The sequence below is a fragment of the Paralimibaculum aggregatum genome (assembly GCF_030270585.1).
Lineage (GTDB): Bacteria > Pseudomonadota > Alphaproteobacteria > Rhodobacterales > Rhodobacteraceae > Thermohalobaculum > Thermohalobaculum aggregatum.
The window spans coordinates 1-54,322 of the sequence record NZ_BSYI01000019.1; the positions used below are offsets into that span (position 1 = coordinate 1).

A 54,322-nucleotide genomic window follows, 5' to 3' on the forward strand; every position below is an offset into this window, starting at 1 on the left:
GCCGAGACCATCGCGCGGGAGAAGACGCTCGGCCGGCTGCTCGGCGCAGCGCGGCGCAGCGCCCGCGAGGCCGCCCTGGCGCGGGCCGAGACGGCGCCGGTTCAGCGTTCGCCGGAGCCCGGATCCTCGGGCGCAGGTTCGTCCGAGGGCACCGCATAGGCGCCCTTCAGCCACTTGCCGAGATCGACATCGGCGCAGCGCTTCGAGCAGAAGGGGCGCCACTTCGCCTCCCGCGGCGCGCCGCAGATCGGACATTTCGGCGCCGTTCGGCCCTTGGTCATCGCAGCCGCTCCCAAACTCGACGGACAAATCGCCGGCCCACGTTATATCCTCGACCAGACGCCGGAAACCCCCGGCCCGTCCGCGAGGCCCAGCACGGATGTATGCGCGCCCCGACCCGATGGCCCATGACGAGACCGCGCGGCGGCGCGCGCCGCTCTGGCACCGCGCCGCCGGTTTCGTGCTGCGCGCGGCGCTGCCGGTGGCGATCCTGCTCGCCGGCGCCGAATATGCGCGCGAGGTCTATCTCGGTGCCCCCGAGGCCGCCCGCGAGGCGCCGGAGCGGCGTGCCCGCCTCGTCGAGGTGGCGGCGGCGCGAGCCGCGACGACCGGCCCAGTGCTGCGCGCCTGGGGCGTGGTCGAGCCGTCCCGCCGGCTGGTGCTGCGCCCGGAGATCGGCGGCCGCGCGCTCGAGGTCTCCGACCGGCTGACCCCGGGCGGCGAGGTCGCGGCGGGGGATGTCCTGCTGCGGCTCGACGACCGCCAGACCCGGCTCGAGATCGCCGAGGCGGAGGCCGAGATCGCCCGCATCACGGCATTGATCCGGCAGGAGGCGGGGCAGCGTGACCGCGCCGAGCGCGACCTGCGGCGGAGCCCGATCCGCGGCGGCATCACCGACGAGCAGCGCGCGCTGATCCTGCGCGAGCCGCAGATGGCGGAGCTGACCGCCCAGCGCGACGCCGCCATGGCGCGCCGCGATGCCGCCCGCCTGCGCGCCGAGAAGCTGACCCTGACCGCCCCGTTCGATGCGCTGGTGGAGAGCGAGACCGCGGCGCGCGGCACCGTGCTGATGGCCGGCACCGAGATCGCCCGGCTGGTCGCGACCGAACGGTTCCGCGTCGTCGCCGCGATCCCGCCCGCCGCGCTCGGCTGGCTGACCCGGCCGGGCGCGCCGCCGCGGGTCACGCTGAGCCAGCCCGGGATCTGGCCCGAGGGACAGCGCCGCACGGCGCGGATCGCGCAGCTCAAGGGCGGGCTCAGCGCCGTCGGCCGGATGGCGGAGCTGATCCTCGAGGTCGAGGACCCGCTCGCCCACGACCCTGCCAATGCACCGCGGCTGCTGCTCGGCAGCCTGCTCGAGGCGCGCATCGAGGTGCCGCGGCTGGCGGAGGCGGTGGCGATCGACCCGCACTGGCTGCGCGATGGCGACACGCTCTGGATCGCCGCCGACGGCCGGCTGGAGATCCGCCCGGTCACCGTCGCCTGGCGCGGCCCGGACGAGGCGCTGGTGACGGCCGGCCTCGCGCCCGGCGAGCGCATCGTGACCACCCGTTTCGCCGCCGCCGCCGACGGCATGGCGATCCGCGTCGCCGGGCCGGGCGGATGACCGCCGCCGCCGCGCGGCTGCAGCGCCCCGGGCCGATCGGCTGGATGGCGCGCCACGGCGTCGCGCCCAATCTCCTGATGCTGCTGATGCTGCTCGGCGGGCTGCTCTTCGCCAACCGGATCACCCAGGAGATCTTCCCGGCCTACGAGACCGACACGGTGGTGGTCTCGGTAGCGCTGCCCGGCGCGACGCCGGAGGAGGTGGAGAGTGCGGTGACGCTGGCCATCGAGGACGAGCTGGGCGGCATCGAGGGCATCGAGAAGATCACTGCCACGGCACGCGAGGGCGCCACCAGCGTGATCGCCGAGATCGCCCCGGAGCGCGACCGCCGCGTGGTCTATTCCGAGATCGAGCAGGCGGTGGACCGCATCACCACCTTCCCCGAGGATGCCGAGAAGCCGGAGGTCCGCCTCGTCGTGGCCAAGCGCCGGGTGATGGAGCTGCAGCTGCACGGCGATGTCGATCCCCACGCCCTGCGCATGGCGGCGGAGGAACTGCGCCGGGCGCTGCTGCTCGAGGACGGCATCAGCCAGGTCGAGTTCGCCGGCACCCGCGAGCTCGAGATCCATGTGGAGATGCGCCAGGGCGCGCTGCTGGCCCATGGCCTGACGCTGGAGGAGGTCGCGGCACGGCTGCGCCAGAGCGCGGTGGAGCGCGGCGGCGGCAGCATCGAGACCCGCGGCGAGGACCTGCTGCTGCGCCTCGACGACCGCCGCGACACGCCGGAGGATTTCGCCGCGACGGTGCTGATCGCCGATGCCGGCGGGCCGCTGCTGCGCCTCGGCGACATCGCCGCCGTGCGCCGCGGCTTCGCCGATACCGGCACCCATGCGAGCTTCGACGGGCTGCCCTCGGTGGAGCTCGGCATCTTCCGCACCGGCGCCGAGACCCCGATCACCGTCTCCGAGGCGGTGCGCGCGGCGCTGCCCGGCGCCATGGCGACGCTGCCGGAGGCGTTTCGCGTGGCGATCACCGACGACGATGCCGAGATCTATCGCGGCCGGCTCGAGCTGCTGCTGAAGAACGGCTTCATCGGGCTGATCTTGGTGCTGCTGGTGCTGAGCCTGTTCCTCGAATACCGGCTCGCCTTCTGGGTCGCGGTGGGCATCCCGACCGCGTTTCTCGGCACCTTCCTGTTCCTGCCGGGCACCGGCGCCTCGCTCAACATGGTGACGATGTTCGCCTTCATCCTGGCGCTCGGCATCGTGGTCGACGACGCCATCGTGGTCGGCGAGAACATCTACGAATACATGGAGCGCGGCATGGGCCGGCTCGAGGCGGCGATCCAGGGCGCGCGCGACATCGCGACCCCGCTGGCCTTCTCGATCCTCACCAACATCGCCGCCTTCCTGCCGCTGGCGCTGATCCCCGGGGCCTTCGGCAAGTTCTTCGTCTGGATCCCGATCGTGGTCGCCAGCGCCTTCCTGCTGTCGTGGATCGAGGCGCTCTTCGTGCTGCCGGCGCATCTCGCCGGGGTGACGCCGCGGGGGGCGGAGCACCGGCCCTGGCGCATCGAGCGCATCCAGCGGCGGGTCTCGGCCGGGCTCGCCTGGGGGGTGCGGCGGATCTATGGCCCGCTGCTGCGGCTGGCGCTGTCCTGGCGCTATGCCACCGCGGCGCTGATGATCGCGGCGGCGCTGGTGGTGCTGGCCTGGCCGGCCTCCGGGCGCCTCGGCTTCAGCCTGTTTCCCTCGATCCCGCGGGACTATGCCCAGCTCACCGTGACGCTGCCGATCAGCGCGCCCGACCGGTTGGCCCTCGCGGTGCGCGACCGGATGGTGGCCGCCGCCCGGCGGGTGGTGGCGGAGAATGGCGGGCCGGCGCTGGGACGCGGCGTGCATGCGCTGGTCGAGATGCCGAAGATCACCGTGCGCGCCTATCTCGTGCCCGGCGAGGCGAGGCCGATCACCACCGCCGCCTTCACCGAGAAATGGCGCGCCGCGCTCGGCCCGATCCCGGAGGCCCGGAGCCGGCGCTTCAGCGCCTCCTTCGGCGGGCCGGGCGGCGCTGCCGGCGTCGCGGTGCAGCTCTCGCATGTCGACGAGGCGGCGCTGGCCGCGGCGGCGCGCGACCTTGCCGCCCGGCTCGGCGATTTCGCCGCGGTGCGCGATGTCGAGGACGGCTTCACCCCGGGCAAGACCCAGATCGCCTTCCGCATCACTGAGGCCGGGCGCACCCTCGGCCTCACCGCGGAGGAGGTCGGCCGGCAGGTGCGCGCGGCGTTTCTCGGCGTCGAGGCGCTGGCCCAGCAGGACGGGCGCAACGAGGTCACCGTCCGCGTGCGCCTGGTGGCCGAGGAGCGCCGGGCCGAGGCCGATCTCGCCGCGCTGCTGATCCGCACCCCCGATGGCGGCACCGCGCCGCTGCCGCAGGTCGCCGCGCTCGAGCGTTCGCGCAGCGCCGCCGAGATCGCCCGCGAGGACGGCCGCCGCATCGTCACCGTGACCGGCGAGATCGAGCCCGAGGAGATGGCCAACCGCATCGAGACGGCGCTGCGCGAGACCGTGCTGCCGGCGCTGAAGGCCGATCATCCCGGCCTCGGCTGGCGCTTCGGCGGGCGCCAGGAGACGCAGCAGAAGACGATGGACAGCTTCACGACCTTCTCCATCCCGCTGACGCTGGCGCTGATCTATGCGCTGCTCGCGGTGCCGTTCCGCTCCTATGTGCAGCCGGTGATCGTGATGGCGGCGATCCCCTTCGGCGTGGTCGGGGCGGTGCTCGGGCACATGCTGATGGGCATGGCGCTCTCGATGGTCTCGCTGTTCGGGGTGATCGCGCTCTCCGGCGTGGTGATCAACGCGGCAATCGTGATGATCGACCATGCCAACCGGGCGCGGCTCGCCGGGCTGCCGGCCTTCGACGCGATCTGGCAGGCCGGGCAGCGCCGCTTCCGCCCGATCCTGCTGACCACGCTGACCACCTTCGGCGGGCTCGCGCCGATGATCTTCGAGACCTCGCGCCAGGCGAAATTCCTGATTCCGATGGCGGTCTCGCTCGGATACGGCATCCTCTTCGCGACCGTCATCGTGCTGTTCCTGATCCCCGCGCTCTACCTGATCGTCGAGGACCTGCGCTGGCTGGCCAATCCGCCGAAGCCCGGGCGCAGCGGCGAGGCCCGCGACCCGCGCGAGCCGGCGCCGGTCCGGCCCGCGCCGCCGCTGCCCGGCCGCTGAGCGCCAAGTAGGGTCATCCAGATCCCGCCGGTTTCGCGTAAGATATTGACATTAGTAGCATTCGACCCCATGTCACACGATTGTCACAATTCGCGCGGAACGGCATGAGAGAAATCGAACTGAAGATCGAGATCGCGCCCGATCAGGCGGCGCGGCTCGACGGGCACCCCTCGGTGCAGCGCCTCGCGGCGGGCCCGGCGGAGACGCGCGTCCTGCGCACGCTCTATCTCGACACCCCCGGCCAGGCGCTGGCGCGGGCCGACATCGCGCTCCGCCTGCGCCATGACGGCGACGGCTGGGTGCAGACCGCCAAGGCCCGCCGCGGCCGCGGCGCCGGGCTGATGGAGGCCGTCGAGAGCACCGTCGGGATCGACGCGCCGGTCGCCGATCCCGATGCGGTGCCGGACGAGGGCCTGCGCAGCGTGATCCTCACCGCGCTTGCCGGCGCGACGCCGGAGGTCCGCTTCGAGACGGCGATCCGCCGCACCACCCGGCGCCTCTCGCTGCCGCGGCTCGGCGAGGTCGAGCTCGCGGTGGACGAGGGCGAGATCCGCGCCGGGGAGCGCACGGCGCCGCTCAGCGAGGTGGAGATCGAGCTGCTCTCCGGCCAGGCGGCGGCGGTCTTCGAGGTCGCCCGCGAGCTCTTCCCGGAGGGCGGCGTGCGCCCCTCGCTGCTGACCAAGGCCGAGCGCGGCGGGCGCCTCGCGGCGGGGCACGATCCCTCCGCGGTGGCGCCGCGCAATGCCGCCGGGGTGGCGCTGCATGCCGACATGACCGCCGAGCAGGGCGCGCGCGAGGTGCTCTCGGAATGCCTCGAGCAGCTCGCGGCGAACATCCCCGTGGTGATCGCCTCCGACGATCCGGAGGGCCCGCACCAGCTCCGCATCGGGCTGCGGCGGCTGCGCTCGGCGCTGCTGGTCTTCGGCGGCACTCTCGGCGGCGACCGGCTCGCGCATCTCGACAACGAGGCCCGCTGGCTCGGCCACGAGGCCGGGCGGGTGCGCGATCTCGACGTCGCCCATGCCGATATCCTCGGCCCGCTGCGCGAGGAGATGCCCGGCGAGCCCGGCGCCGATGCGCTGGCCGCCTCGCTGGCGCGCAAGCTCGCCGAGGCGCGGGCCGATCTGCGCCAGACGCTGGCCGGCCCGCGGGTCTGGGCGCTGCTGCTCGATCTCGGCGAATACATCGCCACCCGCGGCTGGCTCGACCCGGGCGACTGGGAGCAGACGACGCGCCTCGCCCGGCCGCTCGGCGCTGCCGCGGCGGAGGCGCTCGACGGCCGGCTCGCCCGTGTCATGCGGCGCGGCGAGAAGATCGGCACGCTCGAGATCGACGCCCGCCACGATCTCCGCAAGGAGCTGAAGAAGCTGCGCTATGCGGTGGAATTCTTCGCGCCGATCTTCCCGGAGAAGAAGGTGAAGCCCTTCGTCCGGCGGCTGAAGGCGCTGCAGGAGATCTTCGGAGACCTGCAGGACGCGGCGATGGCGGAGGAGATGTTCCGCGCCGAGAACGGCCCGGGCAGCGATTCGGTGCCGGCGGCACGGGCGGCAGGCTTCGTGATCGGCGTGCGGACCGAGCGGGCGCGGCGCTCCTGGGAGGCGGCCAAGCAGCTCTGGAAGGCGTTCAAGGAAACCGGCCCGTTCTGGCCCTGAGGGCGCGCGCGCCGGCTCAGATCAGCTCGAGGATCGGCCGGCGCTCGCGCTTGCGCTGCAGCTCGACGAGGCCGAGCGGGGTCCAGCCGGCAAGGCTCGTCTCCACCGGGTCGCGCCGCAGCGCGGTCCTCAGCGCATCCTCCAGCCGTTTCCGGTCGCGCTTCGGCAGCGGCGCGAGATCGAGCGCCACGATGCCGCCGAGGCCGCGCAGGCGGAGCTGCCGCGGCAGCTCCCGCACCGCCTCGAGATTGGCGGTCAGCGCATCGCCGCCCTGGAAGCCGCCGCCGGTGTTCACATCCACCGCCACCAGTGCCGCGGTCGGCTCGATCTGCATCCAGCCGCCGGACGGCAGCGCGGCGCGCGGGCTGCGCAGCGCCTCGATCGCCTCCCAGAGGCCGTGATGGTCGAAGAGGTCCGGCCCGTCGAAGCGCTGCATCGCCGCCCGCAGATCGGCCGAGACCGCACCGGCCCGTTCGAGCTCCCCGGCGAGTTCATGCCAGGTCTCGCGGCCGACGAGGATCCGCGGCACCGGGTCGGTCCAGTCCCTCAGCGCCTCGCGCACCGAAGGGCTGCCGGCGGGCGGGACGGCGGCACCGTCCAACCCCTCGAGCGCCGCGCGCTCCAGCAGCAGCTGCCCGAGCTCCGCCGCAAGCTCCGCCTCGGCCGCCCCGATCGCCGCGGTGCGCAGGATCGTGCCGTCGCCCCGCGCCATCCCGCGCAGCGCCGCGCGCAGCGCTTCGGGCGCGATCTCCGGCCCCGGCTCCCAGCCCTCGACCACCGCCGTGAGCCGCGCGCGCTCGTCGGCATCGCGGATCTGGCGCGAGAGATTGATCCCCGGCGCACCGGGGGTGTGGATCAGCCGCCGGCCCTTGTGGAGGATGCGCGCGGTCACCGGGCTGGCCTTGCCGGCCTCGGGATGGCTCACCACCTGCACCGCCAGCCGCTCGCCTGCGCGCCGCCCTCTGGCCTCGCGCAGGAAACCCGTGCGCCCGCCGCCCAGCGCCACGAAGGCGGCCCCGAGCTTCGGCACCAGCCGGTCGATCTTCGCGGCGAGGATCTCGCCCGGCCGCGGCATGGCATCGCCGGCCGGCGGGTCGACCAGCAGGTCCTCGAGCCGTCCGTCGACGAGCAGCGCCGCCGCCGGCCGGCCGGAGACCCGGTCGATCAGGAGATGGCGGGTCATGTCACGCCGCCGGCCCCTCGAAGCGCAGCGGATAGCCGTTGCCCGCGAGCAGCGCCGCGGTCTCGGCCAGCGGCAGGCCGACGACAGCGGTGTAGCTGCCGATGATCTCCGACACGAAGGCCCCGGCAATGCCCTGGATCGCATAGCCCCCCGCCTTGCCGCGCCACTCGCCGGAGCGCAGATAGGCGGAGATCTCGGCGTCGGAAAGGCGCTTCATCCGCACCCGCGTCTCCACCAGCCGCGCGCGCGCGCCATCGGGGCAGAGCAGGCAGACCGCGGTCGCCACCCGGTGACGGCGCCCCGACAGCAGGTAGAGGAAGGCCGCGGCCTCCGCCGCATCCGCCGGCTTGCCGAGGATCCGGCGCCCGGCAAACACCACCGTGTCCGCCGCCAGCACCAGGCCGGCACCGTCGCCCGCGGCCCTGGCGACCGCGGCGGCCTTCTCACGTGCCATGCGGGCGACATAGTCGCGCGGCAGCTCGCCCGGCCCGGGGGTTTCGTCGATCTCCGCAGGCAGCACTGCATCCGGCACCACGCCGATCTGCGCCAGCAGGTCCAGCCTGCGCGGCGAGGCCGAGCCGAGGACCAGCCGCGGGACCGAAGCCGCGGCATCCGCCACGGGCGCCGCGGCATCGGCGGAGCCGGTGCCGCCGGTGCGGGCGGGGCTCGATGCCCCGGCCGCGCCGACCTCCCCGGTCGGCACGGTTGCGCCCGTCCGGGCCCTGCCCGCGCTCACGGTCTCACTTGAAGCGGTAGGTGATGCGCCCCTTGGTCAGGTCATAGGGCGTCATCTCGACCTGCACCTTGTCCCCGGCGAGCACGCGAATCCTGTTCTTGCGCATCTTGCCGGCGGTATGGGCAATGATCTCGTGCCCGTTCTCGAGCTTGACCCGGAAGGTCGCGTTCGGAAGCAGTTCGGTCACGACGCCCGGGAACTCGAGAGTCTCTTCTTTTGACATCTTGTCTCCGTGGGGAACCCGTCGGCGCGGAAAATGGGCTCAACCACGGATAAAAGCAAGTCCCCCGACGACACGCCGCCGCAGAGCGACCATTCCGGGGCGAATTGGCGGGCCTAGCGGTGCTCGATCATCCGCCGCGCGAAGCCGAGGGTCAGCCGGTATCCCGCATAGCCCACGACGAGCCCGACCAGCGCCGCCGGGCCGAGCCGCAGCGCCAGCTCGCCGATCCAGCCGAGGCCCTCGACCAGCGCGAGCCAGGCCGGATCGTGGCTCTCCCCCTCGTGCAGCAGGAAGGTGAAGTCCGAGACATCGATCTCCGCGATACCCATGGCACTGCTCCGCATTAAGAACTCGATGAAGTCATGCATACACCATAACCGCGTCATGGTGAACCGTTGTTCACCAATATAATGCAAAGCATTCAACATATGCGGATCGTTTCGGGACAATCCGCGTCAGAACAAGTAAATGAAAGGTAAAGGGTCGGGATCAGCCGGGCTGCGACAGGGCGCAGATCACCGTGAAGAGCCGCCGCGCGGTGGCATGGTCGGTCTCCACCGCGCCGTCGAGCCGCGCCACCAGCAGCCGCGCGCCCTCGTCATGGATCTCGCGCCGGGTCTGGTCGAGCGCCTCGATCTCGGCGCGCGGCAGCGCCCGCACCGCGTCGAAGTAACGCTCTGTGATCGCAGCATAATCCTCGATCGCCTCGCGGAAGGGCGCCAGCGGCAGGCGCAGCGGCGCCAGCGCCGGCCCGGCCGCCGCGGCGATCTCCAGCGCCAGGTGCCGCCCCTCGAGCCCGATGCCGAGGCTGAACGGCCCGGCCTCGACCTGCCCGGCCGGGCGGAAGCGGTTGTCCTCCGCCAGGTCGAACAGCGCGACGTCGAGCTCCTGCTGCATCTCCGGCGTGCGCGGCAGCGGTGCCGCCTCGGTCAGCGCGACGCGTTCCAGCCGGTCCGCCGGGCCGAACCCGCCGCTCATCCCGCATCCGCCCGGCGCAGCGCCACCGAGAGCCCGTGCGCCTCGAGTCCCTCGGCCTCGGCCAGCGTCTCCGCCGCCGGGCCGAGCGCCGCCAGCGCGCCGCCGTCGAGCGCCGCCAGCGTGGTGCGTTTCAGGAAGTCGAGCACCGAGAGCCCGGAGGAGAACCGCGCCGAGCCGGCGGTCGGCAGCACGTGATTCGGCCCGCCCACATAGTCCCCGATGGCCTCCGGGGTGTGCCGGCCGAGGAAGATCGCGCCGGCATGGCGGATCTGCCCCATCAGCGCTTCCGGGTCGGCGACGCAGAGCTCGAGATGCTCCGGCGCCACGCGGTTGGCGATCTCGGCGGCCCGTGCCAGCGTGTCGACCAGGATCACCCCGCCGTAGTCGCGCCAGCTCGCGCCGGCGATCCCGGCCCGCGAGAGCCGTTGCAGCGCACGCTCCACCGCCGCCGGCACCGCCTCGGCCAGCGCCGCGTCGTCGGTCACCAGGATCGATTGGGCACGGCTGTCATGCTCGGCCTGGGCCAGGAGATCCATCGCCAGCCAGTCCGGGTCGTTGCCGGCATCGGCGATCACCAGCACCTCCGAGGGCCCGGCGATCATGTCGATGCCGACGCGGCCGAAGACCTGCCGCTTGGCCTCCGCCACATAGGCGTTGCCGGGGCCGGTGATCTTGTCGACGCCGCGGATCGGCCCGGCGCCATAGGCCAGCGCGCCGATCGCCTGCGCGCCGCCGATGCGCCAGATCTCGTCGATCCCGGCGACCCGCGCCGCCGCCAGCACCAGCGGGTTGAGCCGGCCCTCGGGGCAGGGCGCGCAGACCGCGAGCCGCCCGACGCCGGCCACCTTCGCCGGGATCGCGTTCATCAGCAGGCTCGAGGGATAGGAGGCGAGCCCGCCCGGCACATAGAGCCCCGCCGCATCCACCGGGCCCCAGCGCCAGCCGAGCCGCGCGCCGGCAGCATCGGTCCAGTCGGCATCCCCGGGCATCTGGCGGATGTGGTATGCGCGGATCCGCTCGGCGGCGAGCTCCAGCGCCTCGAGCCGCTCCGGCGCCACCTCGGCCACCGCCGCGTCGATCTCCTCCGCGGTGACGGCGAGGCTCGCCTCGGTCGCCTCCCAGCGGTCGAACAGGCGGGTGCGCTCGATCACCGCGGCGATGCCGCGCGCCCGGATATCGGCGAGGATCTCGGCCACCGCGTCGCGCACATCCGCGCCGGCGGCCCGCTCGTCGGAGACCAGCCGCGCGAAACGGGCCTCGAAATCCGGGGCATCGTGGCGGAGCAGTTCGGGCATCGGCGGCATCTCTCCATGAGGGCGGCGGACCACCCGACTGCCTACTAGCCGCGCGGGCCCGCCGCAAGGCCGCCCGCGGCCCGGGGGGCTCGCCAAATCGGGCGCGCTCGCCTATAGCGGGGCGAGCCGCAGAAGGGAGCCCCATGACCCCAGATCCCGACCGTCTGGCGGAGGTTTTCCGCCGCCTTTCCCTCGCCGCCGGCGCCGCGATCCTCGAGGTCTATGGCCGCGCCGAGATGGATGTCGCCGCCAAGGCCGATGCCAGCCCGGTGACCGAGGCCGATCTCGCCGCCGACCGGATCATCGCCGGGGGGCTGGCCGAGGCCTTTCCCGAGATCCCCGCCGTCACCGAGGAGCAGGCCGCCAGCCACCGCGCGGTGGCGGGCGCCTTCTTCCTGGTGGACCCGCTCGACGGCACCAAGGAATTCGTCCGCCGCGGCGGGGATTTCACCGTCAACATCGCGCTGATCGAGGGCGGGCGCCCGGTGGCCGGGGTGGTCTATGCCCCGGCCAAGGGGCGGCTCTTTCTCGGCATCGCCGGCCGCGCCACCGAGGAGACGGTGGAGGCGGGCGCTGTTGTCCCCGGCTCGTCGCGCGCCGTCGCGGTCGCGGCGCCGGACCCGGCGGGGCTGCGCGTGGTGGCCTCGAAATCCCACCGCGACGCCGCGACGGATGCCTATATCGCGCGCTATCCGGTGGCGGATTTCGTCTCCGCCGGCTCCTCGCTCAAGTTCTGCCTGGTGGCGGCGGGGGAGGCGGATCTCTATCCCCGCCTCGGCCGCACCATGGAATGGGACACCGCGGCGGGCCATGCGGTGCTCGCCGCCGCCGGCGGCCGGGTGGTGCGCTTCGCGGACCATGCACCCTTCGGCTATGGCAAGCCGGGCTACGAGAACGGCTTCTTCATCGCCCATGCACCCGGGGTCGCGCTGGTGGAGCCGGAGACCGCGGCGGAGACCGGGCCGTGACGGTCGCGCTGCTGATCCCGGCGCGCTATGCCTCGCAGCGCTTTCCCGGCAAGCCGCTGGCGCCGCTGAAGGGCGCCACCGGGGTCGCCAAGACGCTGATCGCGCGGAGCTGGGAGGCGGCGCTGGCGGTGCGCGGGGTCGATCACCGCGCCGTCGTCACCGATGACGGCCGCATCGCCGAGGAGGCCGCCCGCTTCGGCGCGCCGGTGGTGATGACCTCGCCGGACTGCGCCAACGGCACCGAGCGCTGCGCCGAGGCGGCGGCGACGCTCGACCCGGCGCCGGAGATCGTGGTCAACCTCCAGGGCGACGCGCCGCTGACGCCGCCGGGCTTCGTCGAGGCGCTGATCGCCGCGATGCGGGCGCATCACGAGATCGCCGTGGCCACCCCGGTGCTGCGCTGCGACCATGCCTCGCTCGCCCGCTTCCGCGAGGACCGCAGGGCCGGCCGCGTCGGCGCCACCACCGCGGTCTTCGACCATGCCGGCCGCGCGCTCTACTTCTCCAAGGAGGTGCTGCCCTTCCTGCCGGCGCTGCCGGCGGCGGAGGAGACGGTGCCGGTGTTCCACCATGTCGGGGTCTATGCCTATCGGCGCGACGCGCTCGAGCGCTATCTTGCCGCCGCGCCCGGGGTGCTCGAGCGCTGCGAGGGGCTGGAGCAGCTGCGCTTCCTCGAGGCCGGGATGCCGATCCAGTGCGTCGAGGTGGAGGCCGGCGGGGCCGAGTTCTGGGAGCTCAACAACCCCGAGGACGTGCCCACCGTCGAGGCCGCGCTGGCCCGGCGCGGGCTGGTCTGAGGCGGCGCGCCGGCACCAGGCGCGCGGCCGCTCCGCACCGATGCCGGAACATCGTGCATCCGGTCACGAAATGCGCATCCTTGGCGGTGCAGGTTCGGGAGAAGTTTCACCCGGAGACGTTTGGAGGACGAGACGATGACAGCCCCGATCACCAAGGCCGTGTTTCCCGTGGCCGGTCTCGGCACCCGCTTCCTGCCGGCGACAAAGGCGATGCCGAAGGAGATGCTGCCGCTCGTCGACCGCCCGCTGATCCAGTATGCCATCGACGAGGCCCGCGCCGCCGGAATCACCGAGTTCATCTTCGTCACCGCCCGCGGCAAGAGCGCGCTCGAGGACTACTTCGACGCCGCGCCGACGCTGGAGCGCGAGCTGCGCGAGAAGGGCAAGGACGATCTCCTCGCCGAGGTCGACAAGGCCACCATGCCCTCCGGCGCCATCGCCTATATCCGCCAGCAGGAGGCGCTCGGCCTCGGCCATGCGGTGTGGTGCGCGCGGCGGCTGATCGGCGACGAGCCCTTCGCGGTGATCCTGCCGGACGACGTGATCGCCGGCGACAGGCCCTGCCTGCAGCAGATGGTCGAGGCCTATGAGGGCGGCTGCATGGTTGCCGCCATGGATGTCGCGCCGGCCGAGACCAGGAGCTACGGCGTGCTCGACATCGCCGAGGACGACGGCGCCCGGGTGCGCGCCCGCGGCATGGTGGAGAAGCCGGCGCCCGAGGCGGCGCCCTCGCGCACCGCGGTGATCGGGCGCTACATCCTGACGCCGCAGGTGATGGAGAGCCTCTCGGCGCGCAAGCGCGGCGCCGGCGGCGAGATCCAGCTCACCGATGCCATCGCCGAGCAGGTCGATGTCGGGCCCGGGGTGTTCGGCTACCGCTTCGCCGGCGAGCGCTTCGACTGCGGCTCCAAGGCCGGCTATCTGCGCGCCACGGTGGCCTTCGCGCTGGCCCGGGAGGATCTGCGCGACGCCTTCGGGGCCTATGTGCAGGAGGTCGCGGCCGGGCTCGGGAACGCCTGAGCCATGGCCACGGTCCTGGTCACCGGCGGCGCCGGCTATGTCGGGTCCCATGCCTGCAAGGCGCTGAAGGCGGCGGGGCATGTGCCCGTGGTGTTCGACAATTTCTCCACCGGCTGGCGCGGTGCGGTGCGCTACGGGCCGCTGGCCGAGGGCGATCTCCTCGACCCCGCGGCGCTCGACCGGGTGTTTGCGGCGCATGCGATCGATGCGGTGATGCATTTCGCCGCGCTCTCCTATGTCGGCGAATCGGTGCGCGTGCCGCTGGCCTACTGGCGCAACAACCTGGCCGGCACGCTGTCGCTGCTCGAGGCGATGACGCGCCACGGCGTGGGCCGGATCGTGTTCTCCTCCACCTGCGCCACCTATGGCGAGCCGGCCGGCACGGTGCTGACCGAGACGGATGCGCAGGCGCCGATCAACCCCTATGGCCAGAGCAAGCTGGCGGTGGAGCGGATGCTTGCCGATACCGCGGCGGCGCATGGCGGGTCCCACGTGATCTTCCGCTACTTCAACGCGGCCGGGGCGGACCCCTATCGGGAGATCGGCGAGCAGCACGTGCCGGAGACGCATCTGATCCCGCTGGTGCTCGACGCGGTGGCGGGGAAGCGGGCACGGATCACCGTCTTCGGCACCGACTACCCGACGCCGGACGGCACCTGCATCCGCGACTACATCCACGTGACCGACCTCGCCGATGCCCATGTCCGCGGGCTCGAGCACCTGCTGGCGGGAGGCGGGAGCCTCGCGCTCAATCTCGGCTCCGGCAGCGGGCATTCGGTGCGCGCGGTGATCGAGACGGCGGCGGCGGTGACCGGGCTGCCGGTGCCGGCGGAAGACGGGCCGCGCCGGCCGGGCGACCCGGCCCGGCTGGTCTCCGGCTCCGGACTCGCCGAGGCGCGGCTCGGCTGGCGCCCGCGGCGCTCGGATCTGCGGACGATGATCGAGGATGCCTGGGCCTGGCACCGGACCGGCGGCTTCGAGGCTTGAGCCGGCCCGCATCTGCCGGCCGGCCCGCGGATCGCGCTCCGCCCGGCCGCCGGGCCCCCGTCTCCAGCAGCCTCCGGGGCGCCGCGCCGGCCGTCTCGCCTGTGGAAACGCTCCGTCCGCGGCGCGCTGCCAGCCGCGGCGCCCGTGGCTGGGCGGGCGTGTGGCCGGTCGGTCGCGGCGGTGATGCCGGGCGCCTGTCCGGCTGCCACGGGCACTGCCGCCGGGCAGGCGCCGCGCGCGGAACGCCGCCACGGGCATGACGCGTGACGCGGCGCTTCGGAGGCCGCTGGCGGCAGAGCGCGCCGGCCCTGCGGAGCGCGTTCGCCGGACCGCTCCCGCGGCGCTCAGAAGGTCTGGTCGTAGGCGCCGACGGAAGGCTCTTCCCGGATCACCGCGTCGAGATCGGCGAAGATCGCGCGCAGCTCCGCCTCCGAGGCCGGGCTCTCGCAGACCACCACGAGGTTCGGCGTGTTCGACGAGGCGCGCACCAGCGCCCAGGCCCCGCCCTCGAGCATCACCCGCGCGCCGTTCACCGTCACCACGTCCTCGATCGCCCGCCCGCCGAGGCGCGCTCCCTCGGCCGCCATCGCCTCGAGCCGCGCCACCAGCCGGCCGATCACGGCGTATTTCTCCTCGTCCGGGCAGGTCGGCGACATCGTCGGCGTCGCAAAGGTCACCGGCAGCGCCCGGCGCAGATCGGCGAGGCTCGCCGCCGGGTTGCGGTCCATCAGCCTGGCGATCTCCACCGCCACCCGCAGGCCGCAGTCGTAGCCCCGGCCGATCGGCGGCGCCAGGAAGTAGTGGCCCGACTTCTCGAAGCCCGCCAGCGCGCCGAGCGCCTTGACCCGCCGCTTCATGTGCGAATGCCCGGTCTTCCAGTAGTCCGCCTTCGCGCCGCCGGCGACCAGCTCCGGGTCGCTGGCGAAGAGCCCGGTGGATTTCACATCGGCCACGAAGGTCGCGCCGGGATGCAGCTTTACCAGGTCGCGCGCCAGGATCACGCCCATCTTGTCGGCGAAGATCTCCTCGCCCTCGTTGTCCACCACGCCGCAGCGGTCGCCGTCGCCGTCGAAGCCGAGCGCCAGATCCGCGCCGCTCCCGGCCACCGCGCGGGCCATGTCGTGCAGCATCTCCATGGCTTCCGGATTGGCGTTGTAATGGGGGAAGGTATAGTCCGGCCGGCAGTGCAGCTCGACAACCTCGGCGCCGATCCGGCGCAGCACCTCGGGCGCCACCCAGCCGGCGGTGCCATTGCCGCAGGCGCAGACCACCCTGAGCGGGCGGCTCAGGCGGAAATCCCCCACCAGGTCGTCGATATAGCGCTCGCGCACCCCCTCGCAGGGCAGATAGCGCCCGCCCTCGCGGAGCTGGCCGAGCCCCTCCAGCACGATCTGCTTCAGCCGCGCCATCTCCTCCGGCCCGTGGGTCAGCGGGCGGTCGCAGCCGATCTTCACCCCGGTCCAGCCGTTCGGGTTGTGGCTCGCGGTGACCATCGCCACCGCCTGCGCCTCGAGATCGAACTGCGCGAAATAGGCCATCGGCGAGAGCGCGAGGCCGATGTCGCGCACCTCGGCGCCGCCGGCCATCAGCCCGGCGATCAGCGCCTGCTTGATCGACAGCGAATAGCTCCGGTAGTCGTTGCCCACCACCACCACCGGCGGCAGGCCCATCTCGTGCAGCTGCGTCGCAAGGCCGAGGCCGAGCGCCTGGATGCCCATCAGGTTGACCTGCTCGGGAAAGCGCCAGCGCGCGTCGTATTCGCGGAAGCCCGTCGGCCGGATCATCGGCACGGTGAGGAACTCGGGGGTGTTCTCCGCCACCTCGGTCAGCGGGATCGTGGTGAGCGCCATGGGGCCTCCTCGGTCTTCTCTGGCAATGCGTGTCGGGGGCAATGCGCTTCGGGCAAAATGCCTGTCAGCGGCCCTTGGCGAGCCGGTCGAATGCCGCGAGCCGGGCCACCAGCGCGCCCATCTCGGCGAGCGGGATCATGTTGGGCCCGTCGGAGGGGGCGCTGTCCGGGTCGGGATGGGTCTCGATGAAAACGCCGGCCACCCCCACCGCCACCGCGGCGCGGGCCAGCACCGGGGCGAACTCGCGCTGCCCGCCCGAGGCGCCGCCGAGCCCGCCGGGCATCTGCACCGAATGGGTCGCGTCGAACACCACCGGATGGCCGCCTGCCGCCATCTGCGGCAGCGCGCGCATGTCGGTCACCAGCGTGTTGTAGCCGAAGGAGCTGCCGCGCTCGCAGAGCATGACGCCGGTGTTTCCGGTGGCCTCGATCTTGGCGGCGACATGGGCCATGTCCCAGGGCGCGAGGAACTGGCCCTTCTTGACGTTGATCGGGCGGTCGGTCTCGCCGGCGGCCACCAGCAGGTCGGTCTGGCGGCAGAGGAAGGCCGGGATCTGCAGCGCATCGGCGATCGCCGCCACCGGCGCGCATTGCTCCGGCAGATGGACATCGGTGATCACCGGGCAGCCGATCTCGCGCTTCACCGCAGCAAGGCAGTCGAGCCCGGCCTCGAGCCCGAGCCCGCGCTGGCCCGAGAGCGAGGTGCGGTTGGCCTTGTCGAAGCTTGCCTTGAAGACGAGGCCCAGCCCCTCCGCCGCGGCGATCTCGGCAAGCCGGCCGGCGATGTCGAGCGAATGCTGCACGCCCTCGGCCTGGCAGGGCCCGGCGATCAGCGCCAGCGGCAGGTCGTTGCCGAAGGCGACCGGGCCGATCTCCACATGCCGGGGCGCGGTGGCGGGGGACGGGGCTGCGGACATCGGCGGATCCTCGCTGGGCTCGGGGGGCTTGGGGGCAGCACAGCCTTACCCGCAGGGACGCCTGCACGCAATCGGCGCCGCCCCTGCTGGACAGCGCGGGGGCAGCGCTCCTATATGCGCAGCATGCTGGAGCACCTCTTGAAACTGTTCAGCGATCCCGAGGCCGAGATCGAGCTGACCCCCGAGGACTGCCGCGAGGCGGTGGCGGCGCTGCTCGTCGAGGCGGCGCGGTCGGATGGCGACTATGCGCGCGCCGAGCGCGCCCGCATCGCCCGCGTACTGGCGCGGCGCTACGGGCTCTCCCCCTCCGAGGCGACGGCGCTGCGCGAGATCGGAGAGGCGGCGCAGGCCCAGGCCACCGACCTCGTGCGCTTCACCAGGGCGGTGAAGCAGGCGGTGCCGCACGAGGAGCGCGTGGCGGTGATCGAGGCGGTCTGGGAGATCGCCTATGCCGACGGCCGGCGCGACGATGCCGAGGCGGCGCTGGTGCGCAAGCTGGCCGGGCTGCTCTACGTGCCCGACCGCGATGCCGGGATCGCCCGCCAGCGCGTTGCCGAGCGGCTGGGCATCCGCGAGCGCTGAGGCCGGGCGGCTCCGCCGGCGCACAATTTAGAATGATTCTTGATATCGTGGCCGATTCGGGCCACATCAGGGAAAAGCATGGAGCGCCCGATGTTCATCCAGACCGAAGCGACGCCGAACCCGCAGACGCTGAAATTCCTCCCCGGCCAGTCGGTGATGCAGGCCGGCTCGGCCGATTTCCCGAGCTCCGAGGGCGCCGAGGCCTCGCCACTGGCGGCACGGATCTTCGCCGTCGAGGGGGTCGAGGCGGTGTTCCTCGGCTCGGATTTCGTCACCGTCACCAAGGGCGATGCCGACTGGGCCCATATCAAGCCGGCGATCCTCGGCGCGATCATGGAGCACTACCAGTCCGGCGACCCGGTGATGCGCGGCGAGGGGCATACCGTCGGCCATGCCGCCCATGACGGGCCGGATGCCGAGATCGTCGGCCAGATCAAGGAGCTGCTCGACACCCGCGTCCGCCCGGCGGTGGCGCAGGACGGCGGCGACATCACCTTCCACGGCTTCGACCGCGGCGTGGTCTATCTGCACATGCAGGGCGCCTGCGCCGGCTGCCCCTCCTCGACGCTGACGCTGAAGCACGGCATCGAGAACCTGCTGCGCCACTACATCCCCGAGGTGGTCGAGGTGCGCCCGGTCGGCCTCTGAGGCCGGTCCGCGCGTCGCCGCAGCCGCCCGCAGATGATCCTCGGCATCGACACCGCCGCCGGGCAATGCGCCGCGGCGCTGCTGGCGCCCGACGGGCGCTGCCTCGCGCGCCGCGCCGCGCCGATGACCCGCGGCCATGCCGAGCATCTCTGGCCGATGATCGAGGCGGTGCTGGCCGAGGCCGGCGCGCGCTATGCCGATCTCGAGCGGATCGGGGTCTGCACCGGGCCGGGCTCCTTCACCGGCATCCGGGTCGGCGTCGCCGCGGCACGCGGGCTGGCGCTCGGGCTCGGCGTGCCCGCCATCGGGGTCGGCCGGCTCGAGGCGCTGGCGGCCGGCGCAGGGCGCGCCACCGCGGTGCTGGTCGCCGGGCCGCGGGGCCGGGTGTTCCACCAGGAGTTCGATGCCGCGGGCCATGCACTCGGAGATCCCGCGCTCTGCGATTCGCCGCCGCAGGCGATGGCGGCGGTGGGCGACGGCCTGCCCGGCGCCGCGCCCGCGGACGGCCTCGCCGACCCGGCGGTGATCGCCCGCCTGGCCGCCGCCGCCGAGCCCGGGGCCCCGCCCGCGCCGCTCTATCTGCGCGAGGCCGATGCCGACCCGCCGCGCCAGTCCCCGCCGGTCTGGCTCGACTGAGCCGATGCGCCCGCGGGTTCTCTCCCCCGCCGAGGCCGAGGCGCAGGCCGCGGCGCTCTCGGCGCTGCACCGCGCCGCCTTTGCCGGCCGCGAGCCCGGATGGTCCGCCGACAGCTTTCGCGACATCGCCGCGATGGCCGGCACGCAGGTGCTGGCGCTGCCGGACGGGCAGGGGCTGGGCGTGCTGCGCAGCGTGGCCGGCGAGGCCGAGCTGCTGACCCTGGCGGTGGCGCCCGCGGCCCGCCGCGCCGGGCTCGGCGCCGCGCTGCTCGCCGCCGTCGAGGCCACCGCCCGCGCGGATGGCGCCGCCGAGATGCATCTCGAGGTGGCGGAGGGCAACGCCGCGGCCCGGGCGCTCTATGCGCGCGCCGGCTATGCCGCGCGCGGGCGCCGCCGGGGCTACTATCTCCGGCCCGACGGCAGCCGCGAGGATGCGCTGCTGCTCGCCCGCGCCCTCGCCTGAGACCCGCCCGTCCGGCCGCGCGGATGCGCTGCCGGAGCCCTGCCGGAGCCGTGCCGGGGCCGTGCCGGACCCATACCGATTCCACATGCCGGTTTTCCGGCACCCGGCGCCGACTTGCCGAGCCCCCGCCCGAGGCGCTAGGAGAACGGCAAGAGACGCAGTCACAGCCCGGAGACAGAGCCATGAGCGCGCCGAAGACCCTCTACGACAAGATCTGGGACGCCCACCTCGTGCACGAGGCGGAGGACGGCACCTGCCTGCTCTACATCGACCGGCATCTCGTCCACGAGGTCACCAGCCCGCAGGCCTTCGAGGGGCTGCGCCTGGCCGGCCGGCAGGTCCGCCACCCGGAGAAGACCACCGCCGTGCCCGACCACAACGTGCCCACCGACCCGACCCGGCTCGAGGGCATCCGCGACGAGCAGTCCCGCGTGCAGGTCGAGGCGCTGCGCCAGAACGCCGCCGATTTCGGCATCGAGATGTATGACGTGGACGACATCCGCCAGGGCATCGTGCACATCATCGGCCCGGAGCAGGGGCTGACCCAGCCCGGCATGACCATCGTCTGCGGCGACAGCCACACCGCGACCCACGGCGCCTTCGGGGCGCTGGCGCACGGCATCGGCACCTCCGAGGTCGAGCACGTGCTGGCCACCCAGACGCTGATCCAGAAGAAGTCGAAGAACATGCGCGTCGAGGTCCGCGGCAGCCTGCCGCCCGGCGTCACCGCCAAGGACATCACGCTGACCATCATCGGGCGCACCGGCACCGCCGGCGGCACCGGCCATGTCATCGAGTATTGCGGCGAGGCGATCCGCGCGCTGTCGATGGAGGGGCGGATGACCGTCTGCAACATGGCGATCGAGGGCGGCGCCCGCGCCGGCCTGGTGGCGCCGGACGACAAGACCTTCGCCTATCTCAAGGGCCGCCCGCATGCGCCCAAGGGCGCGCAGTGGGAGCTGGCCGAGGCCTACTGGCGCACCCTGTTCACCGACGAGGGCGCCGCGTATGACCGCGAGCTGGTGATCGACGCCGCCGAGATCGCCCCGGTGGTGACCTGGGGCACCAGCCCCGAGGACGTGCTGCCGATCACCGCCACCGTGCCCGACCCGGAGAGCTTCGAGGGCGGCAAGGTCGCCGCGGCCCGGCGCTCGCTGGAATACATGGGGCTGACCCCCGGCACCCCGCTCGCCGAGATCGCCATCGACACGGTCTTCATCGGCTCCTGCACCAATGGCCGCATCGAGGACCTGCGCGAGGTCGCCCGCGTGATGGAGGGCCGCCGCGTCAAGGAGGGCCTGCGCGCCATGATCGTGCCCGGCTCGGGCCTCGTGCGCGCCCAGGCCGAGGAGGAGGGCATCGCCCAGAAGCTGATCGAGGCCGGCTTCGACTGGCGCCTCGCCGGCTGCTCGATGTGCCTCGGCATGAACCCCGACCAGCTCGCCCCCGGCGAGCGCTGCGCCTCGACCTCCAACCGCAACTTCGAGGGCCGGCAGGGCAAGGGCGGGCGCACCCACCTGATGTCCCCCGCCATGGCCGCGGCCGCCGCGGTGACGGGCCGGCTGACCGACGTGCGCGATCTCTGACCGTGCCGCTGCCCCGGGCGCGCGACGATCCGGAATGACGCCGCGCTGACCCGGGATGCCTATCGGTGCCGTCGCGCCTTCCCGCCGGTCCGGATCGCCCCTATGACGGGGGCGACCTCGCCCCGCAGGAGCACCGCGCCATGCCCGACCGCTGGATCGTCACCCCCCGTTTCTTCGAGCAGCCGGAGCCGGCGCTGATCGGCCTCGCGCCGGCCGATGCCGCCATCAACAGCGTCGAGATCACCCACCGCTCGCCGCCCGAGCTGGCGATCCTGCATGGCGGCATCGCGCAGTTCGTCTACGACACGCTGGTGGAGGGCGATCGGCCGGTCTCGGTGGCGGGGGACTGCTGCGCCGCGCTGCCGGTGCTCGCCGGGATGCAGCGCGCCGGGATCGCGCCGGACCTCGTCTGGATCGACGCGCACGGCGATTTCAACACGCCGGAGACCTCGCCCTCGCAGTTTCTCGGCGGCATGCCGCTGGCCATCGCCACCGGGCGCGGGCCGCTCTGGATGGGCATCCGCATCGGCCTCGAGACGATCCCCGACGAGCGCGTGCTGCTGGTCGGCGCCCGCGATATCGACCCCGGCGAGGCCGAGGCGCTGGAGGCCAGCCGGGTCACCCGCATCGCCCTCGAGGAGCTCGCCGAGATCGAGTTCGACGGCCCGGTGATGGTGCATTTCGACGCCGACGTGATCGACCCGGCGGACTGTCCGGCCTTCGCCTATCCGGCGCCCGGGGGGCCGCCCCTCGCCGCGGTCACGGCGGCGCTGGCAGACCTCGCCGCCCGCGCCGAACTCCGCGCGATCTCGGTCAGCGGCTGGTCCGGCGGGCTCGACCGCGACCGCCACACCGCCCGCGGCGTCGCCCGGGCGGTGGCGGCGCTCACCGGCTGAACCGGGCGCAACGCCCCGCCGCCTCCCATGGGTGGGCTCTTGAAGCGCCGGCCCAGGGGCGGAACCTCGACAGGGTGGGGGAGGCGGCGGCCCCGGCCCGCCACTCAGTGCACCGGCTCGAGCAGGTCGAGCCGCAGCCAGAAGGGGATGTAGCGCCCCTGCGCATCCTCGCGCACCGCCTCGGCAAAGGCGGCCGCCACCGTCTCCCGCGCCGCCGCATCCACCTGCCGGCGGCGATCGACCGCCTGCATCTCGGCAATCAGCGCGTCCGCCGTCGCCACCCGGTAGCGCTCGGCATGGCGCAGCGTGGCCAGCCGCCGCAGCCGTCCCGCCGCGATCTCCTCCCCGATCGCCGCCTGCGCTGCCGCGCAGACGGCGGTCTCGTCGTCGATCCAGCGCACCACCGGCCAGAGCGGGTCCGGCGCCTCGGGCTCCAGCACGGCGATCCGCCCGCCCGGGCGAAGCAGCCGCCGCGCCTCGGCCAGCGCCGCCGGCCGGTCGGGCACATGATGCAGGCTCATCGAGAACAGCACGAGATCCGCGCTGCCCGCCGCAAGCCCGGTCGCCTCGGCACCGCCCCGGCGATAGACCGGCCCACCGCCCGCCGCCTCGGCCGCCGCCAGCGCCGCCGCATCCGGCTCGACCCCGGTCACCCGTGCGCCGAGCCCTGCCAGCACCCGGCTCGCGCTGCCGCTGCCGCAGCCGATATCCGCCGCATCCAGCCCCGCCACCGGGCCGAGACCCCGCGCCAGCGCCGCCTCCAGCCCGAGTTCGGGGCGCGTCACCGCATCTGCCGTCATCGCCGTCTCCTCATCCGGGGGCTGCCTTTCGGGAAGCTCGCAAAAAAGCCGTCCTGCCCGTACTATTGCCACAAGGGATCTTTGTGCCAGCCCCGGAGCCCGATCATGTTCACCCGTCGCCGCTTCCTCTCGTCCGCCGCCGGCATCGCCGCCTTCGGCGCAACCCTGGCAGGCCGGACCCGGATCCTCGCCCAGGACGTGCCCCGGCGCCGGCCGCTCCACGAGATGGATCTCGACGACCCGGACCTGATCACCTTCCGCAACTTCGTCGGCCAGATGCGCAACAACGACCAGATCCAGGGCAGCATCGGCTGGGAGGACTTCGCGCAGGTCCATGCCCGCTTCTGCCCGCATGGCAACTGGTACTTCCTGCCCTGGCACCGCGCCTATCTGCGCATGTACGAGCACGCCGCGCGCGAGCTCACAGGCCAGGCCGGCTTCGCGCTGCCCTACTGGGACTGGACCGCCAGCCCCGCCTTCCCCCGCGCCTTCGCCGACGAGAGTTTCGACGGCCGCCCCAACCCGCTCCACGTCCGGGGCCGCGCGGTCTCGGCACAGAACCGGATGCCGGACGACATGACCGGCGCGGCGGTGCTGGAGAGCTGCCTGCGCGAGCAGACCTACGAGCGCTTCGCCAGCTTCCGCCCGCGCGGGCAGAACAGCACCGACCCGTTCTGGATCCAGCAGCCCTCGATCCAGGCGACGCTCGAATCCAACCCGCACAACCGGGTGCACATGATCATCGGCGCGCACATGCCCACCATGACCTCGCCGCGCGACCCGATCTTCCTGATGCATCACGGCAATGTCGACCGGATCTGGGCGCTCTGGAACGCGCAGGGCGGCAGCAACACGCGCAACCGGTTCTGGACCGACATGGTCTTCAACAACAATTTCATGATCCTCGACGGCCGGGTCTATTCCGAGCGGGTGGCCGAGCTCCAGGTGCCGGAATCGCTCGGCTTCAGCTTCGGCTTGCCGCAGCCGGTGCCGGCCGCCGATGGCGGCATCGCCGCGGCGCGGGAGGAGCTGCTCGCGGCCCTCGTCGCGCCGGATGGCGGCGCCGGCAGCCCCGGCATCTTCCGCCGCAGCGCCGTGCCGCCGGCCCCGGCCAGCCCGGAACGCCCGCTCAGCCTCAGCTTCGCGGTCGACACCGGCGCGCTCGGCAGCCTGCTCGGCGGCCGCCCGGTCACGGCCGAAGCGCTCGAGCCCGGGGTCGGCGCCGGCACCGGTTCCGGCGGGCTGGAGAGCGTCAGCGGGCTGCTCGGCGAGGGCGGCGGCGGCACGGGCGGCAATTTCGGCGCCGGCGAGGGCGGCGGCAGTCTCGGCAACCTGTTCGGCGAGGAGGAGAGCGGCGCTCCCGCCCCGTCCCCCACGGGCCGGCAGGAGGTCTTCGCCCTGATCTCCGACATGGGCACCACCGCGCCCTTCACCACCGAGCTGCGGGTCTTCGTCAACAAACCCGATGCGAGCGCCGCGACGCCGCCGACCGACCCGCATTTCGCCGGGGCCGTGGCCTTCTTCGGCCTCACCGAGAAGGGCGACTGCGTCGGCGGACCGGGCAAGCCCTCGGTGGCGCTCAACATCACGCCGGTGCTCGAGCGGCTGGCCGCCGCCGGCAGCCTCTCCGGCGGGGCGGTCTCGGTACAGCTGGTGCCGGCCGGGCACGCCACGGCGGATCCCGCGGCGGCCGGCACGGTCTGCCCGGCGGAGGTTGCAATCGTCATCGCGTGAGGCGGCGCAAGGGAGGAACGGATGAACGGGACGTTGCGGCTGCTGGCGGTGGCCCTGGTCATCGGGGCCGGCGCGGTCTGGTATCTCTACGAGAACGGCGGCCCGGCGGAGGATGCTGCTGCGCCGCCGCCGGAGGGCCCGGCGGCGCTGGCCGCGGGCGAGACGGTGCGGCTCTGCCTGCCGGCGGGCACCGGCGCGGAGGCCCGCGCGATGCTGGTGCTCGAGGCCTATACGCCGCCCGCGACAGGCGATGGCAGCATCGCGGTGCAGTGGCCGGGCGCGGCGGCGCCGCAATATGTCGCGGTGTTCCCGGCAACGGCATTCTCGGTCGCCGAGGGCGCCGAGCCGAAACGCTTCCTGCTCGGCCCGCCTCCGGAGACCGCCGGCGCGGGCCCGCTCTGTGCCGAGGTGTCGGTGGGTGACGGCAGCACCGCCCAGGCCGATGCCGGGGCACCGGCGGCCCGGCTCCGCATCGAGATCGTCGAGGAGTGACTCTCTGCCCGGCCCCTGAGAAGCCAGACGGTTCCGGCGGGCCGTGGCACTATTCGGTTGCCACATCGGATGAAGCCACGGGCTGCCCGGACCAGAAAAGCACGCCGCGGCACCGCACCGCGCGAGCCACCTGACCCGCCCGGAGCGGGCGCCGCCGAAGCCGCCCGGACACGCAAAGGGCAGAGCTGCGGCAAGGCGCAGTCACCATTCTCTGCATCGCCAGGACCGGCCGCCGGCGGGCGATGTCGCCGAAGGTGTACGCCAATCTCGATCATGCAGCGGCACGCCCACGACCCCGCGCACCGGCGGACTGCCGCAGGCGATCCGGCTCGAACTCACCAAGCGGACCCGCGAGCTTCTGGGCGCGCCGCACGGCCGATGCTGGGGCAGCCGACAGCCAGAGCGCGAACACCACCGAAGGCGGCGCCATTCGCGGCCATGACGCGGACAGGAAAACAATGGCCGCAGGCGCCACGCAGCCGCGGACATCATCGACCTGCTCTTCGCCCTCCTCGTTCAGGCCACGCGCGCCCGTGGTCGAGACTCAGGCGCGTCTTCGCCGCTGCTGGCAGCGGCCAGCCCGTACCCGACCAGGCTCGGCGAGCCGGATAGGGGAACCTGCCAGATTTGCCGCTTCCGCTCGGCGTGCAGGAGGTCGGTGACCTCGCATGCCGGTTCGATCCGCTCGCGGGTCACGGTCTGAGGACAGGGGCGCCATCTTCGCCAGCCGGGAGACGGCCTTCGCGAACCATCTCCCCGCGATCTGCATCGTCGTGGACGCAGCCTGGCCGAAGGGGCCGCGCGGTCAGCCCCCGCGCCCGATCAGCGCCATCAGTTCGCGCCATTCCCCGGCCGAGAGCCCGGAGCCTTCGCGCTCCACCGTCTCGCCCGCGAGCATGCGGCACAGCACCGCCATGCCCGGCCCGGAGATCTGCGCCGCATTGAGGCGGTAATCCTCGAAGGCGGCCCAGGTCAGCGGCACCCAGTCGCGCACCACCTCGCCGATCGCCTCGGCATAGGCGCGGATTTCCCACTGCGCATGGGCATCGCCGCGCAGCCGCAGGAAATGCATCAGGTTGTGCAGATTGGTCTTCCAGTACCACTGTGTGTAGATGTTGGCCGGCAGCGCCATGCGGGCGAGCTCGCGGGCGAGCCCCGGGCCCTCCTCGTCGAGCATCGCCTCGTAGTCGCCATAGGCCCGCGCCGCGCCGTCCTTCAGCAATGCCAGCACGAGGGCCGCATCGTCGCCCTCGAGCACGGCCCCGCGGCCCTGCCGGTTGGTGGCGGACTGCGCCGCCAGCGCCTCCGGGGCCGGGATGTAGAACTCCCGGTCGAGCACCGAGTAGCGCGCCGAGATCTCGTTGACGCTGGCGGTGCGGTGGCGGATCCACTGCCGCGCCACGAAGAGCGGCAGCTTCACGTGCAGCTTGATCTCGCACATCTCGAAGGGGGTGGAGTGCCAGTGCCGCATCAGGTAGCGGATCAGCCCGGCATCGTCGCGCACCGTGCGGGTGCCGGCGCCATAGGAGACCCGCGCCGCCTGCACCACCGCGGCGTCGTCGCCCATGTAGTCGACCACCCGGACCAGCCCGTGATCCAGCACCGGGATCGGCGCGTGCAGCCGGGCCTCCAGCGCCGGCACCACGGGGCGCAGGGTCGCGGCGCTATGACCGCGCGCCTCGGCGATCTCCCCCTGTTGTTCCTCGGTCAGCGGCATATGTTCTCCCCCGTGCATGGCGGCTGAATCGTCATCCAACATCTTGTATATAGCCAGAGAGGGACCACGAGATGAAGATCGAATATCTGCATACCATGGTGCGCGTGCGCGATATCGAGGCCTCCAAGCGGTTCTACTGCGACCTGCTCGGGCTCGAGGAGGTGCGCCGCTACGACAACGAGGCCGGCAAGTTCACCCTGGTGTTCCTCGCCCCCCCGGGCCAGAGCGACGCCCAGGTCGAGCTCACCTACAACTGGGGCTCCGAGGAGGAGTACACCGGCGGGCGGAATTTCGGCCATCTCGCCTATCGTGTCGAGAACATCTACGACATGTGCGAGCGGCTGCAGAAGGGCGGCGTCACCATCAACCGCCCGCCGCGCGACGGCCGCATGGCCTTCGTGAAATCGCCGGACGGGATCTCGGTGGAGCTGCTGCAGATGGGCGACCCGCTGCCGCCGCAGGAGCCCTGGACGAGCATGGAGAACACCGGCACCTGGTGATCGCCGGGGCGCCGGGGCGGTGCATCCTCCGTCGCCCCGACACCGTTTTTGTGACAGACTGGAGCGGCGCTCCCATCGTCGGGGCGCGCCGCTTCGGGAGTGGGTGATGCGAGAGGCCCTGCGCCGCAACCGCCTGCGTGCATGCCTCGCCGCAGCCCTGCTGCTCGCGCCGGTCAGAGCCCCCGCCTGCGCGCTCGCGCTGATCTTCGCGCTCGACGTCTCCGCCTCGATCGACGGCAAGGAATATCGCCAGCAGCGCGACGGGCTGGCGGCGGCGCTGCTCGATGCGGGCGTGCAGGAGGCGATCCTGGCGCAGCCCGGCGGCGTCGCCTTTGCCGCCTATGAATGGTCCGGCCGCTACCAGCAGGACATGATGCTGCCCTGGACCGCGGTGACCGACCGCGCGGGCATCACCGGGGTTTCCGCCGCCATCGCCGGCCACCCGCGCAGCTATGCCGAGTTTCCCACCGCGATCGGCTATGCGCTCGGCTATGGCGCGGTGCTGATGCGCGGCGCGCCGGACTGCACGCGCCGGGTGATCGACATTTCCGGCGACGGCATCGGCAACGAGGGCTTCGGGCCGGAGGCGGCCTATCGCGAGTTCGGCTTCCGCGGGATCACGGTGAACGGGCTCGCCATCGACCCGGGCGACGGCACGGTGCTGGACTATTATCTCGCGCGCATCCCGCATGGCGAGGGCGCCTTCATCGAGCATGCCCGCGGCTTCGCCGACTATGCCGCCGCGATCCGGCGCAAGCTGCTGCGCGAGCTGTTCGGCCCGCAGATGGTGCAGGCGCGATGAGCCGGGGCGTCGCGGCGCGCCTCGCCGCCTGCCTGATCGCCGCCTTTCCGGGGACGGCAGGGGCCTGCGCGCTGCAGCTCGTGCTGGCCATGGACGTCTCGGGCTCGATCAACGCCCGCGAGCACGCGCTGCAGACCGGCGGGCTGGCCGCGGCCTTCGAGTCCGAGGCGCTGGCCAATGCGGTGGCGGCGCTCGAGGGCGGCATGCTGGTCACCTTCACGCAGTGGTCCGGCGGCTCGCGGCAGCGGCAGATGACCTCCTGGCGCAAGGTCACGAAGCCGGAGCACCTGCGCGCCTTCGCCGCCGAGATCCGCGCCGCGCCGCGGGAATGGCGAAACTTCTCCACCGCCATCGGCGAGGCCCTGCTGCATGCCGAGCTGGTGAGCCGCGGCGCGCCGCTGCCCTGCCTGCGCCGGGTGATCGACGTCTCGGGCGACGGCGTCTCTAACGAGGGCCGCCCGCCGCGCGCCATCGCCGACGGGCTCGAGGCGCAGGGCTTCACCGTCAACGGGCTGGTGATCCGCGGCGCCGATCCGGACCCGGTGGAGCACTATCTGAGCGAGGTGATCGCCGGGCCCGGCGCCTTCGTCGAAGTGGCGGAGGATTTCGAGGACTATCCCCGCGCCATCCTGCGCAAGCTGCTGCGCGAGATCGACCAGCCGATGATGGTCTCCGAAGCGCCGCCGCAATGACTTGACCTGGTGTCGCGGGGCGCGGATCATCCCCGGGGCTTCATCGGAGGACAGCCATGCGCGCCCTGCATCTGCCCCTGGCTCTGCCAGTCGCCGCCCTGGCGCTCGTTGCCGCCAGCGGCACGGAGGCGGAGGCGGTGCGCTACCGGCTCGACGTCGCGGTGACCGGCTTCGACCTCGCGGCCGACCCGCCGCCGCCGAACGATGCGCATTTCTCCCATATCGGCGGCGCCACCCATACCGGCGCCATGGATTTCTGGGAGGTCGGCGGGCTGCTCACCCCGGGGCTGATCCGGATGGCCGAGATCGGCAGCGTCGACCAGTTCGTCGCCGAGGATGTCGCCGCGGCGGTCACCGCCGGCACCGCGGGCGCACCGATCGCCTTCGAGCAGTGGTTCTGCCCCGGTTTCGTGAGCGATGCGCGCTGCGGCGGACTCACCGTCTATATCGACATGGACGAGGCCTTCCCGCTGCTGACTCTGGTCAGCATGATCGGCCCGAGCCCGGACTGGTTCGTCGGCGTCGACGGGCTGGAGATGCATGACGGCACCGACTGGGTGGACCATCTGGTGGTCGAGCTCCAGACCTATGACGGCGGCACCCGCAGCGGCAATGCCTGGGCGATCGGCGGGCCGCAGAACGACCCGCAGGCGGCGGTGACGCTGATCACCGACGCCACCGGGCAGCTCGTCGGCGGCGACCCGGTGGGCAGCTTCACCTTCACCCGGGTCGACGTGCCGCTGCCGGCCGCCGGCTGGCTGCTGCTGGCCGGGCTTGCAGGGCTCGGGCTGCGGGCGCGCCGGGGCTGACGGCCGGCGCCCGCGCCCTCAGTGGCGGAAATGCCGCATGCCGGTGAACACCATGGCCAGCCCCGCCGCGTCGGCCGCCGCGATCACCTCGGCGTCGCGCATCGAGCCGCCGGGCTGGATCACCGCCGTGGCGCCGGCCTCGGCCGCCACCAGCAGACCGTCGGCAAAGGGGAAGAAGGCGTCCGAGGCCACCACCGAGCCCTCGGTGGTCGGCCGCTCGAGCCCCAGCGCCTCGGCCATCTCGGCGGATTTGCGCGCCGCGATCCGCGCCGAATCGACCCGGCTCATCTGCCCGGCGCCGATGCCCACGGTCGCCCCGCCCTTCACATAGACGATGGCGTTCGACTTCACGTGCTTGGCGACATGCCAGGCGAAGAGGAGATCGGCCATCTCCGCCTCGGTGGGGGCGCGTTTCGTCACCACCTTCAGCGCTGCCGGATCGAGCGGCAGGGCATCGGCGTCCTGCACCAGATAGCCGCCGGCGACATTGCGCGTGGCGAGCCGCGGCGCCGCCGGATCGGGCAGCTCGTCGGTGGTCATCAGGCGCAGGTTGGGCTTGGCGGAAAACACCTCGCGGGCGTCGGCATCGGCGCCGGGGGCGATCACCACCTCGGTGAAGATCTCCAGGATGGCCTGCGCGGTCGCCCGGTCGAGCCGGGTGTTGAGCGCCACCACGCCGCCGAAGGCCGAGACGCGGTCGCAGTCGAAGGCCGCGCGATAGGCCGCCTCGAGGCTCGCGCCCCGGCCCACGCCGCAGGGATTGGCATGCTTGATGATCGCGCAGGCCGGTCCCTCGGCCGGGTCGAACTCCGCGACCAGCTCATAGGCGGCATCGGTGTCGTTGATGTTGTTGTAGCTGAGCGGCTTGCCCTGCAGCAGCTCGGCGGTGGCCACCCCGGGCCGGGCCGAGCCGTCGGAATAGAGCGCCGCCGCCTGGTGCGGGTTCTCGCCATAGCGCAGCTTCTCGAGCTGGCGCCCGGCAAAGACCCGCCGCCGCGGCCAGGGCTCGCCGGTGGCGTTCGCGAGCCAGGACGAGACCGCCGCGTCATAGGCCCCGGTGCGGCCATAGGCGATGGCGGCGAGGCGGGCGCGGGTCGCGGCGCGGGTGCCGCCATGGCTCTCGATCTCGGTCAGCACGGTCTCGTAGTCGGCCGGGTCGATCAGCACGGCGACGCTGGCATGGTTCTTCGCCGCGGCGCGGATCATCGCCGGGCCGCCGATGTCGATGTTCTCGACACAGTCGGCATAGCTCGCGCCGCGCGCCACGGTGGCCTCGAAGGGGTAGAGATTGACCACCAGGAGGTCGATCGGCCCGATGCCGTGCTCGGCCATCGCGGCGCGGTGCTCGGGGTTGTCGCGGTCGGCCAACAGCCCGCCATGGATCATCGGGTGCAGCGTCTTGACCCGGCCGTCCATCATCTCGGGAAACTGGGTGACATCCGAGACGTCGCGCACGCCGATGCCGGCCTCGCGGAGCTGCGCCGCCGAGCCTCCGGTGGAGAGGAGCGCGATGCCGGCCTCCGAGAGCCGGCGGGCGAGATCGGTGAGGCCGGTCTTGTCGGCGACGGAGAGGAGCGCGGTGCGCACGGGGCGGATATCGCTGGTCATCGGAGCATCCCTGGCAAGCATGGGCGCGGCGGGCGCGCCGGATTTGGCGCCCGCATAGCCTCTCGTGGGGCCCGAGGCCAGTGCCCGCGGTGTCGCTGGGGCGCCGCCGTCAGCCCGGGCGGCGGAACCGGGCGGCGAAGAAGCCGTCCATGCCGCCGCGCTCGGGCCAGAGATCGGGCAGGGTGCGCAGATCCCCCTCCGGCGTGGCGAAGGGGCCGGTGACCGGCAGCCGCTCGGCGCCGCTGCGCGCCGCGAAGGCGCGGGCGCGGTCCTCGCCCTCGGCCTTCAGCAGCGAGCAGGTGGCGAAGACGAGGCAGCCCCCGGGGGCCACCCAGTCCCAGGCGCGGTCGAGCAGCCTGTCCTGCAGCGCGGTGAGCTTGGCCAGCGACTCGGCCGCGCCCTCCTCGAAGCGCCGCGGCAGCTCCGGGTGCCGGCGCACGGTGCCGGTGGCGGAGCAGGGGGCGTCGAGCAGCACCGCGTCGAACCGGGTCTCCGGCGCCCAGTCGAGCGCATCGGCCACCACCGTCCCGGCCTCGAGCCCTACCCGCGCGAGGTTCTCGGCCAGCCGGGCCATCCGGGCCTCGGAGATGTCGAGCGCCGTCACCCGCGCCCCCGCCGCGGCGAGCTGCATGGTCTTGCCGCCGGGTGCCGCGCAGAGATCGAGCACGCGCTTGCCGGCGGGTTCGGGGATCAGCGTCGCCGGCAGGCTGGCGGCGGCGTCCTGCACCCACCAGGCGCCCTGGGCATAGCCCGGCAGCGCGCTGATCTGCGGCCGCGCCGCAAGCCGGAGCCCGCCGGTGGGCAGCGCCTCGGCCTCCAGCTCCACGGCCAGCGCCTCGGCATCGCCGGGCGTGCGCAGCGAGAGATCGACCGGCGGCAGCACCAGGTGCGCCGCGGCGATGGCCAGCGCCCGCTCGCGCCCCCAGTCGGTGCCGAGCCGGTGCCAGAGCCAGCCGGCCATGTTGCGCCAGCCGGCATCCTTCGCCGGTGCGGGCGGCTCGGCCGCGAGCCTTCGCCCGACGGCATTGACCAGCCCGGCGAGCCGCGCGCCGGGGCCGGCCTTGGCCTGGCGCACCGCCAGATCCACCGCCGCATGCGGCCCGGTCTGGCGGAACATCAGCTCCGCCGCCATCACCCGCAGGATGTGGATCACCGGCGCCCGCGGCGGCTTCGGCACGCGCTCGGCCAGCGCCGTGTCGATCTCGCCGAGCCGGCGCAGCGTGAGATCGGCCAGGGCGCGGGCCTCGGCGCGCTCTGCCGGGTCGCCGGAGAAGCGGGTCTCCTCGAACATGCGACCACGGTCGAGCACCGCGGCGATCGCCGACACCGCGCCCTGCCGCGCGGCAAGGCCGGGCACCGGCGGCTGCGCCGGCGCCGAGCGGCGGTCGGAAGGGCGGTCGGCGGGGCGGCGATCCTTTCCGCGGGGCGCGCGGCTCACGTCCAGGGGTTCCGGCGGCGGGTCGTGGGGATGCGCGAGTCGCGCATCGGCGCGGCAGCGGCGGGGCGGGGCCGGGCCGGGCGCATCGGGGCGCCCGTGCCGGCGCCGCGGACGGTGCCCATCTCGGCCGCCAGCGCCTCCAGCGCGGCGATGCGGTTGGCGGGGTCGGGATGGGTCGAGAACAGGTTGTCGAAGCGCCGGCCGGAAAGCGGGTTCATGATGAAGAGATGCGCCGTCTCCGGGTGGCGCTCGGCGCTCACCATCTCGTGCCCGCGCACCGCGCGCGCGATCTTCTCCAGCGCCGAGGCGAGCCAGAGCGGGTTGCCGCAGATCTCGCCGCCCATGCGGTCGGCGGCGTATTCGCGGGTGCGGCTGATCGCCATCTGCACCACCATGGCGGCGAGCGGCGCCAGCACCGCGGCGAGCAGCATCCCGACGATGCCGAGCGGGCTGCGCTCGCGGTCGCCGCCGAGCACCATCGACCACTGCGCCCAGCTCGCCAGCATGCCGATGGCGCCGGAGATCGTCGCCGTGATGGTCATGATCAGCGTATCGCGGTTCTTGATATGCGCCAGCTCGTGCGCCATCACGCCGGCCAGCTCCTCGCGGGTGAGCGTGCGCAAGATGCCGGTGGTGGCGGCAACCGCAGCGTTCTCGGGGCTGCGGCCGGTGGCGAAGGCGTTGGGCTGCGCATCCTCGATCAGATAGACCCGCGGCATCGGCAGCTCGGCCCGTGCGGCCAGCTCGCGCACCATCGTCACGAGTTCCGGCGCGGTGCGCTCGTCGACCTCGCGGGCATTGTGCATGCGCAGCGCCAGGCTGTCGGAGCTCCACCATGCATAGCCGTTCATCAGCACCGCCACGACGAAGGCGATCACGGCGCCCGCGCCGCCGCCGACGAGCCAGCCCACGGCGAGGAAAAGCCCCGTCATGCCCGCGAGCAGAAGCGCGGTCTTGGCATAGTTCATCTCTCGATCACTCCTGTTGCCGTTCCCGTTGGTGTGGCCCATATCCCGGGTAACAGTTTCGGAGGGGATATAGGATGACCGCGAAGACACCCCAAGAGCGGGTTGCCGAGGCGGCCGCGCGGGCACTGGCCGAAGCCGCCGAACGCCGCGCCGCGGCCGAGCGGGAGGCCGCCGCCGCGGCGCCTTCGCCGAAGGAGCTTGGCGGGCGCCAGGGGCCCGAGCCCACGCGCTTCGGCGACTGGGAGAAGAAGGGCATCGCCATCGACTTCTGAGCCGGCTTCCGGCCCGGTGCCACCTTGACCCCGGCGGCGTTGCGCCACATCAGGGGCGGGGGCGGCGCGGCCCCGTTGCGGAGAGGCCCGATGGCGACCGAAACCCCCCTTGCCCTGCAGACCCCGGATGACAAGGACGCGCTGCGCCGCGCCCTCGGCACCTTCGCCACCGGGGTGACCATCGTCACCGCCCGCGCCGGTGACGGAACGCCGGCCGGCTTCACCGCCAATTCCTTCACCTCGGTCTCGCTCGACCCGCCGCTGCTGCTGGTCTGCCTGGCACATACCGCTGCGAGCTACGGCATCTTCCGCGCCGCCGAGAGCTTCGCCGTCAACGTGCTGGAGACCGGTCAGGAGGACACCGCCAAGCGCTTCGCCAGCCGCGGGGTCGACAAGTTCGGCCCGACCCCCTGGGAGGCCGGGGCGCTCGGCGCGCCGCTGATCGCCGGCTCGCTGGCGGTGTTCGACTGCGCCATGCACAGCCGGGTCGAGGCCGGCGACCACGACATCCTGATGGGCCGGGTGCTCGGCTTCTCGATCCATGAGGGCGCGGCGCTGCTCTACCACCAGGGCATCTTCAAGTCGCTCGGCTGACCGCGGACCCCTCAGAAGATCAGCAGCCCGGCCAGCAGCATCGCGAGGCCGAGAAAGGCCAGCGCCACCGCCGCGGTGTTGACGAGGATCACCCGCTTCAGCCCGGCCGAGGCCACCTCCGGGTCGGCGTCGCCGCGGCGCAGCTGCACCGCGCGCAGGATGCAGAACAGGATCAGCACGAGGCCGATGCCGGCGAGCCCGATCCCGGCCCAGGCGAGCCCGCTCACGGCGCCGCCTCCAGCCGCATCCGGAGCACCTGCTCGGCGGTCTCGCCGTCGATGCCCCGCTCGGTCTCGGCAAAGCCCAGCGCGTGATAGAAGGCGATGGCGCGCGGGTTGCGCGTGAAGACGGTGACGGTGAGGAACGCGCGCCCGGCGATGGCGGCCCGCACCAGCGCCCGCCCGATGCCGCGCCGCTGCGCCGCGGGATGCACGAAGAGCCCGCCCAGCTCCTCCCCCAGCACCGCGGCAAAGCCGAGGGAACGCCCGTCGATCCGCGCGAGATGGGTCTCCGATCGCGGCAGGAAATGCTCCGCCACCAGCCGCCGCCGCTCGCCGCGGCCCTCGCCCGGCACGAAGGGATGCGCCGCCCGCGCCGCCACGGCCCAGATCTCGACCATCGCGGCATGATCCTCCGGCCGGCCGCGGGAGATGTCGATGGTGAGGCTCATTCCGGCGCGCCGCAGCCGCCGCCGCCCGGGGTCTCGAGCAGCCAGACATCGCCCGCCTTCATCTCGCGCCGGTCGGCGGAGGCGAGGCGCTCCTCGGTGCCGTCGGCGCGGATCACCGTGCTCCGCCCGCAGGCCCCCGGCGCGCCGCCATCGAGCCCCGGCGGCGGCACCACCCGGTGCCCGGAGAGGATCGCCACGGTCATGTCCTCGAGGAAGCGGATCCGCCGCACCGCACCGTCGCCGCCGCCCCACCTCCCGCGCCCGCCGGAGCCGGGCCGCAGGCGGAACGCCTCCAACAGTACCGGGAAGCGCCATTCCAGCACCTCCGGATCGGTGAGCCGCGAATTGGTCATGTGGGTGTGCACGCCGGAGCAGCCGGGATGGCCGGTGCCGTCGTTGCGCCAGCCCGCGCCGGAGCCGCCGCAGATCGTCTCGTAATACTGGTAGCGCGCGTTGCCCCAGGTGGTGTTGTTCATGGTTGACTGCGCCGCGGCCTGCACGCCGAGCGCCAGGAACAGCGCCGAGGTCACCGCCTGGCTGGTCTCGACATTGCCGGCGATCACCGCGGCAGGGTAGCGCGGCGAGAGCATCGTGCCCTCCGGCAGCACCACCTCGAGCGGCTTCATCACGCCCTCGTTCATCGGGATCGCGTCGTCCACCAGGCAGCGGAAGACATAGAGCACCGCCGCCCGCGTCACCGGCTCCGGCGCGTTGTAGTTGGTGGCGAGCTGGCCGGTGGTGCCGGTGAAGTCGATCCGTGCCGAGCGGGCCTCGCGGTCGACCCGCACCGAGACATGGATCGCGCGCGGCTCGCCGTCGAAGCCCGGATCCATCTCGTAGACATAGTCCGCGTCCTTCAGCGCCAGGATGCGCCGGCGCACCAGCTCCTCGGCATTGTCCTGCACATGGCCCATATAGGCCTGCACGACATCCAGCCCGAAATGCCCGACGATGCGCCGCAGCTCGGCCGCGCCCTTCTCGCAGGCGGCGATCTGCGCCTTGAGATCGGCGATGTTGATGTCCGGCGCGCGGGCGGGATACTTCGCCCCGGTGAGCAGCGCGCGCATCTCCGCCTCGCGCATCCGGCCGGTGGCGCCGTCGACCAGCTTGAAGTTGTCGATCAGCACGCCCTCGTCCTCGACCACCCGGCTGTCCGGCGGCATCGAGCCCGGCGTCAGCCCGCCGACATCGGTGTGATGGCCACGTGCGGAGGTGTAGAACAGGACCTCGCGCCCGGCATCGTCCCACACCGGCGTCACCACCGTGATGTCCGGCAGATGGGTGCCGCCGTTGTAGGGCGCGTTCAGCACGAAGACGTCGCCGGGGCGCATCTCCGGGTTCTGCGCGATCACGGTGCGCACGCTTGCCGCCATCGAGCCGAGATGCACCGGCATGTGCGGGGCGTTGGCGATGAGATCGCCGGCGGCGTCGAACAGCGCGCAGGAGAAGTCGAGCCGCTCCTTGATGGTGACGGAGGCGGCGGTGTTCTCCAGCACCGCGCCCATCTGCTCGGCGATCGACATGGTGAGATTGTTGAAGACCTCGAGCATCACCGGATCGGCCTCGGTGCCCACGGCGCGGGCCTCGCGCGGCAGCACCCGGCGCAGCACCACATGGTCGTGCGCGGTGATCTCGGCGCGCCAGCCCGGCTCGATCAGGATCGAGGTATGCGGCTCGACCAGCACCGCGGGGCCGGAGAGCCGGTCTCCCGGCCGCATCGCCGCGCGGCGCACGAAGCGCGCCGGCAGCCATCTGCCGCCGACATGGATCTCCGCCTCTCTCGCGGTCTCGATCTCCGCCTCGTCGCGGGTCGCTGTCTCCTGCGCCGGCTCCTCGAGATCGGCGGCGCGGCCGATCGCCTCGGCGCTGACCGCCTCGATCACCAGCGCCGCCTCCCCGGCATCGAAACCGAAGCGCCGGCGATGCGCCTCGCCGAAGCGCTCACGCAGCTCCGCCAGCGTGCCGAAGGGAATCGGCAGCGCGGTGTCGGTGCCCTTCACCTTGAGAAGCAGGGTCTCCACCGTGCGGACCGCGCCGGCCGCGACCCCCTGCGCCGCGACCTCCGCCGCCGCGTCCGAGCCCAGCCGGTCGAGATCCGCCGCCGCCTGCAGGCGCGTCCGGTCGGAGAGCTCGGCCTCAACCGCCTGCTGCCGGCTCGCCCGGATATCGGCGAGCCCCATGCCATAGGCCGAGAGCAGCGAGGCCATCGGGTGCACCAGGCAGGTCTCCATGCCCAGCGTGTCGGCGATGGCACAGGCATGCTGCGCACCGGCCCCGCCGAACACCGTGAGGCAGTATTCCGTCACGTCATGGCCCTGCTGCACCGAGATCTTCTTGATCGCGTTGGCCATGTTCTCGACCGCGATCTGCAGGAAGCCCTCGGCCAATTCCTCCACCGGCTTGCCGACCTCCGCCGCCAGCGCCTCGAAGGCGGCGCGGGTGGCCCCGGCATCGAGCGGGCGGTTCGCCTCGGGCCCGAAGATCGCGGGAAAGAACTCCGGCCGCAGCCGCCCGGTCACGACGTTGGCGTCGGTCACCGCGAGCGGGCCGCCACGGCCATAGCAGGTCGGCCCCGGATTGGCGCCGGCGCTCTCGGGCCCGACGCGCAGCCGCGTGCCGTCGAAGGTGAGGCGCGAGCCGCCGCCGGCCGCCACCGTGTGGATGTCCATCATCGGCGCGGTGATCCGCACACCCGCCACGCGGGTGTTGAGCACGCGCTCGTAATCCCCGGCATAGTGGCAGACATCCGTCGAGGTGCCACCCATGTCGAAGCCGATGATCTTGCCGAAACCCGCGATCCGCGCGGTGGCGACCGCGCCCACCACGCCGCCCGCCGGGCCCGAGAGGATCGCGTCCTTGCCCTGGAAGCGGTTGGCATCGGTCAGCCCGCCGGAGGACTGCATGAACATCAGCTTGCCCGCCGCATCGCCCTCGAAGGCGGCCGCCACCCGGTCGACATAGGCGCGCAGGATCGGCGAGAGATAGGCGTCCACCACCGTGGTGTCGCCGCGGCTGACCATCTTCATCAGCGGCGAGACCTCGTGGCTGACCGAGACCTGCCCGAAGCCGAGGCGCCGGGCGATGCGCGCCGCCGCGGCCTCGTGCTCGCTGTGCCGGTAGCCATGCACGAAGACGATCGCCACCGCCTCGATGCCCGCCGCCTTGGCCTCGGCCAGCGCCGCCTCCAGCGCCGCCGTGTCGAGCGGGATCTCGACGGTGCCGTCGGCGCGGACCCGCTCCCCGGCCTCGATCACCCGCTCGTAGAGCATCTCCGGCAGCACGATCTCGCGCGCGAAGAGCTCGGGGCGGTTCTGGTAGGCGAGGCGGAGCTGGTCGCCGAGGCCGCGGGTGGTGACCAGCACCGTGCGCGCGCCCTTGCGCTCGAGCAGCGCATTGGTCGCCACCGTGGTGCCCATCTTCACCCGGCCCACCCGATGCGCCGGGATCGGGTCGGCCGGGCCGAGGCCGAGAAAGCGCCGGATGCCGTGCAGCGCCGCATCGGGATACTGCTCGGGGTTCTCCGAGAGCAGCTTGGCGGTGCTCAGCCGGCCCTCGGGATCACCGGCGACGATATCCGTGAAGGTGCCGCCCCGGTCGATCCAGAAATCCCAGGTTCCGCCGCCCCCGCCTTCGGCCATTTCGTCGCCCTCCGCAGAATCTCGGTCATCGCACTGGCAATTCCCCGCTTAGAGCATTACTTTAGAGAGCGATAGTCAGGGGAGTAAGGGATGGAACTCATTCTGATCGCGCTCTTTGGTCTGGGCGCTGTCGCGATCGTTGTCGCTTCCGGGTCGCAGGAGCCCGAGCGGCGTCCGGTGCGCGTCCGCGTCGACCGGAGCCGCGACCGCCGCTGACCGGCGGAGCCCCGGCGGTGCTGCGCCCGGCGCTGGCGGGTGACGTGCCCGCGATTGCCGGCATCCTGAACGCCGAGATCCGAGGCGGCACCGCAAGCTGGCGGACCGCACCCGTTTCCGACGAGGACATGGCCGACTGGCTGGTCGAGCGGCTCTCCGCAGGCCGGCCCGTGTTGGTTGCCGAGGCCGACGGGCGCGTGGCCGGCTATGGAAGCTACGGCGCCTTCCGCAGCGGCGGCGGCTATGCCGGCACCGTCGAGCATTCGGTCTATGTCGCCGCATCCTTCCGCCGCCGCGGCATCGCCACCGCCCTCCTCGAAACGCTGATCGCGCGCGCGCGCGATGACGGGCTTGCCTGCATGGTGGGCGGGATCAGCGCCGACCAGGCCGCCAGCCTCGCATTGCACGAGAAGCTCGGCTTCCACGAGGCCGGGCGCCTCGCGGGCGTGGGCCGCAAGTTCGGCCGCCCGCTCGATCTCGTGCTGATGCTGCTGGCGCTCGATGCCGGCTGAGCGCCGCGCCTAGCGCTCCGGCGAGGCCAGCGGGTCGAGCACCGTGCGCCCGCCATCCACCGCGATGATCTGACCGGTGACGAAGCTGGCCTCGTCGGAGGCGAGATAGGCCACCGCATGGGCGGCCTCCTCGACCTCGCCGATGCGCCCGAGCGGGGTCACGCGGATCATCTCGTCGCGCAGTTCGGCGCGGTCGCGCAGCGCGTTGCGCAGCGATGCCGTCATCACCGATCCGAGCGCCACGCCGTTCACCCGGATGCGGTGCTCGGCAAGGCTCGCCGCCATCGAGCGGGTCAGCTGGTCGAGCGCCGCGCAGGACACCGAATAGGCGAACAGCGCCGAGACCGTCCGCCGCGCCGCGATCGAGGTGAGGTTGACGATGGCGCCCTGGAAGTCCGGGTCCTCCTGGCGCTGCGCGATCATCTTCTTCGCCACCGCCTGGGAGAGCACGAAGACGCTGCGCACGTTGGTGTCCCAGACCTCGTCGAACTCCGAGGGCTTGAGGTCGATGAAGGCGCCGGGGGTCGGATGCCGCTCGGCATTCACCAGGATGTCGATCCGGCCGAAGGCGCTGTGGGTCGCCGCCAGCAGGTTGTTGACCGAGAGCTTCTCCTCGAGATTGCAGCTGAAGCGCTCCGCCGAGGCGCCGCCATCCCCGAGCTCGTCGTTGAGCGCCGCCAGCGCCTCGTCCCGCCCGTCGGCGAGCATCAGCCGGGCGCCCGCGCCCGCGAGGCGCAATGCCACGGCCCGGCCCAGATCGCCGGCAGCCCCCGTGATGATCACGGTCTTGCCCGACAGCTTGTCCGCCACGGATTCCCCCCTCCGGCCAGCTTCGCCTGTCCGTCCCAACCTAGCGGGGCGGGCGGCTCGCGACAATCCGTGTCCTGCCCGCCGCCTCGCGCCGGAAATCCGGCCCCGCATGGTTCTGCCGGGCCGCGCTGACGCAAAGGTTATCGCCGCTGCGACACCCGGCGCGTCGAGGGGGCTGGGATCGGTCGCCGACTAGCGACTATTCTGCAGCCATGTCGATCTGGCAGCGAATCAGACAGGCCATCGGGGCCCTCCGCGCTGGCGAGCCGCTCAGCGCCCTGTTCGAGCGCATGTCGCGCGAGCCCGAGAAGACCGTGGCCTTCACCATCGCGGTGATCGCGCTCGGCGCCAAGATGGCCAAGGCCGATGGCCGGGTCACCCGCGACGAGATCGCCGCCTTCAAGCGGATCTTCCACATCGCCCCGAAGGACGAGGCGGCGGCGGCGCGGGTCTACAACACCGCGCGGATGGATGTCGCGGGCTTCGACTTCTACGCCCGCCGCATCGCGCGGATGTTCCACGACCGCCCGGCGGTGCTGGTGGACATCATCGAGGGGCTGGTCTTCATCGCCATGGCCGACGGCGAGTTCCACCCCGGCGAGGAGGCCTTCCTCGACGAGGTGGCCGCGATCTTCGGGGTGCCGGAGCGCTGCATGGCCTCGCTGAAGGCCCGGCACATGCCCGAGGGGGCCAACCCCTACCTGATCCTCGGCGTCACCCCGGATATCGACGACGCGGCCCTGCGCACCGCCTATCGCAACCAGGTGCGCGAGCTGCACCCCGACCGGATGCTCGCCCACGGCCTGCCGCAGGAGGCCCTCCGCCTCGCCGAGCAGCGCCTCGCGCGGATCAACGCCGCCTATGACGAGGTGCGCAAGCTGCGCACCGCGGTGAGCTGAACTGCGGCCCATACGTCCCGAAACGGGGCATTCGAGATCGGTGCAGGTTCGATAGGGGCTTGCCAGGGCACCGAGGCCGGGGCGCCCGGGCCGGTCTCAGCCCTCCAGCAGCGCCGCCTCGAAGGGAAAGCGCGAGAGCAGCTCGATCCCGGTCCCGGTGACCAGCACCTGCTGCTCGAGCTTCACGCCCTCGCTGCCGCCCTCCGCGCCGATATAGCTCTCCACGCAGATCGTCATGCCCGGCAGGATCTCGCCGTCATAGCCGGCATCGGGGAAATCGCCGCGGTGGTAGAGATAGGGATACTCCCCGGTCATGCCGCAGCCATGCGCCGAGAGGTAGTAGCGATTGGCGTGATATTTCGCCGGGATGTCCCAGGCCCGTTCGGCATAGTCGCGAAAGCTCATGCCGGGCTTCAGGATGCCCATGTTGTGCTGCACCTGCTCATGCGCCAGGCGGTAGAGCTCGCGCTGCGCCGGCGTCGGCCGGTCCGGCCCGGCATGGAAAGTGCGCGAGAAATCCGAGTAGTAGCCGTGGCAGCCGACGACATCGGTATCGAGCGCGATCAGCTCGTTCTGTTCGATCACCCGGTGCGCGGTCTCCTGGAACCAGGGATTGGTGCGCGGGCCGGTGTTGAGCAGGCGGGTCTCGCAATAGTCGCCGTTCTGCTCGATGACCGACCTGTGCAGCACCGACCAGAGCGCGGTCTCGGTCTGCCCGGGGCGGATCGCCGCGCGCAGCTTGCCCACCGCGATCTCGGTGGCGCGCAGCGAGGCGTTTACGCATTTCAGCTCCTCGGCAGACTTGATCGCCCGGGCCATCTCCACCGGCTCCTGCGCGTCCACGAGGCGCAGCCCCTCCGCCGCCAGCGCCAGCGCGGCGCCGGCATTCATCCGCTCCATGCCGAGCGTCGCGCCGGCGCCGCAAAGCTCGCTCACCAGCGCCGCCATCTCGGCCGCCCAGGCGCGCTCGCGGGCGGCGATCTCCGGGCCGGCGGCGACGAAGCTCGCGGTCCGCGCCGGGCGCACCTCGTCCACGGTGTCATAACCCGCGGCGAGATGCTCGCAGCCGGTGAACTCGAAGAGGATCGAGCGGTGTTCGGTCAGCAGCAGGTAGCGCGCCGGGGCGTTGCGCTGGCTGAACACCTGCATGTTCCGGGTGCCGGTGGCATAGCGGATGTTGACCGGGTCGGAGAGCAGCACCGCATCGATCTCGCGGGCCACCATCTCGGCGCGCACCCGGTCGCGGCGATAGCGGCGCACGGCGGCGAGGTCGATGCCCGCGCTCTCCGGCGCCCGGTCGAGCAGCGCGATGTCCGAGAGATCGCTCCGCTCCGCATGCCAGTCGAGTGTCGCCATTGGCCCGGTCCCCCTCCGCTGGTGGCCGCACCGCGACCCTAGCCGCGCCGCGGGCGGCGGGAGATGCCGGAACGGACGCCGCCCGCGCCGAAACCGACACGGGCGACGCCGCGGGTTCGGGCCTCAGAGCTGGCCGCAGAAGCTCTTCGGCGTGGCCTCCTTGGCGAAGACGCCCTTGATCAGCTTGCACTGCCCGGGTGCCGACTTGTCGAAGCTGTGCGGGCGGAAACTCCAGCTGTCGCAGCCCTCGGTGCTCTTGCAGGCCTCGACGCAGTCCTCCGGGGCGGTGAAGGTGTCGATGAAGCCGACCTGGTCCACCGGGGTGATCGAGCACTGCTCGAACTCGGCGGCGCTGGCCAGGGTGCCGAGCGCGCCGGCGAAGCCGAGCGCCAGGAGGGCGGTGCGGATGGTCATGGCTTGTCTCCTATGATGCGGTGCGGGGAAGCGTGGCGGTCAGATCCGGCCGCAATAGTCGCGGTCGTTCTCGGCCTGCTCGCCGACCTCGGCCATCAGGCGGCACTGCCCGGGGCCGGTCTTCGGGTTGAAGGTGTGCGGGGTGTAGGACCAGCCGGTGCAGCCCTCGGTCTCGACGCAGGCGGCCTTGCAGGCCCCGGCGCCGACGAGATCGTGGCTGTTCATCAGCAGGTCGACCTTGGGATAGAGCTTGCAATGCGCCTCTTCGGCACCCGCCCCACCCGCCATCGCAAGCACGAGCACGGCCGCGGCAACCCCGCGAGCAAGATTGTCCATGAGAGGCCTCCCCGTTACGGAATTTCCGGAAAGAACAAGAGTGAACTACGCAAGAACATGTGAAATACGTAGTCGATGACGTAACGTCTGTCCACATTGAAAACGCTTCCCCTGCGCCACCGTCACCGCCGCCTGCCGGCCCGATTAGGTCATGGCCCCGCGCTCCTGTAGGATGGTGCCGCAGACGTGAGCGAAAGGATGCGTCATGGCAGTGCGTAGGTTCAGCGGCGCGTTGGCCGGCCTTCTCCTTGCGGCGCTCGCCGCCCCGCCGGCAGCGGCCGACCCGATCCGCATCTTCGGCAGCGGCATCACCACGATCGACGGCAACATTCCCGGGCTCTTCGACAGCGACACCTTCACCTTCGAGATCTGGTTCGAGGAGCTCCTCGCCTTCCCCGAGGCGCTGAACGGGAGCAACGGGCCCTTCGTCTCGAACCCCGGCTACATCAGGCGCTGGTATGTCAACGGCAGCCGGCTCGACGCGGGAGCCGGCACGATCTCCTTCGACCGCGAGTTCGACAACGATACCATGAAGCTCGAGGCCGACGGCCCGGCCTATGGCCTCTTCGGGAGTTTCTCCTGGACCCGGCTCTATCTCGACGCCCATATCCTGCCGGCGCAGCCGATCGACTTCGGCGCGCTGCTGCAATCCTGGATCGGATCGGAAATGAGCCTCTTCGCGCCGGAGGTGGGGGTGGAGATCAGCGGCCTCGCGGCGAATGCGCTGCTCGATCCGGCGCCGATCGCCAGCGGCACGATCACCTCCGTCGGCGTCGGGGTGGTGCCGCTGCCGCCGGCCCTGCTGCTCCTGCTCTCGGGGCTTGGCGCCATCGCCGGGCTGCGGCGCCGGGCGGCCCGGGGCCGGGTCGGTGAACCCGGCCGGCCACATCCGCTCAAGGCGGCGTGAGGGCGCCGGCGCGGCGGGCCAGTCCGCGACGAGAGCGCCCGCCGCCCTCCGGCTGCCCTGCACCGGAAGGACGCCACAACCCCTGGTTGGAAAACGCAGCCGACCGGCGGAATCCGACACGCGGGTCGAAATCCGGCGAGATTTCCGCGGCGGCAGGCATAGCCTCGGCCTGATGCCCCGATCCCGGCGGCAGAGCTCTCGAGGACACCAGCAGATGGCCATCAAGCACATGGTCGCCAGCGTCCTTGCGGCAGCCGGCCTGCACGGCCCCGCCGCCGCCGCAGACGCCCCCGACGACCTGATCGACCGCGGCGCCTATCTCGCCAGAATCATGCTCTGCGGCGACTGCCATTCCCCCCGCGGCCCGGAGGGCGAGATCGACGAGACGCGCGCGCTCGGCGGCGCCAGCATCGGCTTCGAGGTGCCGGGGCTCGGCGTCTTCTTCCCGCCCAACCTGACCCCGGATGCGGAGACCGGCCTCGGGAGCTGGAGCGATGCGGAGATCCTCACGGCCCTGCGCACCGGCGAGCGGCCCGACGGCCGCCTGCTCGCGCCGATCATGCCCTGGCAGTTCTTCTCCGTGCTGAACGAGGCGGACGGCACGGCGCTGGTCGCCTATCTCCGGTCGCTGCCGTCGGTGAGCCACCGTGTCCCGGTGCCGACCGGTGCGGGCGAGCGGCCGCTCGGTCCCTATCTCGCCGTCATTGCGCCGGAGTGAAAGAGGACGGACAGGAGGCCACCCATGAGCATCGTCCCCGACAGCCCCGTGCCGGACCCGCCAGGCCCGCAGGACCCGCCGCAGGCCGTGGTCATCGACATCGCGCCGGCGCCCGCGCCCCGCATCGAGCGCTCGCCAGAGAACGACGCGATCTATCGCGGCATCCGCGCCGAGATCACCGGCGAGCTGGCCCTCGTCACCGCCCGGGTCAACTGGCTGATCGCCTCGCAGGCCTTCCTGCTGATGCCGCTGACGATCGCCACCAACGGTCCCTCGCTGGCCGACAGCCTGCTGTTTCCGCTGGTGCCGGTGCTCGGCTTCCTGCTCTGCCTGCTGATCCTCGTCTCGATCCTCGCCGCGGTCTGGCGCAGCCGGCAATGGCGCCGCAAGGCGCGGCAGGGCGCCTATGACGGCGAGGCCGACCGGCGCGAGTTCTCCATCGTCCTGCCGAACACGCCGGCGATCCCGCTGATGGGTTTCGTCGGCGGCATCGGCGTGCCGATCGTGCTGGCGGCGACCTGGATTCTGATCCTGATCTGGCCGCCGACCGCCGGCTGAGCGCCGCGCGGGGCGGGGATGCCCGGTCGCCGCGTCGCAGCCGCCGGGCAGCGGATCAGGTGTTGAACAGGAAGTGCAGCACGTCGCCATCGGCGACGCGGTAGGACTTGCCCTCGGCGCGGAGCTTGCCGGCATCGCGGGCGCCGGCCTCGCCGTTGCAGGCGATGAAATCGTCGAAGGCCACGGTCTCGGCGCGGATGAAGCCGCGCTCGAAATCGCCGTGGATCACGCCGGCGGCCTGCGGCGCCAGGGTGCCGTCGCGGATCGTCCAGGCGCGGGCCTCCTTGGGGCCGACGGTGAAATAGGTGACGAGGCCGAGCAGCTCGTAGCCGGCGCGGATCAGCCGGTCGAGCCCCGGCTCCTCGAGCCCCAGATCGGTGAGGAACTCGGCGCGCTCGTCGTCGGGGAGCTGCGCGATCTCCTCCTCGATGGCGGCCGAGATCACCACATGCCCGGCGCCCTGCGCCGCCGCCATCTCGGCGACCCGGGCCGACTGCGCATTGCCCTCGCCGGCCGAGCCCTCATCGACATTGCAGACATAGAGCACCGGCTTGGTGGTCAGCAGCTGCAGCCCGGCCCAGATGCGGGCGTCCTCGGCCGAGACCTCGACGGTGCGCGCCGGGCGGCCCTCCTCGAGCGCGGCCTTGGCGGCGAGCAGCAGGCGCTCCTGCTCCCTGGCCTCCTTGTCGCCGCCCTTGATCCTGCGCACGAGGCCCTGCAGCCGGCGCTCGATGCTCTCGAGATCGGCCAGCATCAGCTCGGTCTCGATGGTCTCGGCATCGGCCACCGGATCGACGCGGCCCTCGACATGGGTGATGTCGTCGTCCTCGAAGCAGCGCAGCACATGGGCGATGGCATCGACCTCGCGGATGTTCGCAAGGAACTGGTTGCCGAGGCCCTCGCCCTTGCTCGCGCCCTTCACCAGCCCGGCGATGTCGACGAAGGTCAGCCGGGTCGGGATCGTCTGCTTCGAGCCGGCGATCGCCGCCAGCCGGTCGAGCCGCTCATCCGGCACCGCCACCTCGCCGACATTCGGCTCGATGGTGCAGAAGGGGAAATTCGCCGCCTGCGCCGCGGCGGTGCGCGTCAGCGCGTTGAACAGCGTGGACTTGCCGACATTCGGCAGCCCCACGATCCCGCATTTGAAGCCCATTTTCGCCCTCCAGCCACCTTCGCGCGGGCTTTTGCACGGGGGCGGGAAGGGGTCAAGCCCCGCCGCCCCGCCGGCCGGGCCGGCTCACTTGCGCCGGAACAGGCCGGTGAGCGCGGCAAAGGGCGAGGCGCTCTCCTCCGCCGGCGCGCCGGCGCTGTCGCCGGAGGTCTCGGCGGCCGCCGGGGCATCCTTCGCGGCGGGCTTCGGTTTCTTCGGCTTCGGCTTCGGCTCGGCCGGCGCCAGTGGGCCCATCTCCAGCGCCACCGCGTTCATGAACCCGGAGGCATCGCCCGCGGCAAGCTTCACCGCGCCCTTGGCGATGCCGGCGAGCAGCGCCTCCAGCCAGTCCCGCTCGGCGGCGGCGAAGTCGTGCAGCACATAGCCCGAGACCCGGTCCTTGTGCCCCGGATGACCGATGCCGAGACGCACCCGGGCATAGCTGTCGCCGATGTGCTGGTGCAGCGAGCGCAGCCCGTTGTGCCCGGCATGGCCGCCGCCCTTCTTCACCCGACACTTGCCGGGCACGAGGTCGAGCTCGTCATGGAAGACGGTGATCTCCTCGGGCGCGCATTTGACATAGCGCATCGCCTCCCCGACCGCCTGGCCGGAGAGGTTCATGAAGGTCTGCGGCTTCAGCAGCATCACACGCTCGGTGCCGAGCCGGCCCTCGGCGATCTCCGCCTGGAACTTCGCCCGCCACGGCCCGAAACCATGCGCATCGGCGATGGCGTCGAGCGCCATGAAGCCGATGTTGTGCCGGTTGCGCGCGTATTTCGCCCCGGGATTGCCGAGGCCGACGAAGATCTGCATGTCCACCCTCCCTCGGCTCCCCGGCGCGCCGGGGGCGTCGGCGCAGGATCAGCCGTTATGCGCGCGGATCTGCTCGGCGGCTTCCTTCGAGAAGGTGACGCCGTTCTTCTCCAGCATCTCGTCGAGCTCGCCCGAGAGGGTCATCTCGATCACGATGTCGCAGCCGCCGACGAACTCGCCCTTGACGTAGAGCTGCGGGATCGTCGGCCAGTCGGAGAAGGCCTTGATGCCCTGGCGCAGCTCGTCCGATTCGAGGACGTTGATGCCCTGGTACTCGACCCCGACGAAGCCGAGGATCTGGCTGACCTTGCTGGAGAAGCCGCATTGCGGCGCCTCCGGCGTGCCCTTCATGAAGAGCACGACATCGTTCTGCTCGACAGTCTGCCGGATCAGGTCGTTGATCTGGGGCGTGGTGGTCTCGGTCATCGGGGCCTCCGTGGGTATGCGGCGCCGGGCCGCTCAAGGCGAGGACATATTCCGCTGCCCCCCCTCCTGCAAGGTCATGCCCCGCCGCGCACCGGCGCGGGCCGGTCAGTCCGGCGCGCTGGTCTGCAGCGCGAGGGCGTGGAGCGGCGCGTTCGCGCCCTCGAGGATCGGCTTCAGCGCCTGGTTGACGAGCCGCTGCTGCTGCACGCGGTTCATGCCGCGGAACTCCTCGTCGACCACGGTCGCGGCATAGTGGTTGCCGTCTCCCGCCAGGTCGCGGATCTCGATCCTGGCATTGGGAAAGCGCGCGCGGAGCAGGCGCTCGATCTCGCTGGCTTGCACGGGCATGGGGGCGACCTCCGTTGCTGTCCCCTTGGGAGGTAGCGGCTCCGGCGATGCGACACAAGCCGGCGATGCCTGCGCGTGCGAGACCCGCCGCGGCGGGCGGCGGGCGGGATCGGGCACCAGCACCGCCTCGTAGCGCGCAAAGGCCGCGGCATGGGTATAGCTCTTGAGGTCGCGCGGCCCCGGCGGCGGGTCGTCGAGCGCGGCAAGGACCGCGGCGAGGAGCGCCTCGCCGTCCTCCACCGGCACGAGGCGGCCGAGCCGGCCGTCCTCGAGGATCTCCGCCGGGCCGCTCGGGCAGTCGGTCGCCACCACCCGGGCGCCGCAGGCCAGCGCCTCGATCAGCACCGTCGGCAGCCCCTCCCAGCGCGAGCTCAGCACGAAGAGCGCGGCGGCCCGCATATAGGCATGGGGGTTGTCGACGAAGCCCGGCATCGCGACCGTCTCGCCGAGCCCGAGCCGCGCCACCAGAGCCTCGAGCATGGCCCGCTCCTCGCCCTCGCCGAGGATCAGGAGCCGCGCCTCCCGCTGCCGGCGCAGCTTCGCGAAGACCTCGATCAGCAGCTCGAAATTCTTCTGCCGCGCCAGCCGGCCGACGGCGAGGATCACCGGCGGCGCGCCGGGCGCGAACCAGGGATGCGCCGGCACCTCGCGGCTGCGCGCCTCGAGCTCCGGCCCGATCACCGCGTTGTGCACCACCTCGATGCGCTCGCGCGCGAGGCCGATCATCGCCGCGAGATCGTCCGCCACGCCGCGGCTGACCGCCACCACCGCGTCGCAGCGCGGATAGGCACGGGCCATCACCACCGGCAGCAGGCGGCGATACCAGTTGCGCCGCACCTCGACCGACAGGGTGGAATGCTCCGACACCGCCAGCCGGGTGCCCGAGCGCGCCAGCAGCCGCGCGCCCCAGGCGATGCAGTTGCTCGAGGCCATCGAGGACAGCAGCGCCTGCGGCCGCTCGCGGCGGAAATAGCGGGCCAGCCGGGGCAGCGCGAAGATCCGCCAGCCGACGCGCAGGTCGACCAGCCGGGCGCCCTCGGGCACCTGGTCGATCAGCGCGCCCTTGCCCTGCATCACCACGAGATCCACACGGTAGCCGGCATCGACGAACTGCCGCGCCAGGTTGAGCGCCACCCGCTCCGCGCCGCCACCGCCGAGATTGGGCAGCAGCAGGCCGACCAGCGGCGCGCGGGCCCGGTCCGGCTCGGGCAGGAGCACCGCTTCGTGCCGCGCCAGCAGCGGGCCGGCGGCGAAGCGGGCCGCCGCTTCCGGGCCGGGGCGCGGCCCGTCCAGCGCCTCGGCCAGCGCCTCGGCCAGCGCCGCCGCATCGCCCACCGGCACGAGGCGGCCATGACGGCCGCCCTCGAGGATCTCCGCCGGGCCGCTCGGGCAATCGGTCGAGACCACCGGCACGCCGCAGGCCAGCGCCTCGATCAGCACCGTCGGCAGGCCTTCCCAGCGCGAGCTCAGCGCAAACACCCCGGCCCGCGCCATCGAGGGATAGGGCTCCTGGCGCACGCCGGGCAGGCGGATGTCGTCGCCATGGCCGGTGGCCGCCGCCGCCCGCTCCAGCGCCTCCCGCTCGGGCCCCTCGCCGAGGATCACCAGCCGGCAGGGCCGCGTTGCCCGCAGCCGGGCAAAGGCCGCGATCAGGGTGGCATAATCCTTCTGCTCGTGCAGCCGCCCGACCGCGAGCACCACCGGCGGCGCATCCGGCGCGAACCAGGGATCGTCGAGCGGCACGTCGCGGCCCTGCAGCAGCGCCCGGGTCAGCACCGGGTTGTAGATCACCTCGATCCGCTCGCGGGCCAGGCCGATGGTCTGCGAGAGATCGTCCGCCACGCCCTCGCTCACCGCGATCACCGCATCCGCCTTCGGATAGAGCCGGCGCATCGCCGCCGGCAGCACCCTGAACGCCGGCGCGCGGGCCACCTCCATGCTTAGCGTCGAGCGTTCCGACAGCACCAGCCGCACCGGCACGCCCGCCAGCATCCGCGCCAGCACCGCGATGCAGTTCACCGAGGCCATGGCCGAGAGCAGCGTGTCGGGCCGCGCCCGGCGCAGGTAGCGCACCAGCCCCGGCAGCGCGCCGACCTTGCTGCGCGCGCCGAGATCCACCAGGCGGGCCGCTTCCGGCAGGCAGTCGAGAAACGGGCCGTCGGCCCGGATCAGCACCACATCGACACGGTGCCCGCGCGCCGCCAGGTGCCGGATCAGGGTCAGCATGTTGCGCTCGGCACCGCCGAGGCCGAGCGACAGCAGGAACACGGCAACATGCCCCGGCGCCGCGACCGGCGGCCTCTGCGACTGGCGGCCATCAGTCATCGACGCGGCCCATTCCCTCACCCGTACGGACACCCACCAGCCGGGCTTACGGCGCGGGGACCGCAGCCGCAAGGGCCAGGCCTGCGGCGGCCGCGGCTCAGGCGTTCATCGAGTCGAAGAAATCGCTGTTGGTCTTGGTCTGCTTGAGCTTGCCGAGCAGGAACTCGATGGCATCGGTGGTGCCCATCGGGTTGAGGATCCGGCGCAGCACGAACATCTTGGTGAGATCGGACTTGGAGACCAGGAGATCCTCCTTCCGGGTGCCGGACTTGAGGATGTCGATGGCCGGGAACACGCGCTTGTCGGAGATCTTGCGGTCGAGCACGATCTCCGAGTTGCCGGTGCCCTTGAACTCCTCGAAGATCACCTCGTCCATGCGGCTGCCGGTGTCGATCAGCGCGGTGGCGATGATGGTCAGCGATCCGCCTTCCTCGATGTTCCGCGCGGCGCCGAAGAAGCGCTTCGGCCGCTGCAGCGCGTTGGCATCGACACCGCCGGTCAGCACCTTGCCGGAGGACGGCACCACGGTGTTGTAGGCACGGCCGAGGCGGGTGATCGAATCGAGCAGGATCACCACGTCGCGCCCGTGCTCGACCAGCCGCTTGGCCTTCTCGATGACCATCTCGGCCACCGCGACATGCCGCGTCGCCGGCTCGTCGAAGGTGGAGGAGACCACCTCGCCCGCCACCGAGCGCTGCATGTCGGTCACCTCCTCGGGGCGCTCGTCGATCAGCAGCACGATCAGGTAGCACTCGGGGTGGTTCACCTCGATCGACTTGGCGATGTTCTGCAGGATCACCGTCTTGCCGGTGCGCGGCGGCGCCACGATCAGCCCGCGCTGGCCCTTGCCGATCGGGCATACGAGGTCGATCACCCGGGCGGAGCGGTCGCGGATCGTCGGATCCTCGATCTCCATCTTCAGCCGCTCGTCGGGATAGAGCGGCGTCAGGTTGTCGAAATGCACCTTGTGCCGGACCCGGTCGGGATCCTCGAAATTGATCGTGTTGACCTTGAGCAGCGCGAAATACCGCTCGCCGTCCTTCGGTGCGCGGATCGGGCCCTCGACGGTGTCGCCGGTCTTGATGCCGAATTTCCGGATCTGGTTGGGCGAGAGGTAGATGTCGTCCGGGCCGGGGAGATAGTTGGCCTCGGGCGAGCGCAGGAACCCGAAACCGTCCTGCAACACCTCCAGCACCCCGGAGCCGATGATCTCCTCGTCACGGTCGGCAAGCTCGCGCAGGATCGCGAACATCATGTCCTGCTTGCGCAGCGTGGAGGCGTTTTCCACCTCGAGGCTCTCGGCGAGCGCAAGAAGATCGGTCGGCGACTTCGCCTTGAGGTCGGACAGCTTCTGTTGGGTCATCTCGGGAACCAGATGGGGGGAGGGAGGGGGCGCAGAAATGCGCACCAGCGCAGACGCGCCGGCCGTTGGGGCAGGAACATGCGTGGCTTTGCCGGGAAAGTCAAGCGGTGTGAAGAATTCGCCCCGGTTCCGGCCGCCCGGCGGCTCAGAACGGCTGCACGATCACCAGGATCACGATGCCGGCCATGAGCAGCGTCGGCACCTCGTTCATCAGCCGGTAGCTGCGGCCGGAGCGGGTGTTGGCATCCGCCGCGAACTCCTTGCGCCGGGCGCCGAGCCAGTGGTGGAACCAGGTCATCGCCGCCACCAGCACCAGCTTGGCATGCAGCCAGGGGCTCGCCGCCAGCCAGTCGAGCCCGTTCGCCCAGAGCATCAGCAGGCCGAAGAGCCAGGTCGCGCTCATCGCCGGCCCCATGATGAAGCGGAAGAGCTTGAGCTCCATCGCCTTGAACGTCTCCGAGAGCTCGGAGCCCGGCGCCGCCTTCTCGGCGTGATAGACGAAGAGCCGCGGCAGGTAGAAGATGCCGGCCATCCAGGCGATCACCGAGATCACGTGCAGCGCCTTGATCCAGGCGTAGTGTTCGAGCAGCAGATCCTGCATCTCAGCGCCTCCGGAGGGAGCTCGGGGTCAGGCCCGGATATCAGCCGCGGATCGCGCGCAGCAGCTGGTCGACATGGGCCGGATCGGCATCCGGGGTGATCCCGTGGCCGAGATTGAAGACATAGGGATGGCCCGCCATCCCGGCCACCATGCGCCGGGCCGCCTGCGTCAGCGCGTCGCCGCCGGTCACCATCAGCACCGGATCGAGATTGCCCTGCAGCGCGAGCTTGGGCAGCGCCTTGCGCGCCCAGTCGAGCGGCACGGTGTGGTCGAGCGCCAGCGCATCGACGCCGGTCGCCTCGGCGAAACCCACATAGCCCGGACCGGCCCCGCGCGGGAAGCCGATCACCGGCACGACGGGATGCCGTGCCTTCAGAGCCGCCACGATCCGCCGCATCGGCGCGACGGAATAGGCCTCGAAGGGCTCCGGAGCCAGCGTGCCGGCCCAGCTGTCGAAGACCTTCACGACCTCCGCCCCGGCCTCGATCTGGCGCGACAGGTAGTGGATCGTCGCTTCGGTGACGATGTTGATCAGCCGTTCGAAGCCAGCCGGGTCGCGATACATCCAGAGCCGCGCCGGTCCCTGGTCCGGGGTGCCGCGGCCGGCGGCCATGTAGGTCGCCACCGTCCAGGGCGCGCCGGCAAAGCCGATCAGCGCGGTTTCCGCAGGCAGGGAGGCCGAGAGCCGGCGCACGGTTTCATAGACCGGCGCGAGGGTCTCGTCGATCTCGTCGACGGGTTTCAGCGCGCGGATATCCGGCGCGTCGCCGGGCCAGGCCAGCCGCGGACCCTCGCCCTCGGCGAACCAGAGCTTCATGCCGAGCGCCTGCGGCACCAGCAGGATGTCGGCAAAGAGGATCGCTGCATCGAAACCGAAGCGCCGGATCGGCTGCAGCGTTACTTCTTCGGCGAGTTCCGGCGTGTAGCAGAGGTCGAGAAAGCCCCCCGCGCGGGACCGTGTGGCCCGGTATTCGGGCAGGTAGCGCCCTGCCTGACGCATGAGCCAGACCGGCGGCGGCGAGAGCGCGTCGCCCTTGAGGACGGACAGGAGGCGTTTCATCGGATCTGCTCGCGTGATTCAACAGGGAGACTCTTAAAAGGATGGAGTCTTAAGTGGAACCCTGAAAGCCGGGGATTACCGGTGCCCCGGGTTTTACCAACACAGTTATCCACATTTTTCCTCAGCTTTCCGAGTTTTCCGACTGGTTGAACTCGCATTTGCCAAACCATTGAAAAAAAGAAAAAAATATCGCCAGCTTTCAGAAGTTTTCCACGGATTTCTCCCCGATTTCGCCACTGTCCCGGACGGATCGGCGCATGTCGTCCACAGTTTGACAACTGCCCGGGTTTTCCCCGCTGGCAGTGGACGGATGCGCCGCCGTCCCCGCCTTCCCCGTTATTCACAGGCGCCGGCGGGCCGGGGCCGACCCCCTTCCATCGCGGGCCGATCCGGGCGAGGCTCGGCGCCTGCAAACCACCCGGCAAGGGGAGGAGACATGCCGCACTCACGGCAGCACACGATCCATCTCGTCTCGGATTCCACCGGCGAGACGCTGGCGGCGCTGGCGCGGGCCTGCCTCGCGCCCTTCGGCAATGTCTCCGTGGAGCTCGAGGTCACCGTCTTCGTGCGGACCGAGGCGG

At 72.1% G+C, this 54,322-nt stretch carries 56 protein-coding genes and 1 pseudogene (1 of these 57 cut by a window edge); 28 read left to right on the plus strand and 29 right to left on the minus strand.

Translation table 11 applies throughout. The features are described 5' to 3' along the window. Positions 1–101: 101 nt before the first annotated feature. The gene (locus tag QSJ97_RS12860) at positions 102–281 is read right to left on the minus strand and encodes a DNA gyrase inhibitor YacG (RefSeq protein WP_285672179.1); all 180 of its coding nucleotides are present in this window, start codon (positions 279–281) and stop codon (positions 102–104) included. A 98-nt stretch (positions 282–379) separates the two neighbouring features. Here QSJ97_RS12860 and QSJ97_RS12865 point away from each other — a divergent pair, with 98 nt between their 5' ends. The 3 genes from QSJ97_RS12865 (at position 380) to QSJ97_RS12875 (ending at position 6,431) form a co-directional block, all read left to right on the plus strand. After that, positions 380–1,606, plus strand: a complete 1,227-nt coding sequence (locus QSJ97_RS12865) for an efflux RND transporter periplasmic adaptor subunit (protein WP_285672180.1) — start codon at positions 380–382, stop codon at positions 1,604–1,606. Then, on the plus strand, positions 1,603–4,779 hold the full coding sequence (locus QSJ97_RS12870) for an efflux RND transporter permease subunit (protein WP_285672181.1): 3,177 nt from the start codon (positions 1,603–1,605) through the stop codon (positions 4,777–4,779). Before QSJ97_RS12865 ends, QSJ97_RS12870 begins: the two co-directional genes overlap by 4 nt. A 104-nt stretch (positions 4,780–4,883) precedes the next feature. Then, positions 4,884–6,431 carry a CYTH and CHAD domain-containing protein gene (locus QSJ97_RS12875; RefSeq protein ID WP_285672182.1) on the plus strand — a complete coding sequence of 516 codons (1,548 nt, stop codon included), beginning with the start codon at positions 4,884–4,886 and terminating at the stop codon, positions 6,429–6,431. 16 nt (positions 6,432–6,447) lie between these two features. On the opposite strand, the gene QSJ97_RS12880 is transcribed toward QSJ97_RS12875, so the two are convergent. From QSJ97_RS12880 to hisD, 6 genes are all read right to left on the minus strand, one after another. Next, positions 6,448–7,614 (minus strand): ribonuclease E/G, encoded by a 1,167-nt coding sequence (locus QSJ97_RS12880; RefSeq protein ID WP_285672183.1) that lies wholly within the window; start codon positions 7,612–7,614, stop codon positions 6,448–6,450. Between the two features lies 1 nt (position 7,615). Further along, positions 7,616–8,233: a Maf family protein gene (locus QSJ97_RS12885; protein WP_285672264.1), complete on the minus strand. Its 618-nt coding sequence runs from the start codon at positions 8,231–8,233 to the stop codon at positions 7,616–7,618. Positions 8,234–8,354: 121 nt separating this feature from the next. Further along, complete coding sequence (gene infA, locus QSJ97_RS12890) at positions 8,355–8,573, minus strand: translation initiation factor IF-1 (RefSeq protein WP_285672184.1); 219 nt, start codon at positions 8,571–8,573, stop codon at positions 8,355–8,357. A gap of 113 nt (positions 8,574–8,686) precedes the next feature. Then, positions 8,687–8,902, minus strand: coding sequence for a hypothetical protein (locus tag QSJ97_RS12895; protein ID WP_285672185.1), 216 nt, complete (start codon positions 8,900–8,902; stop codon positions 8,687–8,689). Between the two features lie 160 nt (positions 8,903–9,062). Continuing rightward, entirely contained in the window at positions 9,063–9,551 is a 489-nt protein-coding gene (locus tag QSJ97_RS12900; RefSeq protein ID WP_285672186.1) for a UPF0262 family protein, read from the minus strand. Continuing rightward, positions 9,548–10,846, minus strand: a complete 1,299-nt coding sequence (gene hisD, locus QSJ97_RS12905; protein WP_285672187.1) for a histidinol dehydrogenase — start codon at positions 10,844–10,846, stop codon at positions 9,548–9,550. The genes QSJ97_RS12900 and hisD overlap by 4 nt, the downstream gene beginning before the upstream one ends. A 143-nt stretch (positions 10,847–10,989) precedes the next feature. Here hisD and cysQ point away from each other — a divergent pair, with 143 nt between their 5' ends. From cysQ to galE, 4 genes are all read left to right on the plus strand, one after another. Continuing rightward, complete coding sequence (gene cysQ, locus QSJ97_RS12910) at positions 10,990–11,814, plus strand: 3'(2'),5'-bisphosphate nucleotidase CysQ (RefSeq protein WP_285672188.1); 825 nt, start codon at positions 10,990–10,992, stop codon at positions 11,812–11,814. Next, positions 11,811–12,611 carry a 3-deoxy-manno-octulosonate cytidylyltransferase gene (locus QSJ97_RS12915; protein ID WP_285672189.1) on the plus strand — a complete coding sequence of 267 codons (801 nt, stop codon included), beginning with the start codon at positions 11,811–11,813 and terminating at the stop codon, positions 12,609–12,611. Before cysQ ends, QSJ97_RS12915 begins: the two co-directional genes overlap by 4 nt. A gap of 135 nt (positions 12,612–12,746) precedes the next feature. Then, positions 12,747–13,631, plus strand: coding sequence for a UTP--glucose-1-phosphate uridylyltransferase (locus tag QSJ97_RS12920; RefSeq protein WP_285672190.1), 885 nt, complete (start codon positions 12,747–12,749; stop codon positions 13,629–13,631). 3 nt (positions 13,632–13,634) lie between these two features. Then, positions 13,635–14,618 carry a UDP-glucose 4-epimerase GalE gene (gene galE, locus QSJ97_RS12925; protein WP_285672191.1) on the plus strand — a complete coding sequence of 328 codons (984 nt, stop codon included), beginning with the start codon at positions 13,635–13,637 and terminating at the stop codon, positions 14,616–14,618. 344 nt (positions 14,619–14,962) lie between these two features. Here galE and QSJ97_RS12930 read toward each other — a convergent pair whose 3' ends face one another. Both QSJ97_RS12930 and kdsA read right to left on the minus strand, forming a co-directional pair. Further along, on the minus strand, positions 14,963–16,468 hold the full coding sequence (locus QSJ97_RS12930; protein ID WP_285672192.1) for a phosphomannomutase/phosphoglucomutase: 1,506 nt from the start codon (positions 16,466–16,468) through the stop codon (positions 14,963–14,965). 64 nt (positions 16,469–16,532) lie between these two features. Next, a complete protein-coding gene (gene kdsA / locus QSJ97_RS12935; protein ID WP_285672193.1) occupies positions 16,533–17,384 on the minus strand; it encodes a 3-deoxy-8-phosphooctulonate synthase in 852 nt (283 codons plus the stop codon). A 138-nt stretch (positions 17,385–17,522) separates the two neighbouring features. Here kdsA and QSJ97_RS12940 point away from each other — a divergent pair, with 138 nt between their 5' ends. From QSJ97_RS12940 to QSJ97_RS12965, 6 genes are all read left to right on the plus strand, one after another. After that, positions 17,523–17,966, plus strand: a complete 444-nt coding sequence (locus QSJ97_RS12940) for a tellurite resistance TerB family protein (RefSeq protein WP_285672194.1) — start codon at positions 17,523–17,525, stop codon at positions 17,964–17,966. Between the two features lie 90 nt (positions 17,967–18,056). Continuing rightward, positions 18,057–18,614, plus strand: a complete 558-nt coding sequence (locus QSJ97_RS12945; RefSeq protein WP_285672195.1) for a NifU family protein — start codon at positions 18,057–18,059, stop codon at positions 18,612–18,614. 33 nt (positions 18,615–18,647) lie between these two features. Beyond that, complete coding sequence (tsaB, locus tag QSJ97_RS12950) at positions 18,648–19,250, plus strand: tRNA (adenosine(37)-N6)-threonylcarbamoyltransferase complex dimerization subunit type 1 TsaB (protein WP_285672196.1); 603 nt, start codon at positions 18,648–18,650, stop codon at positions 19,248–19,250. A 4-nt stretch (positions 19,251–19,254) separates the two neighbouring features. Beyond that, positions 19,255–19,713, plus strand: coding sequence for a GNAT family N-acetyltransferase (locus tag QSJ97_RS12955; protein WP_285672197.1), 459 nt, complete (start codon positions 19,255–19,257; stop codon positions 19,711–19,713). Between the two features lie 182 nt (positions 19,714–19,895). Next, positions 19,896–21,299: a 3-isopropylmalate dehydratase large subunit gene (gene leuC / locus QSJ97_RS12960; protein WP_285672198.1), complete on the plus strand. Its 1,404-nt coding sequence runs from the start codon at positions 19,896–19,898 to the stop codon at positions 21,297–21,299. Positions 21,300–21,439: 140 nt separating this feature from the next. Continuing rightward, positions 21,440–22,195: an arginase family protein gene (locus QSJ97_RS12965; protein ID WP_285672199.1), complete on the plus strand. Its 756-nt coding sequence runs from the start codon at positions 21,440–21,442 to the stop codon at positions 22,193–22,195. Positions 22,196–22,299: 104 nt separating this feature from the next. On the opposite strand, the gene QSJ97_RS12970 is transcribed toward QSJ97_RS12965, so the two are convergent. After that, entirely contained in the window at positions 22,300–22,995 is a 696-nt protein-coding gene (locus QSJ97_RS12970; protein WP_285672200.1) for a class I SAM-dependent methyltransferase, read from the minus strand. Positions 22,996–23,100: 105 nt separating this feature from the next. Between QSJ97_RS12970 and QSJ97_RS12975 the strand changes: the two genes are divergently transcribed. Both QSJ97_RS12975 and QSJ97_RS12980 read left to right on the plus strand, forming a co-directional pair. Then, a complete protein-coding gene (locus tag QSJ97_RS12975) occupies positions 23,101–24,729 on the plus strand; it encodes a tyrosinase family protein (RefSeq protein WP_285672201.1) in 1,629 nt (542 codons plus the stop codon). Positions 24,730–24,750: 21 nt separating this feature from the next. Beyond that, the gene (locus QSJ97_RS12980; RefSeq protein ID WP_285672202.1) at positions 24,751–25,221 is read left to right on the plus strand and encodes a hypothetical protein; all 471 of its coding nucleotides are present in this window, start codon (positions 24,751–24,753) and stop codon (positions 25,219–25,221) included. A gap of 805 nt (positions 25,222–26,026) precedes the next feature. Here the strand turns inward: QSJ97_RS12980 and thyX are convergent. Next, positions 26,027–26,938 (minus strand): FAD-dependent thymidylate synthase, encoded by a 912-nt coding sequence (gene thyX, locus QSJ97_RS12985; protein ID WP_285672203.1) that lies wholly within the window; start codon positions 26,936–26,938, stop codon positions 26,027–26,029. 71 nt (positions 26,939–27,009) lie between these two features. Here thyX and QSJ97_RS12990 point away from each other — a divergent pair, with 71 nt between their 5' ends. The 4 genes from QSJ97_RS12990 to QSJ97_RS13005 all read left to right on the plus strand — a co-directional run bounded on the left by QSJ97_RS12990 (position 27,010) and on the right by QSJ97_RS13005 (position 29,741). Beyond that, on the plus strand, positions 27,010–27,438 hold the full coding sequence (locus QSJ97_RS12990) for a VOC family protein (RefSeq protein WP_285672204.1): 429 nt from the start codon (positions 27,010–27,012) through the stop codon (positions 27,436–27,438). A 106-nt stretch (positions 27,439–27,544) separates the two neighbouring features. Next, complete coding sequence (locus QSJ97_RS12995) at positions 27,545–28,240, plus strand: DUF1194 domain-containing protein (protein WP_285672205.1); 696 nt, start codon at positions 27,545–27,547, stop codon at positions 28,238–28,240. Further along, complete coding sequence (locus QSJ97_RS13000; RefSeq protein WP_285672206.1) at positions 28,237–28,932, plus strand: DUF1194 domain-containing protein; 696 nt, start codon at positions 28,237–28,239, stop codon at positions 28,930–28,932. Before QSJ97_RS12995 ends, QSJ97_RS13000 begins: the two co-directional genes overlap by 4 nt. 56 nt (positions 28,933–28,988) lie before the next feature. Further along, positions 28,989–29,741, plus strand: a complete 753-nt coding sequence (locus QSJ97_RS13005) for a spondin domain-containing protein (protein ID WP_285672207.1) — start codon at positions 28,989–28,991, stop codon at positions 29,739–29,741. 18 nt (positions 29,742–29,759) lie between these two features. On the opposite strand, the gene purH is transcribed toward QSJ97_RS13005, so the two are convergent. The 3 genes from purH to htpX form a co-directional block, all read right to left on the minus strand. Next, positions 29,760–31,349 (minus strand): bifunctional phosphoribosylaminoimidazolecarboxamide formyltransferase/IMP cyclohydrolase, encoded by a 1,590-nt coding sequence (purH, locus tag QSJ97_RS13010; protein WP_285672208.1) that lies wholly within the window; start codon positions 31,347–31,349, stop codon positions 29,760–29,762. A 109-nt stretch (positions 31,350–31,458) separates the two neighbouring features. Beyond that, positions 31,459–32,706 carry an RsmB/NOP family class I SAM-dependent RNA methyltransferase gene (locus QSJ97_RS13015; RefSeq protein ID WP_285672209.1) on the minus strand — a complete coding sequence of 416 codons (1,248 nt, stop codon included), beginning with the start codon at positions 32,704–32,706 and terminating at the stop codon, positions 31,459–31,461. A gap of 77 nt (positions 32,707–32,783) precedes the next feature. Further along, entirely contained in the window at positions 32,784–33,755 is a 972-nt protein-coding gene (gene htpX / locus QSJ97_RS13020; RefSeq protein WP_285672210.1) for a zinc metalloprotease HtpX, read from the minus strand. Between the two features lie 74 nt (positions 33,756–33,829). Between htpX and QSJ97_RS13025 the strand changes: the two genes are divergently transcribed. Together QSJ97_RS13025 and QSJ97_RS13030 are read left to right on the plus strand one after the other, a co-directional pair. Then, positions 33,830–34,027, plus strand: coding sequence for a DUF1674 domain-containing protein (locus tag QSJ97_RS13025; protein ID WP_285672211.1), 198 nt, complete (start codon positions 33,830–33,832; stop codon positions 34,025–34,027). 90 nt (positions 34,028–34,117) lie between these two features. After that, positions 34,118–34,621 (plus strand): flavin reductase family protein, encoded by a 504-nt coding sequence (locus tag QSJ97_RS13030; protein WP_285672212.1) that lies wholly within the window; start codon positions 34,118–34,120, stop codon positions 34,619–34,621. Between the two features lie 11 nt (positions 34,622–34,632). On the opposite strand, the gene QSJ97_RS13035 is transcribed toward QSJ97_RS13030, so the two are convergent. The 3 genes from QSJ97_RS13035 to QSJ97_RS13045 are packed head-to-tail and all read right to left on the minus strand — an operon-like array spanning position 34,633 to position 38,929. Continuing rightward, positions 34,633–34,848, minus strand: coding sequence for a hypothetical protein (locus QSJ97_RS13035; RefSeq protein ID WP_285672213.1), 216 nt, complete (start codon positions 34,846–34,848; stop codon positions 34,633–34,635). Beyond that, on the minus strand, positions 34,845–35,291 hold the full coding sequence (locus tag QSJ97_RS13040) for a GNAT family N-acetyltransferase (protein WP_285672214.1): 447 nt from the start codon (positions 35,289–35,291) through the stop codon (positions 34,845–34,847). The genes QSJ97_RS13035 and QSJ97_RS13040 overlap by 4 nt, the downstream gene beginning before the upstream one ends. Continuing rightward, positions 35,288–38,929 carry a hydantoinase B/oxoprolinase family protein gene (locus QSJ97_RS13045; RefSeq protein ID WP_285672215.1) on the minus strand — a complete coding sequence of 1,214 codons (3,642 nt, stop codon included), beginning with the start codon at positions 38,927–38,929 and terminating at the stop codon, positions 35,288–35,290. Before QSJ97_RS13045 ends, QSJ97_RS13040 begins: the two co-directional genes overlap by 4 nt. Positions 38,930–39,019: 90 nt before the next feature. Here QSJ97_RS13045 and QSJ97_RS13050 point away from each other — a divergent pair, with 90 nt between their 5' ends. Together QSJ97_RS13050 and QSJ97_RS13055 are read left to right on the plus strand one after the other, a co-directional pair. After that, positions 39,020–39,145 (plus strand): hypothetical protein, encoded by a 126-nt coding sequence (locus QSJ97_RS13050; RefSeq protein ID WP_285672216.1) that lies wholly within the window; start codon positions 39,020–39,022, stop codon positions 39,143–39,145. 17 nt (positions 39,146–39,162) lie between these two features. Beyond that, positions 39,163–39,657, plus strand: coding sequence for a GNAT family N-acetyltransferase (locus QSJ97_RS13055; protein WP_285672217.1), 495 nt, complete (start codon positions 39,163–39,165; stop codon positions 39,655–39,657). 9 nt (positions 39,658–39,666) lie between these two features. Here the strand turns inward: QSJ97_RS13055 and QSJ97_RS13060 are convergent, their stop codons facing one another. Next, positions 39,667–40,467 (minus strand): SDR family NAD(P)-dependent oxidoreductase, encoded by an 801-nt coding sequence (locus tag QSJ97_RS13060; protein WP_285672218.1) that lies wholly within the window; start codon positions 40,465–40,467, stop codon positions 39,667–39,669. A 212-nt stretch (positions 40,468–40,679) separates the two neighbouring features. Here QSJ97_RS13060 and QSJ97_RS13065 point away from each other — a divergent pair, with 212 nt between their 5' ends. Continuing rightward, positions 40,680–41,366 carry a molecular chaperone DjiA gene (locus tag QSJ97_RS13065; RefSeq protein ID WP_285672219.1) on the plus strand — a complete coding sequence of 229 codons (687 nt, stop codon included), beginning with the start codon at positions 40,680–40,682 and terminating at the stop codon, positions 41,364–41,366. A 96-nt stretch (positions 41,367–41,462) separates the two neighbouring features. Here QSJ97_RS13065 and QSJ97_RS13070 read toward each other — a convergent pair whose 3' ends face one another. The 3 genes from QSJ97_RS13070 to QSJ97_RS13080 form a co-directional block, all read right to left on the minus strand. Then, on the minus strand, positions 41,463–42,722 hold the full coding sequence (locus QSJ97_RS13070; RefSeq protein ID WP_285672220.1) for a M24 family metallopeptidase: 1,260 nt from the start codon (positions 42,720–42,722) through the stop codon (positions 41,463–41,465). A gap of 123 nt (positions 42,723–42,845) precedes the next feature. Further along, positions 42,846–43,136: a PAN domain-containing protein gene (locus QSJ97_RS13075; protein ID WP_285672221.1), complete on the minus strand. Its 291-nt coding sequence runs from the start codon at positions 43,134–43,136 to the stop codon at positions 42,846–42,848. Positions 43,137–43,175: 39 nt separating this feature from the next. Further along, entirely contained in the window at positions 43,176–43,472 is a 297-nt protein-coding gene (locus QSJ97_RS13080; RefSeq protein WP_285672222.1) for a hypothetical protein, read from the minus strand. A gap of 205 nt (positions 43,473–43,677) precedes the next feature. Between QSJ97_RS13080 and QSJ97_RS13085 the strand changes: the two genes are divergently transcribed. The 3 genes from QSJ97_RS13085 to QSJ97_RS13095 all read left to right on the plus strand — a co-directional run bounded on the left by QSJ97_RS13085 (position 43,678) and on the right by QSJ97_RS13095 (position 45,655). Continuing rightward, positions 43,678–44,379, plus strand: coding sequence for a hypothetical protein (locus QSJ97_RS13085; protein ID WP_285672223.1), 702 nt, complete (start codon positions 43,678–43,680; stop codon positions 44,377–44,379). Between the two features lie 214 nt (positions 44,380–44,593). Further along, a complete protein-coding gene (locus QSJ97_RS13090) occupies positions 44,594–45,097 on the plus strand; it encodes a c-type cytochrome (RefSeq protein ID WP_285672224.1) in 504 nt (167 codons plus the stop codon). Positions 45,098–45,121: 24 nt separating this feature from the next. After that, entirely contained in the window at positions 45,122–45,655 is a 534-nt protein-coding gene (locus QSJ97_RS13095; RefSeq protein WP_285672225.1) for a hypothetical protein, read from the plus strand. Positions 45,656–45,710: 55 nt separating this feature from the next. On the opposite strand, the gene ychF is transcribed toward QSJ97_RS13095, so the two are convergent. From ychF to hemE, 8 genes and pseudogenes are all read right to left on the minus strand, one after another. Continuing rightward, positions 45,711–46,808, minus strand: coding sequence for a redox-regulated ATPase YchF (gene ychF / locus QSJ97_RS13100; RefSeq protein ID WP_285672226.1), 1,098 nt, complete (start codon positions 46,806–46,808; stop codon positions 45,711–45,713). Positions 46,809–46,892: 84 nt separating this feature from the next. Beyond that, on the minus strand, positions 46,893–47,618 hold the full coding sequence (pth, locus tag QSJ97_RS13105) for an aminoacyl-tRNA hydrolase (RefSeq protein WP_285672227.1): 726 nt from the start codon (positions 47,616–47,618) through the stop codon (positions 46,893–46,895). Positions 47,619–47,666: 48 nt separating this feature from the next. Further along, positions 47,667–48,044, minus strand: coding sequence for a Grx4 family monothiol glutaredoxin (gene grxD, locus QSJ97_RS13110; protein WP_285672228.1), 378 nt, complete (start codon positions 48,042–48,044; stop codon positions 47,667–47,669). A 105-nt stretch (positions 48,045–48,149) separates the two neighbouring features. Further along, a complete protein-coding gene (locus QSJ97_RS13115; protein ID WP_285672265.1) occupies positions 48,150–48,392 on the minus strand; it encodes a BolA/IbaG family iron-sulfur metabolism protein in 243 nt (80 codons plus the stop codon). 168 nt (positions 48,393–48,560) lie between these two features. Next, a pseudogene (locus QSJ97_RS13120) lies at positions 48,561–50,717 on the minus strand (glycosyltransferase); the annotation flags it as partial. A gap of 97 nt (positions 50,718–50,814) precedes the next feature. After that, positions 50,815–52,080, minus strand: a complete 1,266-nt coding sequence (gene rho, locus QSJ97_RS13125) for a transcription termination factor Rho (protein WP_285672229.1) — start codon at positions 52,078–52,080, stop codon at positions 50,815–50,817. A 145-nt stretch (positions 52,081–52,225) separates the two neighbouring features. Next, complete coding sequence (gene hemJ, locus QSJ97_RS13130) at positions 52,226–52,681, minus strand: protoporphyrinogen oxidase HemJ (RefSeq protein WP_285672230.1); 456 nt, start codon at positions 52,679–52,681, stop codon at positions 52,226–52,228. 40 nt (positions 52,682–52,721) lie between these two features. Continuing rightward, positions 52,722–53,741, minus strand: a complete 1,020-nt coding sequence (hemE, locus tag QSJ97_RS13135; RefSeq protein WP_285672231.1) for a uroporphyrinogen decarboxylase — start codon at positions 53,739–53,741, stop codon at positions 52,722–52,724. A gap of 436 nt (positions 53,742–54,177) precedes the next feature. Between hemE and QSJ97_RS13140 the strand changes: the two genes are divergently transcribed. Next, a protein-coding gene (locus QSJ97_RS13140) for a pyruvate, water dikinase regulatory protein (RefSeq protein ID WP_285672232.1) crosses the window boundary here: on the plus strand, positions 54,178–54,322 show its 5' portion. It continues 719 nt past the right edge of the window; the window shows 145 of its 864 coding nt (coding positions 1–145); the start codon lies at positions 54,178–54,180; the stop codon falls past the right edge of the window.

Coding starts and splice junctions, on each gene's coding strand:
- QSJ97_RS12860 (WP_285672179.1), bottom strand. CDS start 281: ATGACCAAGGGCCGAACGGCGCCGAAATGTCCGATCTGCGGCGCGCCG.
- QSJ97_RS12995 (WP_285672205.1), top strand. CDS start 27,545: ATGCGAGAGGCCCTGCGCCGCAACCGCCTGCGTGCATGCCTCGCCGCA.
- tsaB (WP_285672196.1), top strand. CDS start 18,648: ATGATCCTCGGCATCGACACCGCCGCCGGGCAATGCGCCGCGGCGCTG.
- infA (WP_285672184.1), bottom strand. CDS start 8,573: ATGTCAAAAGAAGAGACTCTCGAGTTCCCGGGCGTCGTGACCGAACTG.
- hisD (WP_285672187.1), bottom strand. CDS start 10,846: ATGCCCGAACTGCTCCGCCACGATGCCCCGGATTTCGAGGCCCGTTTC.
- QSJ97_RS12865 (WP_285672180.1), top strand. CDS start 380: ATGTATGCGCGCCCCGACCCGATGGCCCATGACGAGACCGCGCGGCGG.
- purH (WP_285672208.1), bottom strand. CDS start 31,349: ATGACCAGCGATATCCGCCCCGTGCGCACCGCGCTCCTCTCCGTCGCC.
- hemE (WP_285672231.1), bottom strand. CDS start 53,741: ATGAAACGCCTCCTGTCCGTCCTCAAGGGCGACGCGCTCTCGCCGCCG.
- QSJ97_RS13050 (WP_285672216.1), top strand. CDS start 39,020: ATGGAACTCATTCTGATCGCGCTCTTTGGTCTGGGCGCTGTCGCGATC.
- QSJ97_RS13115 (WP_285672265.1), bottom strand. CDS start 48,392: ATGCCCGTGCAAGCCAGCGAGATCGAGCGCCTGCTCCGCGCGCGCTTT.
- QSJ97_RS12930 (WP_285672192.1), bottom strand. CDS start 16,468: ATGGCGCTCACCACGATCCCGCTGACCGAGGTGGCGGAGAACACCCCC.
- cysQ (WP_285672188.1), top strand. CDS start 10,990: ATGACCCCAGATCCCGACCGTCTGGCGGAGGTTTTCCGCCGCCTTTCC.
- QSJ97_RS12880 (WP_285672183.1), bottom strand. CDS start 7,614: ATGACCCGCCATCTCCTGATCGACCGGGTCTCCGGCCGGCCGGCGGCG.
- QSJ97_RS13085 (WP_285672223.1), top strand. CDS start 43,678: ATGGCAGTGCGTAGGTTCAGCGGCGCGTTGGCCGGCCTTCTCCTTGCG.
- QSJ97_RS13070 (WP_285672220.1), bottom strand. CDS start 42,722: ATGGCGACACTCGACTGGCATGCGGAGCGGAGCGATCTCTCGGACATC.
- QSJ97_RS12955 (WP_285672197.1), top strand. CDS start 19,255: ATGCGCCCGCGGGTTCTCTCCCCCGCCGAGGCCGAGGCGCAGGCCGCG.
- QSJ97_RS13045 (WP_285672215.1), bottom strand. CDS start 38,929: ATGGCCGAAGGCGGGGGCGGCGGAACCTGGGATTTCTGGATCGACCGG.
- galE (WP_285672191.1), top strand. CDS start 13,635: ATGGCCACGGTCCTGGTCACCGGCGGCGCCGGCTATGTCGGGTCCCAT.
- QSJ97_RS13040 (WP_285672214.1), bottom strand. CDS start 35,291: ATGAGCCTCACCATCGACATCTCCCGCGGCCGGCCGGAGGATCATGCC.
- QSJ97_RS12900 (WP_285672186.1), bottom strand. CDS start 9,551: ATGAGCGGCGGGTTCGGCCCGGCGGACCGGCTGGAACGCGTCGCGCTG.
- QSJ97_RS13075 (WP_285672221.1), bottom strand. CDS start 43,136: ATGACCATCCGCACCGCCCTCCTGGCGCTCGGCTTCGCCGGCGCGCTC.
- ychF (WP_285672226.1), bottom strand. CDS start 46,808: ATGGGCTTCAAATGCGGGATCGTGGGGCTGCCGAATGTCGGCAAGTCC.
- QSJ97_RS13000 (WP_285672206.1), top strand. CDS start 28,237: ATGAGCCGGGGCGTCGCGGCGCGCCTCGCCGCCTGCCTGATCGCCGCC.
- QSJ97_RS12870 (WP_285672181.1), top strand. CDS start 1,603: ATGACCGCCGCCGCCGCGCGGCTGCAGCGCCCCGGGCCGATCGGCTGG.
- hemJ (WP_285672230.1), bottom strand. CDS start 52,681: ATGCAGGATCTGCTGCTCGAACACTACGCCTGGATCAAGGCGCTGCAC.
- QSJ97_RS12965 (WP_285672199.1), top strand. CDS start 21,440: ATGCCCGACCGCTGGATCGTCACCCCCCGTTTCTTCGAGCAGCCGGAG.
- rho (WP_285672229.1), bottom strand. CDS start 52,080: ATGACCCAACAGAAGCTGTCCGACCTCAAGGCGAAGTCGCCGACCGAT.
- QSJ97_RS12990 (WP_285672204.1), top strand. CDS start 27,010: ATGAAGATCGAATATCTGCATACCATGGTGCGCGTGCGCGATATCGAG.
- kdsA (WP_285672193.1), bottom strand. CDS start 17,384: ATGTCCGCAGCCCCGTCCCCCGCCACCGCGCCCCGGCATGTGGAGATC.
- QSJ97_RS13095 (WP_285672225.1), top strand. CDS start 45,122: ATGAGCATCGTCCCCGACAGCCCCGTGCCGGACCCGCCAGGCCCGCAG.
- QSJ97_RS12975 (WP_285672201.1), top strand. CDS start 23,101: ATGTTCACCCGTCGCCGCTTCCTCTCGTCCGCCGCCGGCATCGCCGCC.
- QSJ97_RS12980 (WP_285672202.1), top strand. CDS start 24,751: ATGAACGGGACGTTGCGGCTGCTGGCGGTGGCCCTGGTCATCGGGGCC.
- QSJ97_RS12875 (WP_285672182.1), top strand. CDS start 4,884: ATGAGAGAAATCGAACTGAAGATCGAGATCGCGCCCGATCAGGCGGCG.
- QSJ97_RS13080 (WP_285672222.1), bottom strand. CDS start 43,472: ATGGACAATCTTGCTCGCGGGGTTGCCGCGGCCGTGCTCGTGCTTGCG.
- QSJ97_RS13030 (WP_285672212.1), top strand. CDS start 34,118: ATGGCGACCGAAACCCCCCTTGCCCTGCAGACCCCGGATGACAAGGAC.
- leuC (WP_285672198.1), top strand. CDS start 19,896: ATGAGCGCGCCGAAGACCCTCTACGACAAGATCTGGGACGCCCACCTC.
- QSJ97_RS13025 (WP_285672211.1), top strand. CDS start 33,830: ATGACCGCGAAGACACCCCAAGAGCGGGTTGCCGAGGCGGCCGCGCGG.
- pth (WP_285672227.1), bottom strand. CDS start 47,618: ATGCAGATCTTCGTCGGCCTCGGCAATCCCGGGGCGAAATACGCGCGC.
- htpX (WP_285672210.1), bottom strand. CDS start 33,755: ATGAACTATGCCAAGACCGCGCTTCTGCTCGCGGGCATGACGGGGCTT.
- QSJ97_RS12895 (WP_285672185.1), bottom strand. CDS start 8,902: ATGGGTATCGCGGAGATCGATGTCTCGGACTTCACCTTCCTGCTGCAC.
- thyX (WP_285672203.1), bottom strand. CDS start 26,938: ATGCCGCTGACCGAGGAACAACAGGGGGAGATCGCCGAGGCGCGCGGT.
- QSJ97_RS12970 (WP_285672200.1), bottom strand. CDS start 22,995: ATGACGGCAGATGCGGTGACGCGCCCCGAACTCGGGCTGGAGGCGGCG.
- QSJ97_RS12945 (WP_285672195.1), top strand. CDS start 18,057: ATGTTCATCCAGACCGAAGCGACGCCGAACCCGCAGACGCTGAAATTC.
- grxD (WP_285672228.1), bottom strand. CDS start 48,044: ATGACCGAGACCACCACGCCCCAGATCAACGACCTGATCCGGCAGACT.
- QSJ97_RS13005 (WP_285672207.1), top strand. CDS start 28,989: ATGCGCGCCCTGCATCTGCCCCTGGCTCTGCCAGTCGCCGCCCTGGCG.
- QSJ97_RS13090 (WP_285672224.1), top strand. CDS start 44,594: ATGGCCATCAAGCACATGGTCGCCAGCGTCCTTGCGGCAGCCGGCCTG.
- QSJ97_RS12920 (WP_285672190.1), top strand. CDS start 12,747: ATGACAGCCCCGATCACCAAGGCCGTGTTTCCCGTGGCCGGTCTCGGC.
- QSJ97_RS13065 (WP_285672219.1), top strand. CDS start 40,680: ATGTCGATCTGGCAGCGAATCAGACAGGCCATCGGGGCCCTCCGCGCT.